The organism is Zobellia sp. 1_MG-2023 (genome assembly GCF_030549125.1).
Classification (GTDB): Bacteria; Bacteroidota; Bacteroidia; order Flavobacteriales; family Flavobacteriaceae; genus Zobellia; species Zobellia russellii.
This window is the reverse complement of the sequence record NZ_JAUOSY010000010.1, coordinates 1-57,671: the sequence shown is the minus strand read 5'-3', so window position 1 is coordinate 57,671 and position 57,671 is coordinate 1. Positions and strand designations below refer to the sequence as shown.

47 protein-coding genes (1 of these 47 running past the window's edge) are annotated in these 57,671 nt (G+C 37.0%); 16 read left to right on the top strand and 31 right to left on the bottom strand.

Annotated features, from left to right (window positions below; translation table 11 throughout):
• The 3 genes in view from Q4597_RS17115 to Q4597_RS17105 are tightly spaced (at most 11 nt apart) and all read right to left on the bottom strand, a layout consistent with a single transcriptional unit that may run on beyond the window.
• On the bottom strand, positions 1–158 hold the start of the coding sequence (locus Q4597_RS17115) for a cytochrome C (RefSeq protein ID WP_303407344.1). It extends 565 nt beyond the left edge of the window; the window shows 158 of its 723 coding nt (coding positions 1–158); its start codon is at positions 156–158; the stop codon falls past the left edge of the window.
• 3 nt (positions 159–161) lie between these two features.
• Entirely contained in the window at positions 162–2,489 is a 2,328-nt protein-coding gene (locus tag Q4597_RS17110; protein ID WP_303407343.1) for a molybdopterin-dependent oxidoreductase, read from the bottom strand.
• A gap of 11 nt (positions 2,490–2,500) precedes the next feature.
• The gene (locus Q4597_RS17105) at positions 2,501–2,734 is read right to left on the bottom strand and encodes a hypothetical protein (RefSeq protein ID WP_303407342.1); all 234 of its coding nucleotides are present in this window, start codon (positions 2,732–2,734) and stop codon (positions 2,501–2,503) included.
• Positions 2,735–3,050: 316 nt separating this feature from the next.
• Here Q4597_RS17105 and glp point away from each other — a divergent pair, with 316 nt between their 5' ends.
• From glp to Q4597_RS17090, 3 genes are all read left to right on the top strand, one after another.
• A complete protein-coding gene (gene glp, locus Q4597_RS17100) occupies positions 3,051–4,232 on the top strand; it encodes a gephyrin-like molybdotransferase Glp (RefSeq protein ID WP_303407341.1) in 1,182 nt (393 codons plus the stop codon).
• A 9-nt stretch (positions 4,233–4,241) separates the two neighbouring features.
• Positions 4,242–4,583, top strand: a complete 342-nt coding sequence (locus tag Q4597_RS17095; RefSeq protein ID WP_303407340.1) for a winged helix-turn-helix domain-containing protein — start codon at positions 4,242–4,244, stop codon at positions 4,581–4,583.
• Positions 4,584–4,677: 94 nt separating this feature from the next.
• Positions 4,678–5,118: a molybdenum cofactor biosynthesis protein MoaE gene (locus Q4597_RS17090; protein WP_303407339.1), complete on the top strand. Its 441-nt coding sequence runs from the start codon at positions 4,678–4,680 to the stop codon at positions 5,116–5,118.
• Positions 5,119–5,301: 183 nt separating this feature from the next.
• On the opposite strand, the gene Q4597_RS17085 is transcribed toward Q4597_RS17090, so the two are convergent.
• Positions 5,302–6,594, bottom strand: coding sequence for an alginate export family protein (locus Q4597_RS17085; RefSeq protein WP_303407338.1), 1,293 nt, complete (start codon positions 6,592–6,594; stop codon positions 5,302–5,304).
• 85 nt (positions 6,595–6,679) lie between these two features.
• A complete protein-coding gene (locus Q4597_RS17080) occupies positions 6,680–7,129 on the bottom strand; it encodes a hypothetical protein (RefSeq protein WP_303407337.1) in 450 nt (149 codons plus the stop codon).
• Between the two features lie 285 nt (positions 7,130–7,414).
• Between Q4597_RS17080 and Q4597_RS17075 the strand changes: the two genes are divergently transcribed.
• On the top strand, positions 7,415–8,875 hold the full coding sequence (locus Q4597_RS17075) for a BLUF domain-containing protein (RefSeq protein WP_303407336.1): 1,461 nt from the start codon (positions 7,415–7,417) through the stop codon (positions 8,873–8,875).
• A gap of 10 nt (positions 8,876–8,885) precedes the next feature.
• Here the strand turns inward: Q4597_RS17075 and Q4597_RS17070 are convergent, their stop codons facing one another.
• Positions 8,886–9,323 carry a response regulator gene (locus Q4597_RS17070; RefSeq protein WP_303407335.1) on the bottom strand — a complete coding sequence of 146 codons (438 nt, stop codon included), beginning with the start codon at positions 9,321–9,323 and terminating at the stop codon, positions 8,886–8,888.
• A gap of 345 nt (positions 9,324–9,668) precedes the next feature.
• Between Q4597_RS17070 and Q4597_RS17065 the strand changes: the two genes are divergently transcribed.
• Entirely contained in the window at positions 9,669–9,857 is a 189-nt protein-coding gene (locus tag Q4597_RS17065) for a hypothetical protein (protein ID WP_303407334.1), read from the top strand.
• Positions 9,858–9,888: 31 nt separating this feature from the next.
• On the opposite strand, the gene Q4597_RS17060 is transcribed toward Q4597_RS17065, so the two are convergent.
• The 4 genes from Q4597_RS17060 to Q4597_RS17045 all read right to left on the bottom strand — a co-directional run bounded on the left by Q4597_RS17060 (position 9,889) and on the right by Q4597_RS17045 (position 14,913).
• Positions 9,889–10,269, bottom strand: a complete 381-nt coding sequence (locus tag Q4597_RS17060) for a hypothetical protein (RefSeq protein ID WP_303407333.1) — start codon at positions 10,267–10,269, stop codon at positions 9,889–9,891.
• A 149-nt stretch (positions 10,270–10,418) separates the two neighbouring features.
• Positions 10,419–12,917: a PAS domain-containing protein gene (locus Q4597_RS17055; RefSeq protein ID WP_303407332.1), complete on the bottom strand. Its 2,499-nt coding sequence runs from the start codon at positions 12,915–12,917 to the stop codon at positions 10,419–10,421.
• Between the two features lie 5 nt (positions 12,918–12,922).
• A complete protein-coding gene (locus tag Q4597_RS17050; protein ID WP_215438788.1) occupies positions 12,923–13,369 on the bottom strand; it encodes a response regulator in 447 nt (148 codons plus the stop codon).
• A 266-nt stretch (positions 13,370–13,635) separates the two neighbouring features.
• Entirely contained in the window at positions 13,636–14,913 is a 1,278-nt protein-coding gene (locus tag Q4597_RS17045; protein WP_303407331.1) for a hypothetical protein, read from the bottom strand.
• A gap of 330 nt (positions 14,914–15,243) precedes the next feature.
• Here Q4597_RS17045 and Q4597_RS17040 point away from each other — a divergent pair, with 330 nt between their 5' ends.
• On the top strand, positions 15,244–15,444 hold the full coding sequence (locus tag Q4597_RS17040) for a hypothetical protein (RefSeq protein ID WP_215438791.1): 201 nt from the start codon (positions 15,244–15,246) through the stop codon (positions 15,442–15,444).
• Between the two features lie 311 nt (positions 15,445–15,755).
• Here the strand turns inward: Q4597_RS17040 and Q4597_RS17035 are convergent, their stop codons facing one another.
• The 6 genes from Q4597_RS17035 to Q4597_RS17010 all read right to left on the bottom strand — a co-directional run bounded on the left by Q4597_RS17035 (position 15,756) and on the right by Q4597_RS17010 (position 20,857).
• Positions 15,756–16,211 (bottom strand): hypothetical protein, encoded by a 456-nt coding sequence (locus Q4597_RS17035; RefSeq protein WP_303407330.1) that lies wholly within the window; start codon positions 16,209–16,211, stop codon positions 15,756–15,758.
• A gap of 182 nt (positions 16,212–16,393) precedes the next feature.
• Positions 16,394–17,122 (bottom strand): phosphatase PAP2 family protein, encoded by a 729-nt coding sequence (locus Q4597_RS17030; protein ID WP_215438793.1) that lies wholly within the window; start codon positions 17,120–17,122, stop codon positions 16,394–16,396.
• A 73-nt stretch (positions 17,123–17,195) separates the two neighbouring features.
• Complete coding sequence (locus Q4597_RS17025; RefSeq protein ID WP_215914773.1) at positions 17,196–17,654, bottom strand: DUF2383 domain-containing protein; 459 nt, start codon at positions 17,652–17,654, stop codon at positions 17,196–17,198.
• 128 nt (positions 17,655–17,782) lie between these two features.
• Positions 17,783–18,628, bottom strand: coding sequence for an SDR family oxidoreductase (locus Q4597_RS17020; RefSeq protein ID WP_215439459.1), 846 nt, complete (start codon positions 18,626–18,628; stop codon positions 17,783–17,785).
• A 400-nt stretch (positions 18,629–19,028) separates the two neighbouring features.
• Positions 19,029–19,766 carry a DUF3891 family protein gene (locus Q4597_RS17015; RefSeq protein ID WP_303407329.1) on the bottom strand — a complete coding sequence of 246 codons (738 nt, stop codon included), beginning with the start codon at positions 19,764–19,766 and terminating at the stop codon, positions 19,029–19,031.
• Positions 19,767–20,158: 392 nt separating this feature from the next.
• The gene (locus Q4597_RS17010; protein WP_303407328.1) at positions 20,159–20,857 is read right to left on the bottom strand and encodes a GNAT family N-acetyltransferase; all 699 of its coding nucleotides are present in this window, start codon (positions 20,855–20,857) and stop codon (positions 20,159–20,161) included.
• A gap of 285 nt (positions 20,858–21,142) precedes the next feature.
• Between Q4597_RS17010 and Q4597_RS17005 the strand changes: the two genes are divergently transcribed.
• The 8 genes from Q4597_RS17005 to Q4597_RS16970 all read left to right on the top strand — a co-directional run bounded on the left by Q4597_RS17005 (position 21,143) and on the right by Q4597_RS16970 (position 39,591).
• On the top strand, positions 21,143–25,258 hold the full coding sequence (locus Q4597_RS17005) for a two-component regulator propeller domain-containing protein (RefSeq protein ID WP_303407327.1): 4,116 nt from the start codon (positions 21,143–21,145) through the stop codon (positions 25,256–25,258).
• A gap of 692 nt (positions 25,259–25,950) precedes the next feature.
• Complete coding sequence (locus tag Q4597_RS17000) at positions 25,951–29,049, top strand: TonB-dependent receptor (RefSeq protein WP_303407326.1); 3,099 nt, start codon at positions 25,951–25,953, stop codon at positions 29,047–29,049.
• An 11-nt stretch (positions 29,050–29,060) separates the two neighbouring features.
• Positions 29,061–30,869, top strand: a complete 1,809-nt coding sequence (locus tag Q4597_RS16995; protein ID WP_303407325.1) for a RagB/SusD family nutrient uptake outer membrane protein — start codon at positions 29,061–29,063, stop codon at positions 30,867–30,869.
• A 37-nt stretch (positions 30,870–30,906) separates the two neighbouring features.
• Positions 30,907–33,756, top strand: a complete 2,850-nt coding sequence (locus tag Q4597_RS16990; RefSeq protein WP_303407324.1) for a SusC/RagA family TonB-linked outer membrane protein — start codon at positions 30,907–30,909, stop codon at positions 33,754–33,756.
• A gap of 19 nt (positions 33,757–33,775) precedes the next feature.
• Positions 33,776–35,503, top strand: coding sequence for a RagB/SusD family nutrient uptake outer membrane protein (locus Q4597_RS16985; RefSeq protein WP_303407323.1), 1,728 nt, complete (start codon positions 33,776–33,778; stop codon positions 35,501–35,503).
• 62 nt (positions 35,504–35,565) lie between these two features.
• Complete coding sequence (locus tag Q4597_RS16980) at positions 35,566–36,591, top strand: DUF5627 domain-containing protein (protein WP_215438804.1); 1,026 nt, start codon at positions 35,566–35,568, stop codon at positions 36,589–36,591.
• A gap of 9 nt (positions 36,592–36,600) precedes the next feature.
• Positions 36,601–38,190: a carbohydrate binding domain-containing protein gene (locus Q4597_RS16975; RefSeq protein ID WP_303407322.1), complete on the top strand. Its 1,590-nt coding sequence runs from the start codon at positions 36,601–36,603 to the stop codon at positions 38,188–38,190.
• A gap of 210 nt (positions 38,191–38,400) precedes the next feature.
• Complete coding sequence (locus Q4597_RS16970) at positions 38,401–39,591, top strand: glycoside hydrolase family 5 protein (RefSeq protein WP_303407321.1); 1,191 nt, start codon at positions 38,401–38,403, stop codon at positions 39,589–39,591.
• Here the strand turns inward: Q4597_RS16970 and Q4597_RS16965 are convergent.
• Positions 39,588–41,087, bottom strand: coding sequence for a hypothetical protein (locus Q4597_RS16965; RefSeq protein ID WP_303407320.1), 1,500 nt, complete (start codon positions 41,085–41,087; stop codon positions 39,588–39,590). The genes Q4597_RS16970 and Q4597_RS16965 overlap by 4 nt on opposite strands.
• Positions 41,088–41,400: 313 nt before the next feature.
• Here Q4597_RS16965 and Q4597_RS16960 point away from each other — a divergent pair, with 313 nt between their 5' ends.
• Together Q4597_RS16960 and Q4597_RS16955 are read left to right on the top strand one after the other, a co-directional pair.
• Positions 41,401–43,221: an arylsulfatase gene (locus tag Q4597_RS16960; RefSeq protein ID WP_303407319.1), complete on the top strand. Its 1,821-nt coding sequence runs from the start codon at positions 41,401–41,403 to the stop codon at positions 43,219–43,221.
• Between the two features lie 35 nt (positions 43,222–43,256).
• On the top strand, positions 43,257–44,519 hold the full coding sequence (locus Q4597_RS16955; RefSeq protein ID WP_303407318.1) for a family 43 glycosylhydrolase: 1,263 nt from the start codon (positions 43,257–43,259) through the stop codon (positions 44,517–44,519).
• Positions 44,520–44,901: 382 nt separating this feature from the next.
• Here Q4597_RS16955 and Q4597_RS16950 read toward each other — a convergent pair whose 3' ends face one another.
• From Q4597_RS16950 to Q4597_RS16885, 14 genes are all read right to left on the bottom strand, one after another.
• Positions 44,902–45,120 carry a hypothetical protein gene (locus tag Q4597_RS16950; RefSeq protein WP_303407317.1) on the bottom strand — a complete coding sequence of 73 codons (219 nt, stop codon included), beginning with the start codon at positions 45,118–45,120 and terminating at the stop codon, positions 44,902–44,904.
• A gap of 96 nt (positions 45,121–45,216) precedes the next feature.
• Positions 45,217–46,398, bottom strand: coding sequence for a putative Ig domain-containing protein (locus tag Q4597_RS16945; protein WP_303407316.1), 1,182 nt, complete (start codon positions 46,396–46,398; stop codon positions 45,217–45,219).
• Between the two features lie 418 nt (positions 46,399–46,816).
• Positions 46,817–47,347 (bottom strand): DUF4269 domain-containing protein, encoded by a 531-nt coding sequence (locus tag Q4597_RS16940; RefSeq protein WP_303407315.1) that lies wholly within the window; start codon positions 47,345–47,347, stop codon positions 46,817–46,819.
• A 126-nt stretch (positions 47,348–47,473) separates the two neighbouring features.
• The gene (locus tag Q4597_RS16935) at positions 47,474–48,226 is read right to left on the bottom strand and encodes a YoaK family protein (protein ID WP_215438815.1); all 753 of its coding nucleotides are present in this window, start codon (positions 48,224–48,226) and stop codon (positions 47,474–47,476) included.
• 219 nt (positions 48,227–48,445) lie between these two features.
• Positions 48,446–49,222, bottom strand: coding sequence for an agmatinase (gene speB / locus Q4597_RS16930; protein WP_303407314.1), 777 nt, complete (start codon positions 49,220–49,222; stop codon positions 48,446–48,448).
• A 94-nt stretch (positions 49,223–49,316) separates the two neighbouring features.
• Positions 49,317–50,966 (bottom strand): amidohydrolase, encoded by a 1,650-nt coding sequence (locus Q4597_RS16925; RefSeq protein ID WP_303407313.1) that lies wholly within the window; start codon positions 50,964–50,966, stop codon positions 49,317–49,319.
• A gap of 554 nt (positions 50,967–51,520) precedes the next feature.
• The gene (locus Q4597_RS16920) at positions 51,521–52,036 is read right to left on the bottom strand and encodes a hypothetical protein (protein ID WP_303407312.1); all 516 of its coding nucleotides are present in this window, start codon (positions 52,034–52,036) and stop codon (positions 51,521–51,523) included.
• Positions 52,037–52,039: 3 nt separating this feature from the next.
• Complete coding sequence (locus Q4597_RS16915) at positions 52,040–52,951, bottom strand: AraC family transcriptional regulator (RefSeq protein WP_303407311.1); 912 nt, start codon at positions 52,949–52,951, stop codon at positions 52,040–52,042.
• 8 nt (positions 52,952–52,959) lie between these two features.
• The gene (locus Q4597_RS16910) at positions 52,960–53,622 is read right to left on the bottom strand and encodes an epimerase (protein WP_303407310.1); all 663 of its coding nucleotides are present in this window, start codon (positions 53,620–53,622) and stop codon (positions 52,960–52,962) included.
• 10 nt (positions 53,623–53,632) lie between these two features.
• Positions 53,633–53,887, bottom strand: coding sequence for a hypothetical protein (locus tag Q4597_RS16905; RefSeq protein ID WP_303407309.1), 255 nt, complete (start codon positions 53,885–53,887; stop codon positions 53,633–53,635).
• Between the two features lie 96 nt (positions 53,888–53,983).
• Positions 53,984–54,583 (bottom strand): SDR family NAD(P)-dependent oxidoreductase, encoded by a 600-nt coding sequence (locus Q4597_RS16900; RefSeq protein ID WP_303407308.1) that lies wholly within the window; start codon positions 54,581–54,583, stop codon positions 53,984–53,986.
• 574 nt (positions 54,584–55,157) lie between these two features.
• Positions 55,158–55,700: a GNAT family N-acetyltransferase gene (locus tag Q4597_RS16895; RefSeq protein WP_303407307.1), complete on the bottom strand. Its 543-nt coding sequence runs from the start codon at positions 55,698–55,700 to the stop codon at positions 55,158–55,160.
• A gap of 8 nt (positions 55,701–55,708) precedes the next feature.
• Positions 55,709–56,185 (bottom strand): GNAT family N-acetyltransferase, encoded by a 477-nt coding sequence (locus Q4597_RS16890; protein ID WP_303407306.1) that lies wholly within the window; start codon positions 56,183–56,185, stop codon positions 55,709–55,711.
• Positions 56,186–56,629: 444 nt separating this feature from the next.
• Positions 56,630–57,178 (bottom strand): hypothetical protein, encoded by a 549-nt coding sequence (locus tag Q4597_RS16885; protein ID WP_303407305.1) that lies wholly within the window; start codon positions 57,176–57,178, stop codon positions 56,630–56,632.
• Between the last annotated feature and the right edge of the window lie 493 nt (positions 57,179–57,671).

Genomic DNA, 57,671 nt, shown 5'->3' with positions numbered 1-57,671 from the left:
AAAGCACCACTTTCCGATGGAATAAAGTTTCCGGTAGGCGTTTCAATAACAGGTGTATAGGCTTCTTCCAAACCCTGTTTATAGCTGTAGTTCCATACCACGATAAACGCGATAAAGATTACCACAAAAAACGATATGATTCCAAGTCTTTTTTTCATAGTCTAGGCTCTTTCAACTTTTACCGCACATTTTTTATAATCCGGTTCTTTGGAAATAGGGCAGAAAGAGTCTAGGGTAACATCGTTAATGAGCATGTTCTCATCAAAGAAGGGAACGAATACTTGCCCTTTTGTAGGTAAACCCCTTTCGTTAATGGATGCCGGCAGTGTACAAGAACCCCGGCGAGAGGTTATTTTAATGTTTTCTCCGTTTCTAATTCCTAAAGACTTTGCATCGTCTGGATGAAACTCCACATAGGCATTGGGCATGGCTTGATGTAGTACCGGAATTCTACGCGTCATAGAACCTGTATGCCAATGTTCTACAACACGACCTGTGTTGAGCCAAAATGGATATTCTTGGTCTGGTTTCTCTGGGGCGTCTTCAAAAGGACGTTGCCATATAACCGCTTTGCCATCTGGTTTTCCATAGAAATGAAAGTCTTCTCCATTGGAACAAGCAGGGTCATATTTGGCATTATAACGCCATTGGGTGGACTTGCCATTTACATAAGGCCAGATAGCTCCGGACTCTTTCTCTAAGACTTCAAGTGGTGCCATACCGTGTTTTGCACCTTCGTGAAATTGTCTGTATTCGTTGTATATTTCTTCTACGTGATTTTCTTTGCTATAAGGGAAGAGATCTTCAAAACCCATTCGTCTTGCTACTTCAATGAACATCCAAGTATCTGGTGTTGCCTCTCCGGGGGATTCGACCATTTTCTGCCAATACTGTGTTCTTCGCTCAGAATTACCATAGAGTCCGCCTTTCTCAATATGCCAAGCAGCAGGGAGAATAACATCGGCTACATCCGTAGTAGGTGTGGGGAAGACGTCAGAAACTACAACGAAACAAGATTTCTTTTCCATTGCTGGACGGTAACGACTTGTCTTAGGCAAAGAAACTAGAGGGTTGGTAGCTTGTACCCAAATGAAATTAATATCTCCGCGGTCTACTGCGCGGAACATTTCAGTGGCATGATAGGTTGGCTTGGATGGAATACGCTCCACGGGAACCTTCCAGATTTTAGCGGCCATTTCCCTATCTTTCTCATTCGTTACAACCCCGTGCGGTAATTTGTGGGTAAAGGTTCCCACCTCACGAGCGGTACCACAAGCAGAAGGCTGGCCTGTTAATGAAAAAGGACCGTTACCCGGTTGCGATATTTTACCGGTAAGTAAATGGATATTGTAAACAAGGTTGTTCATCCATGTTCCTCTGGTGTGTTGGTTCATTCCCATACACCAATAAGACACTACTTTTTTATTGGGATCCCCGTAAATTGCCGCTAGGTATTTAATGTCCTTTACGGAAACCTTGGAATACTTCGCCACTTTTTCTGGACTGTAATCCTTTAGGAATTCTTTATACGCCTCAAAATCTATTTTCTCTGGCTTATCCGTAAACTGGCAATTGTCTTCTAGACCATAGCCAATATGGGTAAGGCCTTTGCTAAAGCTACAATGTTTTTCAACAAAGGATTTATTGACCCATCCGTTTTGTATAATCTCATAACAAATGGCATTTGCTACCGCCAAGTCGGTTTGGGGTTCAAATAAGATTGATTTATCAGAAGCCGTACTTGAACGTGTAGTTCGTGTGGCAAAATCAATAATTTTAGCACCACGTTTCGCTTTTTGCTCTAACATTCTTGAGAATAGAACCGGGTGCATTTCAGCCATATTGTTTCCCCAAGTAACAAAGTAATCGGCGTGATCAATATCTTCATAACAGCCCATGGGCTCATCCGCTCCAAAAGAGGTTAAGAATCCTGTTACGGCACTTGCCATACAAAGGCGTGCATTACAATCCAGGTTATTGGTTCCTATGGCCCCTTTCATGAATTTAGAAGCGATATAGCCTTCAGGTATGGTAGACTGCCCTGAAGTATACATGGCCACGGAATCCTTGCCGTTCTGGGCAATGCTTTCTTTCATTTTTGAAGCAACAAGGTCTAAAGCTTCACTTAATGGGGTTTCTATGTATTTACCGTTTTTCTTTACTAGGGCGGTTTTAAGTCTGTCCTTAGATTGGATACACATGATCTGGTGGTACCCTTTTACACATAACAATCCTTTGTTTACAGACGAATTAGGGTCGCCCTTTACAGCTACGGCCTTTCCGTTTTCAGTACCTACAAGAATTCCACAACCTACGCCACAGAATCTACAAGGACCCTTTTTCCAATCCAGGTTGGCATTATCAGGAATTCCTTTCTCTTGCTCACTGGCAAAGACAATACCGGGGAACATTGATGCGGCCGCAGTAATTGCGGATAACATGGCCATTTTCTTTATAAAATTCCTCCTGTTAGTTAGAGATTCGTACATAGCTATATAAATTATTGAGGGGTATTAAAACCAGAAACTAAAGCCAGCAGCTTTAGACTGCTTAGGGCTTCAATTTTTTCTTTTAGAATTTCGTCTTCTTTGTCGGTCTGGGTATCGGTAACCAATGCCAAAACATTTTGGTTCTCGGCGGGAATAACTTCGCATTGACCAAGACTTACCAATGCGGTCATCAATTCTTCTTTTTTTCCCGTGATAGGGTGTGCTAGGTAGCTTTTGATAGGCATTTTAGGTCGGTTATATGTGTTTGAAAATCAGTAATTTTCATCAGAAATTGTTTGACTATTTAACAAAAATAGGTCAGTATGGTTCTTAAAAAGATGATAAATGTCATAGAATGAATAATAAAGAAATCGCTATATTTGAATGGAAATAACGATTGCTTATTATTCATTCTCTCGTAATACATAGTATTATTCACGAAGAGATTGGAATCAAGGGTATTACGTTGATTGTAAGGTTTTTGTTGTTACTGATGTGCTTGTATAAGTTTATTGGTATCTAAAATCATTTTATCTATTAAAATAAGAAGGCACGGAAATAATGATAGATACTACTACGGCGTTGGAATTGGTTTTGCGACATGGCGCGTACAATACCGAATTTTTTGAGGTAGACTTGAAAGATGCACTAGATTATGTTGTAGCCAAAGATGTTGTTTCAAGAATAGATATGCCGCCATTCAGGCAATCGGCTATGGATGGTTACGCACTTCATGTGTACGATGATTTTACCTATACAGTGGTGGGGGAAGTACAGGCCGGTGATAAGAATGACCCCACTTTACGTAAAGGCGAAGCTGTCCGCATCTTTACGGGAGCACCTGTTCCCACTTCTGCAAATACGGTAGTCATGCAAGAAAGGGTAACCGTAGAGGGCAATAAGATTATCATAGAAGAACCTCCGAAGGTGAATCTGAACATCAGGCCCAAAGCGGAACAAATAAGGGCAGGAGGTATTGCCTTAAACAAAGGAACTACAATTAAAGGGGTTCATATCGGATTTTTAGCGAGTTTGGGGCTTACTGAGATTACGGTTTTTAAAAAACCATCGGTGGCCATTGTCGTTACCGGAAACGAATTAGTGGCCCCAGGTACGCGCTTATCCTATGGTGAGATATACGAATCCAATGGGGCGATGCTGACCGCTGTGCTAAAAGAACTAGGTTATAAAAACACTTCTGCAATTACTATTAGGGACGACTATGATACCACCAAAAATGTATTAAGTGATACTTTAGGGAAACACGATGTTGTTATCGTTACGGGCGGGGTATCCGTAGGAGATTATGATTTTGTTGGTAAAGCATTTAATGCCATTGGGGTACAAGAGATTTTTTATAAGGTGAGGCAAAAACCAGGAAAACCCCTGTTTTTTGGTAAAAAGGAAGGGACATCCATATTTGGGCTTCCTGGAAATCCTGCGGCAGCCCTTAGTTGTTTTTATATCTATGTATATCCTCTTTTAAAGAAATATGAAGGAGCGAAGCATATGAACCTTCCCACTATTTTTTTGCCTCTGTTATCTGATTACACGGTAAGAGGAACTCAGGCACAATTTCTAAAAGCTCGAATAGAAGGTGCCGGAGTGCGCATTTTAGGAGGACAAAGTTCTGCCATGGTACAGGCTTTTGGAGATGCCAATGCCCTGGTTTGCCTACCTGTGAATTCTATGGAAATTAAAAGAGGGCAGAACGTAAAAACACTACTATTGCCCACCAAATAACAGTTTGTTATGAACGATTACAAGATAAAGAGTAGGATTTGGATCGAAGTAGGGGATAATGTCTTGCTTGGCGAGGGAAGAGTGCGTTTACTAAAGGAAATTGCGGCACAAGGCTCATTGTCAAAAGCGGCAAAGTCTATCGGTATGTCTTATAAAAAAGCATGGACACTAGTAGATGCCGTGAATAAATCGGCAAAAGAAGCCGTGGTAACTACATCCGTTGGTGGGCAAAAAGGAGGAGGGACGATTATTACACCCTATGGAAAAAAACTAATAACAGCTTTTGAGCAAATCAACAAAAAGTGTTGGGAATTTCTCGACAAAGAGTTTGAGACCCTAAATGGAATTTGAGAAAAACGAATCAGGATTACTTCTTTAGCAGAGGGCCTATAGAATTAATAAAAGTAACATCAAAAATTTATAGTAAAGAAAATAGGATTAAAAAATGAGCACTACTTATAAAAACGTATTTAAACAAGGTGCTATTTCTTCGGCATTTATAGCGGAATCTATAGCCAAGCATCAATCTAAAACCAGTATTGGCGCGCATAATATTTTTCTAGGTCAAGTACGGGCCGATGTTGTTGACGATAATAAGGTTGCCGCAATAGAATATACCGCATATGAAGACATGGCGAATAAGAAATTCCATGATATAAGGGAAGCTACTTTTGAAAAATTCAATCTTACCTGTATGCATATTTACCATAGTTTGGGATTGGTTAAATCGGGAGAGATATGTCTATTTGTCTTTGTGTCATCACCCAGACGGAAAGAAGTCTTTAAAGCGCTGGAATATGTGGTAGAGGCCATAAAGGCCGATGTGCCTGTCTTTGGAAAGGAAATATTTGAGGATGAATCTTCGCAATGGAAAGTAAACAGCTAGCCGTATGGTAGCTGGTACCCGGCCATACCCTAAATTCCCTATTATGACGTTCTAGGCCACGGTAGAAAAGTGTATTGGCTGGGAGTCTACATACTAAGGCTTTCAGGTAGCGAAGCCTTGGTAGGAAAGGACATTGCTTTGATTATAGGAAAATTGGCTCTATATGTTGAGGTAGTTGTATTCTTAGTTTGATGCTTTACCTAAATTTGTTTTTAAAAGATTTGGATTGATCGTTAGTTGAACCCATCCCCAGTTGTTTGTATTATCACTTGGTCTGCCACCTTTTATAAGAGTTATATTATCCGAAGCAAACATGTGGGAATAGCCTACATTTAGCTTTACATTCTTCATTAGGGCTTGTGTATATACCAAATCTAATTCCGTTCCTAAATAAGCATCGGTATCTCCGGTAAGGTTTGCATTGGCACTAAAATAATGTCCTTTTAGCAATAAGTTAGATTTTTTGCCCGTAGTAAAGACAATTTTTCCGTACACATCATTAAGCCCGACATTGTTAGCATGGTTGCCAACATAAAAATAATCCATGAACCCATTAAACTTGTGATTGGTTCCATAAAGAGGAAAGAACGATTTGTTCTTGGAGTCGCCGTCTTGATTGGTTCCGCTTAAAAGCTCAACACCTAATCCATAGAGAAATTTATTAGATGTATAAGTAGCCTCTAAAGCCAATTGATAAGCTGATAAATCTGTCGTCGCGTTTGCTTTCCCAAATTGATAATAAGCACTACCGGCAAAATGTACTTTTTTTACTGGGAACTTAAAGTAAGTACCTGTAGTCTGTCTATAGGAAACGCCGTTTGCAATATCACTGGCATCACCGGTAAAATCTTGAAAACCCGTATTTAGAAAAAGAAAGCTCACGGAACTTTTCTCCCAAGATTGCTTTAGGTAGGCATATTGCATGGATTTATAAGTGAAAAAACCTTGAATATTATATGCCGTTCCTTCGTTACTAGCCGCTTCTTGGCTAAAGGCTCCTCCTAAGTCGAGCATAAAATTATTCTTCTTGTAGCTTATGATGGCAGCATCATGAAAACGTCCTTGCATGGCCCAGTCCAAACCGCCAAATATACGTTGGTCGTCATAGGAAATTACTTGTCTACCTAGCTTGGAAGACCAATTTTCATTGAATTGCAATTGTGCCCAAGCTTGAAATAAAGAAAAAGAATCGTTTCCGTCTATCGCTAAAATTTGTCGGGTGTCTCCCCATGTGCTCACATCCTGTACCGCAATGAACAGTTTTAGTTTTTCTGCGGAATAGCCAATATTTAGACGGGTACGTTGGTTTACGAAGGCTGCGGGATTGGCATCGGTAGGAAAAAGGTTGTTATACCCGTGGCGATATTCAAATCGGGCCCTTAAATCCGCATCAACTTCCAGTGTTTGCGCAGTTAATGGAATACAACTGAAAATAAATAAAAACAGAATGCCTACCTGAAGTCTTCGTATGGTCATAATAGCTAGTTCGTTACATTTAGCAACAAAGGTTCGCTATTTGAATTTCAATAAATATGATAATTATCACTTAAGTAAGTCGGTTCTAAACACCCGGATTCCAACCAATGGCAATTGCCACTTGCTTTTGCTCCTTTATAATAGAACGTATCATATAAGGTCTGTTAATATCTACGTTTTGAATGTTTTCTGCCATAGGATTGCCGTCTATTGAAACGTTCCCTTCAAAATTTTTCAGGGGCTGATGGCCTAATCCATATCTATTGTCTTCTACTAATAGTAACATCAGCATTTTATCTGGATTAGCTGTGGAGCAATATATGCCAAAGTCATCCCATAAATACACATTGTTATTTGTGTTTTTAATAGGTTCTATACGAGAAGCCTCTCCCAGTATATTTTTAAGTACCGTGTAATTGGTAGGAAAGGTAATACTGGTGTTATTGATAAAAATTTCAGTGGCTGTGCACTCTACTGAAATAGGAATGCTCTTTTTTTTTCTCTTACTCGGATCTCTAAAGTCAAAAATGCCCATATAATGCAAGATATTTCTTTTTTAAAGAAAATGGGATTATTAAAGCCTATTCTATTTTAACAAAGTAGGTTTTATAGCACTTTGGATGATTTTAAATTTAAATATGCATTTAGAGTAGTTTTGCATAAGATTTTCAGGTAATTTTTTTTCATAAGGGAGTATATGCTGGATTTATATTTACACTTTATAAATGCCAAGTTGACATTTACATTGCTCAATAACGTTAATTTTTCTCGATAGCGTTAAAATTTATTCAACAATAATTTTATTTTTAAAGAAAAAATTATGTTGAGATTAAGGGAAGATAATCCCTTGGAAATGCTACGTCAATTTTCAGTTTACTATGATGGCGACCTCATTGAAAATTTGGGTGCAGCCAAAATGTCAATTGATAATGAGCATGGTAAAGGGTACGTTAGTTTATATGAGTTGATGCCAGGTCTTACGGCATGGGTGTATAATATTGAGTTTACCCAAAATTTAGTAATCAATATGAACTTCTCCGAGGATAGGCCCTATTACTTTGGGTACAACGTATCAGGTTACCAATTGCAGAAGTTTCCTAATGAACCTGAACATAAGAAAATAAGGCAGGGGCAAAATTTTATTATTGTTAGTGAACCTAATACTAGCTCAGAATTTATTGTACCAAGTAATATTGCATATAAATGCTGTTATATTATTATCAACCCTAAGGAATTGGCAGAGGGAAATATAGCTAGTAAAAAAAGACTTCTTCAGGAGTTGGAGGCGAACTTTGATAATAAAACTAGTAAACACCCGTATAGATATTTTGGTGATATTGATACTAGGATTGGAACTTACGCCTCAATCATTGTTGAAAATTTACGCACAGACGTGGTTGGTAGATTAATTACGGAAGGCACTGTGCTCAGAATGTTGGGTTCGCAATTAGAGGCACATCAACATGACCGTAATAATGAAGAATTTCGACCTATTTTATCTAAATCTGAGCTTTCCAGAATAACCCATGTTGGTGACTATGTGATTGAGCGTATTGCCGATAAATTTACCATTGATGATATCAGCCTCCACTTGCGGATTTCACCAAAAAAGCTTCAAAGCGGAATTCGTTTCCTGTATGGGTATTCTGCAAATGAATATCTCACAAAACTTCGTTTGGAACACAGCAGGGAGTTAATGCATTCAACCGAAATGAATATCTCAGAGATATGTCTTGCGGTGGGTTATCAGAGTAAAAGTTACTTTTCTAAGATTTTTTTGGATATGTACGGGTTTAGCCCAAGTGTTTATAAAAAGAGGTTTGAAGACGCCAATTTACTTTTTGATATAAGTTACCGCTCATTAGCTGTAGATACTACTAGCGGAAAGGATGTTGATGCTATTATTAAAACGGCAAGATCCTTAAACCCCGAATTTAATATAACTGGCTGTATCATCTATCACCGTAATATATTTTTCCAAATTATTGAAGGTCCCAAAAAGGATATACTAACGTTGTTTGATAATATCAAGAACGATGAGAGGCATAAGGATATTAAGGTGATGTGGAAAGGTTACAAGATAAGACGGGAATTTAAAAATTGGGCATTGGCAACAATAAGTGACGAGGGTGTGTTAGATGTGCAAATTCAAGGAAGTGCCAAGAGTTTAGAACTAAGTAATGTTTTGGGTAAGTTGGACAATAGTGCTATAGACTCTGAAAACTTATGGCGAAAAGTTAGAAATATAATAAAAATCCATACGGATAACTCCGCTGCTTGACTTCTATTAGTTACACCAATTTTAGATTTTTCTTTCTTTTGAACAATTCGTCTATCACCAATTTTAATTGATTGTGCATTTTATTTATAGAGGTCTCTTTTGTCAAAAAAAATAAGGCTCCCATTTCTAAACTTTTGCGTCGGTCTTCTTCCGATGAGGAAGTAGAATAGATTACAACCGGGATTTTAGTTAGTAATTGGTTTTTTTTAAGATGTGTTAAACACTCAAACCCGTCCATTATGGGCATATTTAAATCTAAAAAAATTAACTTAGGAAGTATACCCGCAGATAAAGTATTCAATATATGGGTCATTAGTAATTTTCCATTAGGAAATATTTCCATATTTATCTCAGGGAAAATATCTTGCATGGCTTCCGCAAAGAACATTCTGTCATCTTCATCATCATCTGCATACGCCAAGGGACTAAAAACACTGTAGTTGTTCATAAATGTGATTTTGGGGTATTTGTGATTTCTCACTAAATAAATGTAGTATTTTTAGTAAGCCTCTCATAACAATATACGATAAATATATAACACTATTCGGATTGCGGTAAAACAGGTTGTTTCACTTTAAAACTGGAACTCATTATTTTATTTTAGAGCAGATTTATGGGCAAACCCTTTTCGTAATATGATAATGATGGCAAACAATTTTTTCAGATAGTTTTCCACCTGATATAGTTAAACATCAAAAAGCTATCTCATTAAATTTCGTGTAAGTATTAAAGTCTAATTATAACTTACAGTATGATGAAAACTCCAAAACTACTATGTGTATTTACACTATTTATGTTTCTAATAACTTCATGCGGAGAAAGTACGGACAAGTCGTCAACCCCGGGAAGTGGTATGGATGGTGTTAAGGAAACACAACAAGAGGCCATGGAAAGAGAAAAAAAATGGAAAAGCGAAGAACGTCTTGGAGCGGATACCGTAAATATAGATAGTACAAAGACTAATGGAAAATTGAACGAGTAGCTCAAGACCTACACTGTACATTTTCTAAAATTTAATAATTGGAAATTTTATTTTTGAAAAATGCAGCATAGCTCATTGATTGTTTTAAGGACAATTTTTCCTCACCAAGAATAGAACTGAGGATATTATCGCTTAAATCAATATGTTCCTCCCCAAACCACTCAAGGGCAAAGGTATACCGGGTTTCACTTATTACTTGTACCAGAGTATATTCAACCTGATATCCAGATGCAGAATATATTGATAGAGGTTGTATGTCTAACTGTCCATCAGTATCAATAATATTAAGGGCCAATCTATTTTTGGTTACCTCCAACCATTCGTTATTATCACAATCAGGTAAAATACTATTTTTAATTTTTGGGTCGTCTAATGTAAAGCTCCATTTTAGCCAGTTTTCACAGTATCCCATAGCTGTATGTACACGCGTTCTTGCAATTGGGACAGGTTCTCTTTGCTTAATTTCAATTCTATCTTCTCTAAGCTTAATATTAATGTTTTTAGTAAGCTCGCTGAAAATAAAATTGTAATTATCTTATCTTTTTTTTCAATATCGCGGGCTTAAGCAAGCGGAAGGTACAGTCTGAAAATAGCTCCTTTACCTAAGCTGCTATTGGCGGATACGGCACCATTGTGGTTAAGCGCTATTTTCTTAACAATAGCTAGGCCAATACCGGTTCCTTGGTATTCCAACTTACCATGTAGTCTTTTAAAAATCTCAAAAATTCGTTCCTCATGTTCTTTTTCAAAACCTATACCATTATCGTGAAAACTGAGCTCGTGGTAGGAAAGTTCCGAATCCAATAACACATTTTTTATTTTGGAACCATGAATAGTTTTTACTTTGATATCAATTTGTGGAGGAGTATTTATCTTTGCAAATTTTATTGAGTTTTCGATTAGATTTTGAAAAACTTGTCTTATTTGAAAGGGAATTACTTTTGCTTCACCAAGTTCATCGTATGTAATTTGGGTATTGGTCATTTCAATCTTTTCAGAGAGGTTCTCAATTACCTGTTCTAATAATGATGTCAAATTCTGAACTTCAAACTCTTCTTGTTGTTTAGAGGTTCTTGAAAAGGCCAATAAATCTTCAATAAGGGTTCGCATACGTTCTGCAGCCGATATAACTCGGTCAAAATATTGCATACCTTTCTCGGACAAATTCTCGGATTCCATTTTTAATATGCGACTGCTCATCATCTGTATTTTGCGCAGGGGCTCCTGAAGATCATGACTTGAAATATAGGCGAAAGACTCCAACTCATCATTACTCTTCTCCAGCTCTCGTACGGTATCTTCTAATTTTTCATTTGCCTTTTTTAATAATTCTGTCCTTTCGAGTACTTGTTGCTCAAGTTCCTTTGAGAAGTTTTCTAACTTTTGTCTTGCCGCTACACTATTGGTTACATCTGTAACCGTTAACATAACCCCGGAGATTGAACCGTCTAACTCTTTAAGAGGTATATAATCAAAATCTACATAATACTCTTTTCTAACACCATTGCTTTCTACAATGGCATGAGACTCTTTAACAGACACAGGCTTACCGGTCTTAATAACCGAGCGTAGATAGGTAGGATATTCTTGAGAATTAAGCTCAGGAAACACTTCTAGAAGATTTTTGCCCAAAACCTCTTTCTTTTTCTTCCTCCAAAAGTGGTTCAATAATACCTCATTAGCCATCTCGATTTTTAAATCGGTGCCTCGTAATATTCCCATAGCAATGGGTGATTGTAATACTAAATTCTGAAATTCGGCTTCACTTTCTAAAACATGATGACGTGCAATAACGGATTCCGTTACTTCTGATGCAACGCATAAGATTGTGGCAACATTACCTTTGTCATCAATTGAGGGGCTAAATATAAAATTGAAATAGGCTGTAACTGTCTGCCCGTTACGCACCAGATTAAATGGGTATTCCATACCCGTTTGAGCAGTCTGCGTTTGAATAACGTTTTCAAAAATGGGACGAAGACCTGCTTCTATCTCTGTTAAAACATTAAAAATGGACCTTCCTTCAGCAAGATTTCTATTTGTATTCCAAATATCCAGAGCCTTATCGTTTACTAACTCAACCTTAAAGTCTTTGGCATTGATTATAGCGATACCTACAGGCACATCCTGAACAAGATTCCGGAATTTTTTTTCACTATCTTGAATTTTTTGTTGGGCTTTTTTATCATCGGTAATATCCTGCAAAATACCATTAAAGCGATATGCTATATTTTCATTGTTAAACCAGCTTCTGCCAACTGCCCTTACAATTCTTGTTTGTTTGGTCTTTTTATTTTGAATCGTGTAGCATATATCATACTTGCCTCCCGAGGTATGGTCTAGTGCCCTAGCAATAGCTTTGGACACGCGTTCTTGATCTGATTTTTGTATGGCGGCTATGGCATCATTCAATTGAATATGGAATTCCATAGGCAGGCCAAACCATTCTTTAAGACGCTCGTTACTTTTAAATTTATTGGTAAGCGGGTTGTAGTCCCACGTACAAAGTTCGGCAGCATCCATGGCAAACTGAAGATCACTTTCACTTTCTTCAAGATCTTGCATTGTTTTTACACTGGCCGTAGTTTCGGAACAGGTTACCAAAATTCCGTTTATTTTTCCTTTCTCTTCTTTTATGGGACTATAGCTAAATGTCCAATAAGCTTCTTCAATAGTACCGTTTCTGTAGATTGGTATAAGTTGGTTTTCGCTCCATGTTGCCCCATTTCCTTTTAAAACATTCTGTAATAGGGGGTATATAGTGTCCCAAATTTCAGGCCAGGCATCCTTGCCTTTCATGCCTAGAATGGAAGGGTGTTTTCCATCTTTGCCTAAGCTAACCCTATAAGCGTCATTGTAAAACCCAATATAATCAGGACCCCAAAAGACATACATAGGAAATCTTGAATTTAGAACAATACTTAATGTTGTACGTAAACTCTGTGGCCAGGTACTAGGAGCCCCCAAAGTGGTTGTCTCCCAATTTTTGTTGCGGGTCAGTTCTCCCATTTCACCTCCACCTTCCATAAATGGAAAAGTATGTTCCGTTTTGGCTTCCATAAAGGTTAATATTTGAGAACGAAATTATTGGAGGAAACTTCCTGACGAAATTTAAAATCTATAAACTCAATGCACTTTGTAAGAGCTAGTTTTAATTGGTCAAAAGTATTCGGTTTTTTTAGATAAAGGTCCGCGCCCTTGCTTTGTAGTTCAAGAACTTTTTTGGAATCTATAAGGGTGGAATAGATAATAACCGGAATCTGCGTAAATTTTGATTCTAGCCTAATATCGTTCAAACACTCTTCACCGTTCATCATGGGCATATTCAAGTCTAGGAAAATACAATCGGGTAGTTGTATTTCGGCATCCAGTAAATTTTTCATTAAATCAACACCGTTTTCAAATGATTTGAAAACGATATTTATACCAATATCGTTTATGGCTTCCTCAAACAATTGGCGATCATCGTAATCATCATCGGTTAGAAATATATTATATGTTTTACCACTCATCGTTACTATGAAAATTGAAAGGTTAAAAATTTATGGAAGTGCTCATAGGTTATCGCTTAGACTAGGCTTATTTGCAATTTCTAGAGAACTAATCATCGTCTAATCTTGTGGTAGATGTTTTCATAGATGGAAACTGGATTAATATATTCTATAAAAATATATAAGGTTGTCAAAAGTTTTGTAACCGAATAAATTTTTATTTGACTTGATAGAATATAAGTTTGAAAAATTTACTTCTATAATATTCATTTCATTGGAGCTGTTTCTTAGGGCCAACACGCAAAGCATTTGTGTAGTTGAGAGGGAATAGTGTCATTTTTTGATCCCTTTAAAGGTTTCTCAAGATAGGGTTGGTCATCAATCAGACCCTTGAATTTGATGGCATACTCATGAATATTTGATTTGCGTTCCTGTATTTTATTTATGATTTCTTGGCCTTCCAAATTGAATATTTCTGTAGGCCAAACTTTAAAAGCATTTGTAATGTTCTGATCAGTAAGTCTGGTTTCGAGATATTTGGCCTCTTCTTCAAAAATTCGCCTATCTATTTCTTTTAAAAAATATACATCAAAATCCATTATTAGCCCAGGGAGATAATCAATTTCCTTTTCAAAATTTTGAAGATCGGGAATAAATACTTCGTTAGAAATAATAGTAGGAACTATACCTTCAATTTTAAAAAAGGCATTGTCTCGGTCGCAGGGTAGTGGTATTGCTTTTAGTTTGTCGTTCTTTTTCTGTATAATCCAGCCCCATTGCTTTGCATGACGGTCCCAGTCCCCAATTAATAGATCAAATAATCTAGTCCTGACCAATAAGTTTTGGTCAATAATCAGATTTTTTCCATATTCTAGTTTCAAAAGTTGAAGCTCTTCGGTATCTACCACTTTCCAAGTGTTGGGTATATCACTCCATTCTGCATTGCCGGAATCTTCGTGTTCTAGCAAGTATAGTCTATTACCGTATTTGGCGTTATATTTATCTAGTGTTGATTGTTTGGGAATGAACAAAAGCTGTGGCCTAGTTGATGAAATACCCACATCTTTAGCCAACTGCGCGATAACCAATGCCGCATATGGATGTTGAGCGGAAATTCCATCTACAATAATATTTTCTAAGCCAAGAATCCGTGCAAATTCGGGGATTAAAGGTTCTGGGTTTTTGGTAACACTCCGTAGGGTAAATATAGTACCATTGGAGGTTTTTAATTTTAAAGAATGGGTTTGTTGCCCCCCGCCTTCATCAATAATTGTAAGACCTCCTTTTAAAGTATCTAAGAAAGCAATAGGAACTTTAATAGGTGTTTCCCATACCTTACGGTACTGTTCTCCTTGAATTATTTTTTTTAATGAATTGCCTTTGTATAAAGTGCTTGCAGCTACAAGTACCGAATCGTAATCACGAAAATTTACGGATTCTAATTGGTCAATATTCAAAATTTTGCAGGTGCTAAATTCTTTTTCAGTTGTGGATACAGAAAAATAAACGACTGTAATAAACAGAATCGCAATTGCAACGAAACCTAATATTATTTTTTTTAGCATGGTTTGGTTTTTCCTTCGAATGAGCTAATCTTAATTACTAGTCTATGCAAATAGAAAAAAAGAATAACTGCTTCAAGGATTGTATTAAGGTGATTATGGTTAACTGGTTTCAATTTAGTGAATAGGGTGATTCTTTTAAACGCTATCAAAATAGTTGTTGACCTAAAAGGACAGCTTAAAAAAAATTGATTTGCTTCTTTTTGTATTAAAAAAAAACGCATTTACAATAAGGCCTCCCAGTAGAAATGAAGAATTTAGAAAAGACATGGCGAAGGAATTTTCTATTGAAATTCCAGCTTTTAAGTAAAATGAACCTTTTAAATATTGATTATGAGTACTGGAGTTAATAAAGAAGAGATGAAGGCTAGTGAAAGTGCCCCTATGCCTACTAAGCAAAAAGATGATGGGTCAGTAAGAAACCAGACTACCAATGTTCCTAGAACCCGCTTTCCTTGGGTAACTATCATTATGGTAATTGCCTTTTTAATGGTTTTTTGTGTTATTTATTTTGTTCTGGACTCTGCCTCATAAGAAAATTCATTGAGTTAAAAGCTGATAGGGGACGAGTTGCGCAATACCTGTGTACATTGCAGAACTAAAGGAGATATAATAAAATCTTTGTTCACCAGCGGTTCGTGCATATACACTGCATTAAGCAACTGTATAGATTAAATTATCTATAAAAACTTGTGCTTTTAATCCTTGCCTGCACCCTGCTATAGTTGACGCAGTATCCATACAAGATGGCTAAAGAAATTTAAGAATGTATACGGAACAAGGTGTCCGGACATGTATTAAGATTAACTGTGAACTAAATAGTATATTGAGTTACTAAATAAGAATTATTCATTTTCAGCTACCCATTTTTCATATCTGATAAATTGTTCATCAGATAATATATTCTTCATTTGTCTAGAGCGTTCACTTTCAAAACTTCCTAGCATCTCGCCGTTTGGCATATTTCGCTTTTGACTTTCGAAATTTTCTATAGCCGATTTGTAGGAGTTGATTTGTTCTTCGGTCATATCCAAATGTGAAAACAATTGCGAATCTCCGGAGGTAATAATTTGATTGTGTTGCGCATTGGCTTGTAGGTTATTCATGGCTCCTGTAGCTCCGTTAGCTTTGGCGACAGCTCCACCGGATATTTGGGAATCAGAAGAAGTAATGCCAATTGAGGTCTCGGTATTTTGTTTCTGGGCTATCTCGGAGTTGTTATTTGTCGCTTTTTGCTTGGTGCTTGTGCACGCTGTGAAGCAAATTGTGAGTAACGTTGTACCTATTATATTTTTTAACATGGTTTCTATATTTTAATTATACTAAAATTAATCTACAGATGAAGAAAGGATAGATGTTATTAAAAACAATGTTAGCTCAGTTGATTAGTAAACTGTGATTGTTCATATGGAATGGACTGTCTAATGGAATTTAACTTAGTGAAGAGATTTTTAATTACTCCGTTAATTCGCCCAATTCTAAACTAAGTTTTTGGATCTCTTCTGAATATGTCTATTAGATTAAATATCATTATGCAAAATATAACCCATATGAATCCGGCTATGAACCCCCCGGCAATATCTGAAGGAAAATGAACTCCCAGATAAATTCTACTGATTCCAATGCTCAATATGAGTGCAACCAAAAGAATAATCAAAGGGATTTTAAAAAGTCGGCCCATTTTTAATTTAGAGCATAGATATATTAGAAAACCATAAAATGCCATTGCGCTCATGGCATGACCGCTAGGGTAGCTTAAAGTTTCAACCGAAACCAGGTGCTCAATACCCGGACGGGCTCTATCAACAAATCGCTTTAATACCATATTAGAAATCGTAGCTAAAAAAAGAACAATTGTAATCTGTGAAACATATTTCCAATTTTTATAAACTACGGCAGAAAGTAATACGCCCAGACCAAGAATAATCAGATAGCCATATACGTCTCCTACATGGGTAATGAATACAAAGAAATTGGTAAGATTTGGTGAGCGATAAGAAATTATATAATCCGTAATACTAGTGTCATATGCAGTTAGGACTTCGTTTTTTAATTCTTCGGTAAGTTCCACGAACAAATTAATGCCACCAACTACTATAGCTGTAGAAGAAATAACAGCAATGATATAGGGTAAATAGGTACTGTACTTTTTGTAGTGAAGTTCAAGAAACCCTCTTAACTTTTGAATTAATTGGTATAATTTTTCTTTCATCTTAGAGTTTTAGTCAAACTAAACATACGCTTACGACGTTGAGGGCAGTTCATATATTTTCTGATATTTAAAATTAAGATTCTTCTTGAAACTGAATGCTGTCAAGCTCTTTCAGAATAGCTAGCCCGTATTCAATCTTTGCACAATGTTTTTTTAGAATCACCACAATTCTGGAAGGTAATTTCGTGTTGGAAAGAATGCTATTATATTCATCCACAGCTGCTTTTTCAGCTCTTAGAGCTTCTTTCAGTATAGTTTCATCGTCAGTTGCGGCTTGTATAGTTTTAAAATCTATCCAATTATATACTAAACCTTCCACCATATTTTGTAAATCTTTATCCGAAATATCACAGCTGTTCATTTCCTCGGTGAGCTCTATTTTGAAATCTCTTCTTTCATTTTTTCTAACATCAAACCATTGGGTCAGGGACTCAGCAGTTACTTTTTTAGACGCCATAAAAAAAACTCTTTCGGCCTGTATGTTCTTATTGATAAGACCATCAAGAGTTTTTGTAGCAAGTTTTGTCATCATAATTTTACCCTTTCATTCTGTAGCTTTAGGAAGAGATTTTAATTGGACCCGCATCAATTTTTGAGGCGCGTAATTCTTAATATTTAATTTTTTGAACCGATACAGGTACGCTGGAAATAGTGTGCCTATCACCCTCCAATTATCTCCCCGCCATTAATATGTAACACTTGGCCGGTCATATAACTACTATCTTCACATGCCAAGAATACATAAGCTGGCCCAAGCTCAGAAGGTTGTCCTGGACGCCCTAAAGGAACATCTTTGCCAAAGCTCTCTAGTTCTTCTTTATCAAATGTAGCGGGAATAAGCGGAGTCCAAATTGGTCCGGGAGCAACAGCGTTGACCCGGATTCCGTCTGCAGCCAAATTCTTGGAGAGGCTTCTGGTAAATGCAACAATTGCCCCTTTCGTGCTGGAATAGTCTATTAAATGTTCAGATCCTCTGTATGCCGTTATGGATGTTGTGTTTATGATGACATCACCTTTTTTTAAATGTTGTATTGCGGCTTGTGCTATATAAAAATAGGAGTAGATATTGGTTTCAAAGGTCTTATGTAGATTCTTAGTTAGAATATCGTCTATATTTTCGGAAGGAAATTGCATAGCGGCATTATTGACCACGATATTAATTTTTCCAAATTCTTTAATTGTTTTTTCTATAGCTTCTTTGCAGAATTCTTCGTCACGTACATCACCTTTTAATAAAAGACACTTTTTTCCCTCTGCTTCAACCGTGTTTTGCACTTCTTTGGCATCTTGGTCTTCTTCCAGATAAACTATTGCAACGTTAGCACCTTCTCGTGCAAAATGTACTGCAACACTTTTACCAATTCCGCTATCACCTCCCGTAATTATAGCTACCTTTCCTTCTAATTTGTTGCTCCCCTCATAATCCTTGCGTATAGTTTGTGGTGTTATTTCCATAGAATGTTGGTTGCCCGGTTGCTTATACTGCTTTTCTTTGGCAAGGGTCATTTGGTCATCTATTGTAGAGACCACATCATCAATTCTAGATTCATTATTATTATGTGCGTTAGTAGCGTTTTTATGTATATCCATGATTCAATATTTTGGTGAAGATTATTTGGTGTAAACAACCACCAAATGAAGTTTAGCAGCAGATAATCTTTGTGTGATTTTAAAATTTTATGTTTCTAGAATTAAATTTACATTATGGGAAAAAATAGGATGAACCTTATGCAATTTGAAAATATCCCAAATGAATTTTAATCTCGAAAGACCCATCATAAGAGAATTTCTTTAATAAAAATTATAGAAACATTCTTGAGGTTCTTGGAATTCTATGTTATAAATGGGAATGAGGGCTAAGCTTGTAAATCAATAAATAGCTTAATGGGGAAGTGGTTGTTGTATATTACTTTTTAAAGATATAAGTACGCATTTTAAAATCTGCCTCTGAAAGTGCTTTCTTTAAGTGATTGTTGTCCTTGTAAACAGGTGTATCCAAGACTTTGTATTCGGAATGGACTTTAAAGAAATCGGATTTAAAGGGCCAAGGTTCCATGGTTATGGAATTATCTTCTTTTTGCCTTAGAAAGTACCTTTCATTATTTATAGTTTTATTGATTTCTACTTTACGACCAACTTCCGGTATTTTGTCTTGGCTTAGAATTAAGGAACAGCGGTCTGAAAAAAGCAATATATTATATAATTCGTCTTCAGTTTTTTTTGATATTGCATAGAGTTTTCTTTGAGTTGAGCGCTTAGAGTCTATTTCTGAAAGGAACTGCTTCAAAGGCTCGTAATCACCTGCTAGCGATTCATAAAGGAAGGATAGGTGCCGACCAATTAAAAGCGCGATTAACTGAGATTTTTGCATGGAGTTCTCAAACACTCTTTTAGCATGTTCTAAAGCATCTGAAGGGGAATTAGTATCCATTGTAAAATCTTTAGGACTACCATTTTGTGTCAAATAATTATGTTCTTCAAAATTTAAAAGATAGTCATCATGCTCTACAATAGCTGTTAGGGCATCAACCCAAAAACTTTGTGTTAGGCTTGTCTCTAATTGAGATGCTATCTTTCCAGCAAGAAGGCCATGAGCATATTGAGATATAATTTCCCAACCTGTTAACGTGTGTTTTACTATCATAAAATTTCATTTACTTTTCTCAGTAGTCTTAGTAATATTAAAACCTAGCAAAATATTCTAGTATGCAAATAGTGAGACTCCGATTAAAATTATCTAACAAGTAACAGTCAATTTTAGCAATTGATTCTTAAATCTTATGACCCAAAAGAAATAATTTCTGTTTGGAATAGATATTGCAAATCACTTTTAATGGTTTAGCAAAATTGTTTGGGTTGGTTCTATTGAGAGCTTTCAAATTTTGGGAATACTAAATAAATGGCAGCTCTTTCCTTCTGGTTAAGAACATTTGAATTTAGAGTTGAAGGGATGGTCTGTAAAGGCCCAATTCTGGTGTAAGAACAAAAAATTACGGGTCTATTCAAATTGTTTTAAGGACCATGTGTTGTTAGGAATTAATCGGAATTATGTTGATTTGAATCAGTCGCCATTAAATTATTAAAGCTCATTTTTCTGAGTGTCTGGAACCCCAATGATTTGTATATACCTATGGCTCGGGTATTGATTTCCAAAACATGTAAAAACGGAGTTTTCCCTGACTTAAAAATAATATCAGAAGTATATTTAAGTAACTCTTTTGCATATCCGTTTCCGGTGTGTTCAGGATGGGTTACAACAGCACTTATTTCGGTAAAATCATTCATTTGTAGACGTTCACCAGCTGCCGCAACAAGTACATTGTTTTTATAAATCCCAAAATAGCGCCCTAATTCTGCAGTCTTTTTTGTAAAATAACCCGGCTGTACTAAACTAACCAACTCGTAAAGTTCGTTCTTCTGTAGATTACTGGTTAAGGATGTTATTTGGTTTTTTAGTTTCAAATCAATTGGAGCTCTCAAAATCATTTGATCACAGATATATTCTTTTTGCAGCGTATAGAGAGGTGATGGTAATGGTTGACTACCTACCACAAAGAATTGTTTAATATGCTGGCTGTATTCTACAATGCTCTGCGTTGCTTTTTCAATGGCGTTGGCACCGCCAAACGGGCAATAGTCTGGTTTATAAAAAGCAATACCTTCTCCCAAATGGGAAAATTGTGAATGTGTTTCATTTAATGAATACCATACGGGATTCTTCAATTTATCTTCCATTTAATACGCTTCACTTTTACAAAAGTTAAAAATAAAGGAATTGGGGATTGCTCGCACTGTCTAACGGAAAGAAATAGAATTTTAAACACTAAAAAGTTTATCCATTGGAATTTACAGATAACAATCTTAAAGCGTTAAATTCTATTCGTTCAAATTCATTTATCAAATTAACATATACATATAGTTACTTGGAACGGTTTTTTATTAACTTAACTTTTTTTCGGATAAAGGTGGTTATCCTTATCTCGTATAACTATTGAAAAACACAGGGGGACACTCGTTTCTATGGGGAAAAGATTACTATTTTATATATACTTCGTAAGCATATTAAGCTGGCAGGTAACGGCGCAAGATGAAAGAAAGAAATTAGATTTTTATAAGATTAAGGATGGTATTTCTCAGGTTGGTGTGCATACCATTGCTCAAGATAACAACGGGTTTGTTTGGATAGGTACGCATGGATCGGGTGTGTATCGTTATGATGGAATGGACTATGTCTCTTACAGGCCCAAGGATATTAATCATAAGACGTTGAACAGTAGTTTCGTATACTGTACTTATTTAGATCAACGCAATAGATTATGGGCAGGAACTAATATTGGACTTGCGCTCTATGATAGAGATAATGATGAATTTCGTCATATACCATTAATTTCCAAGGAGAACTCAAAATACGGTAATATAGGGGTTATAAGTTTGCAAGGTGATGGTAAGGGTAACCTGTATGTTGGAACCGGGGAACAAGGGGTATATGTCATGGACCTTGAAACATTAAAGCTTGAGGAATTAGCCTTTAACAACCCCAATTCAGATACTTATCTTGCCGTAAATGAGATTAAGTTAACCAGTTCTGGAGTAATTTATGCCGCTACCAGTGGTGGCCTTCTAGAGGTAGACCCAAGAAACAAGAGGGTAGATTTTGCGCTATTTAGAGATGGAAAGGAGGCAAAGACTATTGCCGTGGGCATACAGTCATTGTTTATAGACTCGGATAATACCATTTGGGCGGGCTCTATTTCTAATGGTATTTATAGGGTAAAGTTGTCTGCAGATAGCCAAACACCTGCTGTAGATAATTTTAAGGTTACATCAAATAACATCTTCGCTATTGCAGAATCGCCATACGATGAGATTTTACTTGGAACGGAAAATGACGGACTTTATAGCCTAAACAAAAATGGAGGTGTAATTCATCATTATCTCTTTGATAAAAATGATGAGAAAAGTATTTTATCCAATTCTGTTTGGTCTTTGTATGTAGATGAAGACCAAAGAATATGGATGGGTTTTTATAATAGAGGTATTGTAGTCCATGATAAATTCCACAATAAGTTTAGTGAAATTCAAAGTATCTATAATAAGTCCAACTCATTGCAAATAAGTTCGGTAACCTCAATTATTGGAGACAATAATGGTAAGTTATGGATAGGAATGGATGGAGGTGGTATTGATGTGCTGGATAAAGCAACTAACTATTTCAAACATATCAATACAGGTGTCCGTTCAGAATACACGGGCTTGACCAGTGATTATATTCAGTCTTTGTTTATGGATAGCCAACAGAACATTTGGGTTGGTAGTTGGGATAAAGGTCTTTATTTTCTAAAAAAGGGAACTACAAAATTCGTCAATTACAAATTTCCTGTCATACGAAACAGAAAAGGCTCCGGCGCTATTATGAGCTTCGCAGAAGACGATTTCGGTAAGGTTTGGGTTGGGACCTTTAATCAGGGTTTGTATTCGTTTCAACTTAATGATAAAAATGAAACCAATATAACTCCTTCATCGTTTGAGCTTCATGATTTGGCAGGGGAATATATAAATAAAGTAGAAGTAGATTCTCAAAATACCATTTGGATAGCAACAACTAATGGTCTGTTTAAATTAGATAAAGATACGGATGGTTCTTATAAACTGTTACGTATGAACAATTCTATATCTGCGGATAAGACCGAAAATTTGACCTATTATGACATAGTATCATTGTATGCAGATGGAGACATTCTTTGGGCAGGAACTAGGGGTATGGGGTTATTGCGTTTCAACACTCGGGATAGCTCTACTACTTGGTATAATAACGAAAACGGTTTAAGTATGCCTAACGTTATTGGAATTATTGGCGATTCCAATGGAAATTTATGGTTGGATGGTAATTCGGGCTTAGTATTGTTTGACACTAAAACCAATGAATTTACCAAGTTCACTAAAAACGACGGTTTGGTTTCTAGTGACTATAATAAGAATGCGCTATATAAGGACAATGATGGAAAGTTATATTTTGGGGGAACAGAAGGAATTGATTATTTTAATCCCAATGGCATAAATATATTGGAAACACCTCCTCAGGTCTATCTCAAAAACCTGAAACTATTTAATGAAACTGTGCAGCCTGCGGCCGAAGGATCTCCTTTGGAAAAAGCGCTTTCACAAACGGATAGTATTACGTTAAACAGTAAACAGTCTGTATTCTCCATAGAATTTTCCGGAATAAACTATACACGAGCCGAAGAGAACCAGTATGCGTATTATCTGGATGGCTATGAAACCGATTGGAATTTTGTGGGTAAGGCAAGGAGTGCTACCTATACCAACTTAGATGCGGGCCATTACACATTTATGGTAAAAGCGGCCAATAATGATGGGGTGTGGAGTGAAACTCCAAAGAAGCTATACATAGAAGTGTTGCCTCCTTGGTGGAAGTCCAATTTGGCAATGTTTGTATATGCTCTTATTATTTTATCCTTGCTGGGGCTGTTAAGGCAGTTTGAGAAAAAGCGAATTATAGACAAACAGCAGGTTGAAAACGAACGCCAAAAAAGGGTAAGGGAGGAAGAATTGCACAAAGAGAGAATTCAGTTTTTTACAAATGTAGCCCACGAATTTAGTTCGCCGCTTACCTTAATTCTGAACCCTATTAGAGATATTATAAGTGAGCCGAACACTAATTTTTCTAGCAGGCTTAAAATCAAGCACGCTACTATATATAAGAATACGGAGCGCTTAATTCGTTTGATCAATGAGTTGCTAGACTTTAGTAAACTAGAATCCGACAAAATTAAAATTCATGCCAGCAATCTAAATGTTGTACCGTTTGTAAAAGGAATTGTAGACCATTTTATAGAAGAAGCTTTTTCAAATCATATTGAGCTAAAGGTAAGTTCAAACCAAGATGTTATTAGGCTTTGGGCAGATGAAGGTATGTTGGAGAAGATAATTTTTAATTTGTTGTCTAACGCATTCAAGGTTACACCAGAAGGTGGTTCCGTTCATGTTAATATTGAGCAAAAAGAAAATCATGTAGAGTTTTCCGTGTCGGATACGGGACCTGGTCTAAAGAAAGGGGAACAGGATAAATTGTTTGAAAGGTTTTATCAAGCTGAACCTTTCAAAAAGGGATTCTATAACGGTACGGGTATAGGGCTGGAATTGGTTCATAATTTTGTAAAACTCCATAGTGGTAATGTAGAGGTCAATAGCCAATTGAATATGGGAACAACCTTTAATGTATCACTTCCATTAGGAAATGCGCATTTTAAAGCTTCAGAAATTCTAACCGAAAACAATAGGGTGTTGTCCTCAAAACAAAGTTTAGTTAAATCTAGTTTTGTTCCGGAGGAAAATAGTCAGCCTTCATCAACAAAAACAACAAAAACCTTACTTATCGTTGAGGATGATGCAGAACTACGAAATTATTTGAGAACGGAGTTTAAGAGTCAGTACAAAATTCATATTGCAAAAAACGGAAAAGAAGGTTTACGGTTGGCTCTGGAACTTCTTCCAGATGTTATTATGACGGATGTTGTTATGCCCGAAATGAACGGTTATGATTTCTGTGAAGCCATACGAACGGATATTAAGACCAGTCATATTCCCATAATGATGATTACAGCTAAATCTAAGGTAGATAATAGAATATCAGGTATTGAAAAGGGTGCTGATGTTTACTTGGAGAAACCTTTTGATATGAAATTGGTACAGCAACATCTTAAACAGCTCATTCATAGCAGGGAGGTTATTTACAAGAAATATTTTAAGTCTATGGGAGAGATCCAAGACGATACCAGTATTACATCTTTGGATAAAGCTTTTGTTGAAAAAGCGGTGAATTATATTCATGAGAACATCACTAACCCAAATTTAGGGGTAGAGTCGTTGGCCTCGCATTTAAATTTGAGTAGGAGTCAGTTGTACCGGAAAGTAAAAGGACTGACCAACCAAACGGCTAACGAATTTATTAGGAACCAAAGACTTCAAATAGCTAAAAAACTTCTCGAAAACGGAAACAAGGACCTGACTGATGTTTGCTCCAAAGTTGGTATTTCATCTACAACCTATTTCTCCCAAAGATTCAAGGATTATTTCGGAATAGCTCCTATGGATGTGCAAAATAACAAAGCATAAAACTTCATTGCTTATTTTCCATTTTCTGGGTAAATGCATCTTTCGTAACAATAACCCTTTGGATTTTTTTATTAGCAAAAACTTTGTTCCGTTGCAGTAGTTCTGTGAGTGTGAAACAAAACTAGGACCCTGTTTCTTGACTGTACTTTATAGTGTGTTCTTTTGGGTACTATTAGCTTCTTTAAAAGACTTAAATCAGCTCTGGTTATTTAGTTTTTCCATAATCCTTTCCGTTAAAATCCACATGTTATCGGTTCAAATACTCATGAGATTGACAGGAGTACGCGGTTTTTCTATTCGACAAGAATACAAATGTTGCGCAAAAAATTACAAATGTTGCAAAGTGCATCAAACGAGGAATAATTGCAACAAATAAAAGGCTAGTGGCATCATCCCTGTTTTTGTTTATTTGATTTTTTTTTAACATTTACAACAGGAAATTAACAATTATCTAACATTCAATTGTGAATTTGAAAAGTCGTTAGGATTTATTTATGATTTTCAAGTAGCTCTTTGTTTTACCAGTTTCAATAAGTCTAAGTAAAGCCGGGCTTTTTGATAATAATAAAAAGTTATACCAACCATAATTATACAAAGCTCAATTAAGAAATATCAACCCACATTATAGCGGTATGAAAAAACGGATTCCTTGTACAAAACAGTCTATATTTTGTTTTCATTTATTAAAGAAGATGAGAGTTTTAGTAGTGTTTATTTTGCTTTCTCCTATTATTCTTTCTGCCAATGATTACCCGCAAAGTAAGATTACGGTAACCGGTAATATATCGGAAGCGGATACCGGTTTGCCAATTATTGGTGCCAGTATATTGCAACAAGGAACCACAAATGGGGTAATGACAGATTTTGATGGTAACTATACTATTAATGTACCGGAAGATGCAACATTGATTATCAGTTATATAGGTTATGCAAGACAAACCATTAACGTATCCGGACGAACAGAAATAGACGTTGTCATGCAGTCCGAGGCATCGGAACTGGATGAGGTGGTGGTTGTGGGGTATGGTACCCAGACCAAAGAGAGTGTTGTAGGGTCCATTGCGCAGGTAACCGGGGCAGACCTTATGCAGTCTGGTGGTGTCTCTACGGTAGGGCAGGCATTAACCGGGCGTTTGCCTGGTGTAACTACAGTATCTTCAACAGGTAGACCTGGTGATGAATCTCCCCAAATTTTTATTCGTGGTCAAAGCTCATGGAACGGTGGGGGGCAACCTCTTATTTTAGTAGATGGTATTGAGCGTAGTATGAATGATATAGATGCGGGAGACATTGAAAGTCTTTCCGTTCTTAAAGATGCTTCCGCAACGGCAGTGTTTGGTGTAAAGGGAGCCAATGGGGTAATACTTATTACCACTAAAAGAGGTAAGGAAGGTAAGGCGCAACTATCGCTTACGGCAAGTTCCGCAATAAAGACATTGTCTAGAATTCCAGAAAAATACGATTCATATAACAGTTTAATGGTGGCCAATGAGGCTATTGAAAGAACGGTTCCCGTTCGCGAAGAAGCTTGGAGAAATTATACACCCGTAGATATTATTGAAAAATATCGTAATCCGGCCAATGAATTGGAGAGAAGTATCTATCCAGATGTAGATTGGGTAGATGTAATGCAAAAGGATTTTGCTACAGATTATAGGCTTAATTTTTCTGTTGCCGGAGGAACAAAATCCGTTAAATATTTTGGTGCACTTTCTTACCAGCACGTGGGTGATATTTTTGATGCGGGAAGTTTCAATAACGGACGTGATTATGCGCCCAACTTTAATTATGATAGATTTAATTATAGAAGTAACATAGATTTTGATATTACGCCTACAACTCGTTTATCGGTTAACTTGTCCGGTTACTATGGGCTTCAGAATTCTAACCAGGCAGACCCACAATTGTTGTACAGCAGTATCTATTCATTGGCACCAAACTTATACACCCCTATTTATGAAGACGGTACTTACGGCAGGGCCATTACAGAGAATTTTGAGTTAAGTAATCCTGCCGTAATACTAACCGCAAAAGGTTCAACAAAAAACCATAGGGTACAGGTAAACAGTGATTTTGTCCTAGATCAAAAATTAGATTTCCTCTTAAATGGTTTAAGTTTTACCGGGCGTTTGTCCTATGATAACAATTTTAGAGGAGGTGGCGGAGTCGTGGAAGAGAATCCCACTGGTTTAGATAACGTAGTGTACAAGATTTACGACCAAGACGGATCTGCTCAACTGGTTTCACCGGTAGGCACAAATCAGTTTGATTTTGTACTGAATCCTTGGGAACGCAATGGGCTTACCATACAAGATTGGGAAACAAGCAGACGGTTGTTTTATCAGCTTTCATTAAACTATAATAGAACCTTTGCTGAAAAGCACAATACCACCATATTAATGTTGATGAATAGGGAAGAATACGCCATTGGTAGTATGTTCCCGAGGTACCGTGAGGATTGGGTTGCACGTGCTACATATAATTATGACGGACGCTATTTTCTTGATGTAAACGGAGCTTACAATGGTTCGGAGAAGTACGGGCCCGGTTATAAATTTGAGCTGTTCCCATCAGTTGCTTTGGGGTGGATGGTAAGTAATGAACCCTTCATGGAATCGGCAACGTGGTTGGACAAGTTCAAAATAAGGGGGTCTTACGGAGTTGTTGGAGATGATAGTGCCGGAGAAAGATGGGCTTACCTGTCACAATGGTCTAGTGGAGGTAGTGCATTTTTAAATAATGTAAGTCCCTACGGCACGCGTTCACCATATACCTTTAGAATGGAGGATATAATTGGTAACCCCAACTTGCAATGGGAAACGTCCGAAAAAGCAAATATAGGTTTTGAGCTATCGGTTCTTAAAAACAGCCTTTCTTTAGAAGTCGATGTTTTTAAAGAGGACCGTCATGATATAATTGTGCCGGCAGATTCCCGTAGTGTTCCTAGCTTCTTCGGTTTTCAACCTGCTGATTTTAATATTGGAGAGACAACGGTTGAGGGTATTGAGGTTTCCTTGGACTATAAAAAACAGTTGACCCAAAACTGGGATATCTGGTCCAATTTCGCTTTTACCAAGGCAAGAGACGAGATTATTTTTAAAGAAGACCCACTCTTGAAGCAAAGCTATCAAAAAGAAGAAGGTTTTGCCATTGGTCAACCTAGGGTTAATATTAGGGGAGATATATTACAGTCTTGGGACGACGTGTACGGTGCAACGCCTCAAGAGAACAGTCAAGAAACCAGACGCCCCGGTTACTACGATGAAATAGATTATAACGGAGACGGGGTAGTAAATAGTGATGATGCAGTCCCTTTTGGTTATACCGTAAGACCACAGAATACCTATAATCTTACGTTGGGAACTGGGTACAAGAATCTATCCTTCATGGTTCAGTTTTATGGAGTGAACAATGCTACTAAATATTATCAAGATAGAAGTTTCATACTAGAGACCCCTTTGTTCTTTGAGGAGAAATCTGATTATTGGAGTGTTGATAATCCAGACGGAGAAGAAGTACTTCCCGCTTGGTTGGGTACGGGAGGGGCAACCGATCCGTATAGAAATTGGTACGATGCTTCTTTTGTACGACTTAAAAATATTGAGTTGGCTTATACTTTTAAAACCGAAAACGGAAGTAGTTATAGGGTTTACGTAAGCGGTAACGACTTGGCCTACTGGTCAGATTTACCTGATGACAGACAGGATAACACCGGTAGTACGGCCTCTGAATATAGAGGTGATTACCCTACGTTCAAGAGATATAACATAGGGCTGAACATTAACTTTTAATATAGTAGACAATGCGTAAAATATTCAAACTGGTAATAGGAATATGTTTTCTGGGAATATTCGCCTCTTGTGAAGATTACCTGGATAAATCAATAGAGACAGAACTAACAAAGGAAGAAGTCTTTAAAAATTTTGATAGTGCCCAAGGCTTCGTTGAAGAGATGTATGCCATGATCGTAGATTACAGTACGGCGGCACATTGGCAACATTTTCACTGTTATGCAGAAGATGCGGTTGGTATTGATACATGGCAGTTTGATTATGCCATTGACGAAGGACGATATTGGGAATGGCAAAGAAGCGGTCCGGGAAGTATGTTTGATGGTAACACCAACACCGATGCCGAATTACCTTTTGACCGGGCCAAGCTATGGCCAAGCAGTTGGGCGGGTATTCGTAAATCCAATATTGTTATAGCCGATGCGGACAGCCTAATGACAGGTGCCAATCAAGTAGAGAAAGATGTGGTTTTAGGGCAAGCGTATTTTTTCAGGGCATTTTTTCATCATGAAATCATGAAGTTTTGGGGAAGCATTCCATATATAGACCAAGTTCTGGAGGATGATTGGAAGTTGGAGAGACCGGCGGAATGGTCCGAAACTGCTCTTAAAATAGACGAGGATTTTCAAAGAGCTGTTGATTTATTACCGGTTGATTGGGACGACCCTGATTTTGAGCCTGGATTAAAATCAAGAGGAGAAAATATGTTCAGGCTTACAAAGGGAGCCGCCTTATCCTTAAAAGCAAAGAACTTGCTCTATGCAGCTAGTCCGCTTATGCAAAATAGTAGTAGTACCTATGATTATGACGTAGAATTGGCAAAACGTGCTGCGGATACCTTTGCAGAGGTACTTAAAATGTCCAGATACAGCCTTACACCTTGGGATGAGTATGAAAGTGTTTTCTATTCAACACAAGGTAGATATCCCTATTCTTCGGAGTATATTTTTAGCCAGGCAGGTTCTGTAGGCTGGTTTCAAAGTTTTCTGTCTACGAATTGGCAGTTGGGGGCAATTGGTCAAAATAACCTAGCGTCGTTCCCTACCCACAATTATATTGAGGACAATTTTGGAATGAGCGATGGATTGTCCTGTGAGGATAGCCCTCTCTATGACCCGGCCAATCCTTGGGAGAATAGAGACCCAAGACTTTACAAATGGATTGTTTTAGATGGAGATCAAATGGTGGAGAACCTTGGTGCCGCAACCGGTGAAAACGAAGTGCATCGTTATGCCCAGTTTTTTAGGGAAGGTGCACACCGCTATCCGAATAAAGGAAATGGATCTAGAACGGGATATGTAGCCAAAAAATGGTTTCCGGTGGGATTCAACAATTTTGACAATCAAGGTGTATTTGCATGGCGTCTTCATGTGAGGTTAACAGATGTGTATTTAATGTATGCGGAAGCTGCTTTGGTGGCTTACGGAATCAATGGAAAGCCACAAGGGTTTGAACTATCCGCACTTGATGCCATTAACAGAATTAGAGAGCGCGCAGTTCCGGATGGTAGCTTAAATGTAAAGCCGGAATACCTTGTTAGTGATAATGCTTTTATGGACGAAATACGAAGGGAAAGGGCTGTAGAACTGTCTTATGAATCTCATCGTTGGATGGATGTTAGAAGATGGAAATTGGGCACTCAAGAAAAATATAGGCTTAAAACAGAAATAATTTTTGACCGTAATGCCGAAGGTAAACCCATAAATTTTGTAGAAAGGGTCTTAAGAACCAAAGTTTTTGAGGATAAGCACTATTGGTTGCCTTTCCCTAAAAACGACACAGAAATATATGAAGGTTTTCCGCAAAACCCAGGTTGGTAATTAAAACTATTTCACCACTAGACAATAACCATATTTTATGATACAATTAAATATACTTACAAAACTTCTGCTTGGTGGGTCCTTCTGTATGCTCTGCTGCATGTCGGTAACGGCGCAAACTATAGATTCCACCAGTACGGTTATTTTAGAGAACGCACCTAATGGGCTGGAGTCCTATTTAAACGAAGACATAAACTTGGGTTTCCACACCACGGAGAAAAAAGATATTGTAGGGTCTTCGTCTACCGTAAAACCAGGAGACTTTTTGAAATTTGATACTACACAATGGGTACGCGATGCCCTTGGGGGAAGACTTACCGGTTTGTCGGGAGGTAGTAGTGTGCGTGGGTTAGGAGAGGCCTTGATAGTAGTTGATGGTATTCCGGGGCGTAATATAGACTTGTTAAATATGGAGGAAATAGAGGAAATCACCATATTAAAAGATGCAAATGTATCTGCCCTCTATGGCTCTATGGCCAGAAACGGTGTTATAGTAGTAACTACAAAAAGGGGTTCCACCCAAAAGCAGTTTAATATAAGTGCCAGTACTGGGGTAAGATTACCTATTAGCATGCCCAATTATTTGAACTCGGCAGATTATATGGAATATTTTAATGAGGCTCGCGCCAATGACGGTCTGGGCGAACTATATTCTGCAGAACAAATTCAAAACCACAGAAGCGGTGTCAACCCCTACAGATACCCAAATGTAGATTTTTATGACGATGGAAACTTTAATCCATTAACGCCGTATTCCAATGTTACGGCTGATTTTTCCGGGGGATCGGAAAATACCAAGTTCTATATTAATCTCGGGTTTAAATCGGATGGTAGTTTTCAATCGGTAAACCCTGAAAATGATAAAGGAGCAAAACGGTTCAATGTACGCGGTAATATAGATTTTAAAGTAAATGATTGGATTAAAAGCAGCTTAGATGTTGTGGCTATTATCGATAAAAATAAAACATCGCTTAGTAATATTTACGCATCGGGTGGTTTTATTCGACCTAACTTATATTCCCCATTACTGCCCATAAGTGAGATTGATTTTTCTGCAAATCCTGATTTACGCGGTGTTGTTGACGCGGCTAACCAGTATGATGGTTTTCTTTTAGGGGGGAACCAAGTGTTCAATGGTGGTGCCATTGCAAGTATTTATGCAGGCGGTTACCAAACGAACATGACTCGTATGAGTCAGGTGAACAATGCTATAGATTTTGACCTTAGCGCAATTACAAAAGGGTTGTCCGCAAAAAGTTATGTGAGTTTTGATTTTTACAACATTTACAATTTAAGTGTTCAGAATGAGTATGCGGTGTATCAACCTACTTGGAATGATCAGAACAAAATTATCGATTTGGTCAACGTAAGGGATAATGACCTTAAAGATCAGGTTGAAAGTGTAAACACAAACGTTTTTGCCATCAGGTATGGTTTTTATGGTCTGTTGAACTATGAAAAACAAATTAAGGATGACCATTTTATAGATGCATCATTAATCGGCTTTGCCAACAATACCTATGTAAAAGATGAAAAACAGTCCGCTAAAAACAGTCATGTAGCGCTTAGCCTTAATTACAATTATAAGAAGAAGATATACGCTAATTTCAGTGGGGCCTACGTAAACTCTGTAAAGTTGGCAGAGGGCAATAGAGGTAAATTTGCACCTTCGCTAGGCTTGGCATATGTATTGACTGAGGAGTCTTCCTTAAAAGAATCATCATGGTTAGATTATTTGAAATTAAGATCATCCATTGGTGTGGTATATACAGATTTGGGTATTCAGGACTATTTTCTTTACGACGCTATTTACCAGCAAGATGGTGGGGGTTATAATTGGGGAGATACCAATGGAGCGGGCTATTACAATGCATCTACAAAAATTCTACGTGGTCAGAACTTAGGTTTGGATTTTGAGAAAAGAACGGATTACACATTAGGTTTTGAAGCATTAATGTTCAAAAAGGTTTGGTTAGAGGCCAATGTTTTTCAATCCGTAATGGGAGAAAAAGTTATTAGGGCTTCTACCTTATATCCTGATTATTACAATTCGTTTAGACCGTATAGCAATTTTAACGAGGATCAATATTCAGGTTTTGAAGTAGGTGTTAATTACCATACAAAAACAGAGAACTCAACTTTTGATATTGGGGCCAGGGTACTGTATACGAAGTCAAAAAGAACAAAAGTAGACGAGATTTACGAAGACGAATATCAAAATAGAAAAGGCACTCCCGTAGATGCTATCTGGGGCCTTGAGTCTTTAGGACTATTTGGGGTGGATGATTTTAATGAGGATGGAACGCTAAAAGGTGACTTGCCAACACAATATGGTACAGTTAAACCGGGTGATATTAAATATAAGAACCAAAATGGAGATGATGTTATAAATGATCAAGATATGGTCCAAATTGGATTGTACGGAGCACCTTGGAGTTTTGGGTCTGACTTTACATGGTCTTACAAAGCCTTTACTTTATTCGCTCTCTTTACTGCAGAAGTGGGTAGGGACGGACTCTTGTCCGGAGATTATTACAGACCTCAAGGAGACGCCAAATACTCAGAAGTTGTTGAGGGCAGATGGACGGAAGCTACTGCGGATACAGCTACGTTTCCAAGGCTTTCCTCAATTGGGAACACCAATAATTTTGATAAGCTCTCTACCTATTGGTTGTACAGTAATGACAACTTTAGGATACAACGGGTACAGCTAACGTTTGATTTGCCTGATCAATTGGTAGACAAATTAAAAATGAAGGATATAAACCTGTTTACTTCGGTGTCTAATTTGGCGGAATTTTCAAAAAACAAGGATATCAGGGAATTACAGTTAGGTTTTGATCCAATGTTCCGGTATTTCTCTTTTGGGGCAAGAATGAAGTTTTAATGTGAAAAATAAAATTGTAATGAAGAACATACTTAAAAATATAACCCTTTTCACGTTATTTTCATCCATAATGGCGTGTAGCTTGGTAGAACCCGTAGATGAAAATCTATTGGGGGAAGAACGTCTAAATTTTGATCCCGCTTTTGCCGAGGGCGTTTTGCTAAACGCATATGAGGGCTTGGTTAATCAACTCTATTTTAATGATGCAGCAACAGATGATGCCGTAAATAATTTCTTGAGCGGCTACCGTAGAATGGCCACCGGAGAATGGAATGCCCAAAACGCCTATACAAGTAAGTGGGGTATGTATGAGCAAGTACTATATGCCAATAAATTTATCACCTTAATAGAAGAGGTGCAGTGGAAGCGAGACGAGGAAACCAATGAATTGTTTAAAGAGCGTTTGTATGGTGAAGCCGTTGCACTTAGGGCACTTAGACATTTTTGGATTCTTCAGGAGCATGGGGGGCGTGGTGCTTCAGGGCAATTGTTGGGCATACCTTACATTAGCGAGTTCTATGAATTTGATGCCGATTTCAACACACCTAGGTTAGGTTTTGAAGAAACGGTTGCTAGAATTGTGGCAGATTTTGATGAGGCGTTGGAATACTTACCTATGGATTATGATGGTGATTTGGCCAAAAGACCTTCTAGGTATAATGATTCAGATGATGATAAATATCAATTTGTATTCGGCAAAGATCAGGACAACAGAATAAACGGAAGAATCGTAAAGGCGTATAAAGCTAAGTTGTACTTATTGGCGGCAAGTCCTGCTTTTATGAACGGGCAAGGAGGGTATTACCAAGAAGCGGCTAACCTTCTTGTAGAACTTCTAAATGATATTGGAGGTCTTGGTGGACTTGACCCTGAAGGATATTATAACTTTTATGAATTTCCCATAGGAACACGAAATTTTCCTGAAGTACTTTGGAGAAGTAACGCTTTTACCTCTATGACCTGGGTAGAAAGTCAGCATTTTCCTCCTTCCTTAAACGGGCAAGGTCAACTTAACCCGTCTCAAAACTTGGTGGAAGCCTTTCCTATGTTAGATGGTTTTCCATTCTCGGAATCCCACCCAGACTATAATCCAGCCAATCCTTTTGAAAATAGGGATATGAGATTACAGCGGTACATACTTTATAACGGTAATGATTTAAATGGGAGAGCGGTAAGTATTACTAACGATGGAGGTGTTGATGGTATTGACCAAATTTCGCAACGGTCGACACGATCGGGGTATTATCTAAAAAAATTATTAGATCAAAGAGTGATAATAAGTGCAGATGGTTCCATCTCTAGCTCGGAGAAGATAAATGTTTTTGTACGGTATACGGATCTGTTCCTTATGCTTGCCGAGGCAGCCAATGAATTGGGAGGGCCGGATCAAATGGTAGGTGGCATGTCCGCTAGAAATATCATCGGGGCCATAAGGCAGAGAGCTGGTATTGGACTTAATAATTCAGATGCGTACTTAGGTAGTATAAGTTCTCAAGAAGATATGAGAAACCTGATCCGTAACGAACGCCGTTTAGAACTTTGCTTTGAAGGCCATCGGTTGTACGATTTAAGAAGGTGGAACCTTTTTGACCAAACCCCGGATGCTAAAGGGTTACAGTTTGATGGGGGCGCCTACGAAAGTTTTACGGTAGAACCAAGGCTCTATAATGCTAATGCCAATTATGCGCCTATCCCGCAAAATGAAGTTGTACGATTCAATTTAATTGAACAAAACCAAGGATGGTAAGGCATTCAAAAAGGATATAAATTTAAGCTTCGGCCAAAATGTTAATTTAATTTTTTCATTTTATGAACACAAGATATTTCATTGGTATACTTTCAATCTTATTCTTGGGATCGTGTAGCAATACAGAACCTGAATTTGATGATTTTGATACGCAAACCGTCTATTTTCCATACCAAACACCGGCAAGAACCCTAATTCTGGGTAATTATGACCAAGGAATAAATGTGGAGGATAATGCCCATCGTTTTGAAATTACAGCTTTAATGACCGGGGTTTATTCTAACGATGAAGAAAGAAAAATTCACTTTGAGGTAGATAATAGTTTATTGGCCAATGTTGCAAATGTAAAACCACTTCCGGCAAGCTATTATACTTTTGAGAACATTAGTCCCGTAACCATATCCGCAGGAGATACTAAGGCGCGAATACAGGTACAATTGTACGATGATTTTTTTAACGACACCTTATCTTTTGGAGCAACCAATACTACCAATTACGTAATTCCCCTTAGGCTAACACAGGCCGAAAATATAGATAGTATTCATTCAGGTGTGAGCTTTGAAGGTATAACCGATTTAGATAGGGTGAATGCCAACCACTGGGACATTCTTCCTAAAGACTACACGCTTTTTGGTATCAAATACATGAATAGGTTTCATGGAAATTATCTCCGAAGAGGAACTGATATGATTACTACGGGAACACCCACTCTAGGTAGGGAATACAATGCAGAGTTTACTGTAGATGATGAAATAACCTTTGTGGCCACTAGCGGTTTTAACAAAGTGCACCTAGAAAATATTATTGGACGAGGAGAAAACTCAAGTCCCGGAAACGTAGCTATGGAACTAACTTTTTCAGAAAATAATTGCACCATTTCTAGCTATAAAGATGACCCTTATAATGTTAGTGGTACAGGAACATTTGTAGAAGGAGGAGATACATGGGGAGGAAAACCACGAGATGTTATTTATTTGGATTACACCTATACAGATGCGGATAATTCAGAAACTCATGCCGTTAAGGATACCTTGGTCATACGGGATAGGACCGCTGTTTTTGAAGAGTTTGAAATTGAATTAAAATAAGATCGGAACATGAAATATATTCTAAATTTTTCTCAGAACAGAATAGTATTGCTGTTAATGGCATTAATGGTTTTCATATTTTCTTCCTGTAATAGTGATGATGATGCTGAGGTGGCCGATGGGTCCACGGTACGTATGAAAACCTTGCCCAAAGTGGCATATGTACTTGGTGAGGCGTTGGACCTTTCCGGTATTGTTATTTCCATGGATAAAAACGGGAGTAATGTAGATGTTCCGTTTGCTTCTTTTGGTTCAGAAAATATTAGTACGGACCCCGCCAATGGCACGGTACTGGATTTTTCTCACCAACAAATAACTATTTCCGTTGGGGAATCTGGAACGGGGTTGATTCAGGCTATTAGTGTAACCAATAATGTGGTGGCTTTAGAAGTAAAGAACAAGGCTACCGAGAACTATGTGAATGGCCAAAAATTGGACTTGAGCGCCATGGTGGTTACACTAGTTAAGGAGGACGGCACCAAATCGGATGTCGCTTTTGCCGATTTTGATACGGAGATACTAGTAGCTCCAATGAATGGGGATGTCTTATCCGTAGACAATGCAGAAATTACCGTTACTTATGCTTCTACGAACGCTAAGGTTGCACAGGAAATTCAGGTACTGCCATTTGCTCCTTTAAGCGGTACGGTTACTACACCGCCTATTAAAAGTGAATATGAGATAGGGGAGCGGTTGAATCTAGAGGGCGCTGTTATAACTTATGAAATGACCGGTGGTCTAGAGGTAGTGGTTCCTTTTGAAGAGTTTGAAGCTTTTGAACTCATGGCAACTCCGGCAAACGAAACTAAATTGAAAGCTACGGATACCGAAGTTCAAATTGCACATTCTTCCGGAGTTTCCGTTGCCGTTCCTATTACGGTAAATATGCTGGATATTACAGGTATGGTTATGGAAACAAAACCGGAAAAAACACTTTATGCAGATGGGGAGACAATAGACCTTAAAGGATTGACTCTTAGATTATCCATTAATGGTAAGGAGGACCTTATTGTAGCAAGCGAAGATTTTGATATCTATGGCATTGTGTCCACTCCCGCACAAGGAGAAGTTTATACTGAAGGTACTAGTGAAATTGTAGTTTCCTATCCGGATTTACTGGATACCGTTTCTATATCCTTAGGTTCGGAGACCATTTATGAATCTGATTTTTCAGCAGGTGAAGATGGTTGGGCGGCCAATCAAAATGGGGGCGGTTCTGTAAACTTCTTTGCAGAAGATAATCTGCTTGTTGCAACTGATATTGTTGTAGGCGCTAACCCTTGGGATGTACAATTGTTCAAGCCTTCAATAATACTTGAGAACGGAGCTAAGTATAAGCTTACGGTTATTGTAAAAGCTTATCCAGGACAAGGAGATTTTTGGTTTTCACTTTCTGTTGGGGATGGCACCGGTAGAGATGGCTGGCAAGCGTATGATGGTGGAGGCGGCATTTGGTTGGCAGGAAATACGGAATACCAAACCTATGAGAAAGAATTTGTAATGGGACAAGAGACCACAAATGGAGGTCGTGTTTTATTGGACATTGGAAACCAGACCAATGGTGTTATGTTACAATATGTAAAATTAGAAAAGTTGTAGTTTATTAGTTTAGTAGTTAGTTAAGGTAATTTTTTGACAGAGTTGAGTTGTTTAGTTAGTCAATGATTACAGAGGTAGGGCCGGTTTTTTTCATAATCAACCGGCTTTGTCGTTTCGTTTCGTACCTTATTTAAGTCTTCTGTTTACAGAAGGGTAAACGCTTTTAGGTTTGTTAAAACCAAGTACAATTCACTTTAAAATTAAAATCAGATGAAAAATACAGTACTAGTATGCATAGTTCTCAGCATAATTTTGGGTAGTTTTTTTGGATGTGCCCAAAATAATAAGGATGAAAATGATAATGGCAAAGACGTGGATAATACGACCGATACTGTTGAAACGGAAATACCGGATGAGACAGAGGAGGATGGTGATATGCGGGAAATAACCGCGCAGGAATTTGTTACGGATATGGGTGCCGGGTGGAATCTTGGTAACGCTATGGATACCGAAAATGAGGATGAAACGGCTTGGGGAAATCCTATCACCACAAAGGCAATGATCGATGAGATTGCTAAAAAAGGCTTTAAAACCTTACGGTTGCCTGTCACGTGGAGGTTTCATATGGGGCCTGCTCCAGACTATACTATAGAAGCGGAATGGATGGATAAAGTGGAGAAAATTGCAAATTATGCATTGGATAATGACATGTACGTTATCTTAAATATTCATCATGATGAAGCATGGATTATACCCACTTATGAACAGGTACCAGCGGTTAAAGACCAGATCACTAAGGTATGGACCCAGATAGCCAATAGATTTAAGGGCTACGGAGATTATGTAATTTTTGAAACGTTGAATGAACCCCGTCTAGAGGAGAGCCCCGAGGAATGGAATGGAGGTACTACAGAGGGGCGTGATGCTGTAAACCAATATCACCAGGTAAGTGTAGATGCGATCCGGGCTACCGGAGGTAACAACGCTACTAGAAAAATCATGGTGTCTACCTATGCCGCCAGTACAACCCCTAATGCTCTTAGTGACTATAAAGTTCCCAATGAAGATGAAAATGTAATTGTTTCCGTTCATAGTTATTTTCCGTATTTGTTCTGTCTAGAGGGAACCGACCCTACATGGGGTACAGAGACTGATAAAAACGAGTTAACCCAGGAATTGAATACGGTTCAGGATACTTTTGGAAAGAAAGGTAGAGCCGTCGTAATGGGAGAGTGGGGTTCTACATTTAGTAATAATCCACAAGACCGTTTGGCCCACGCGGAGTTTTATGCGAAAGCATGCATTGAGCGAGGCATTTGTCCTGTTTGGTGGGATAACGGAAATCTTGACGAGTTTGCCATTTTCAATAGAAATACGTTGGAGTGGACCTACCCGGAAATTGCGGATGCGATTGTAAAGGCAGTTATTGATGGCAGTGCCAAGGCTAATGGAAAGAACTAAATACCCGCAATATAACTCTCCAAATTATCTGACCGTTCCAACCCCATCTTTTTACGGATTCTAGAACGTGAAACGTGAACGCTATGTGGTTCTATGTTCAGGATTCTGGCCATTTCTTTGGTGCTTAAATTTAGTTTGATCAGGGCACAGTGTTTCTGCTCGGTAGAACTTAATTTGGGATGTAACGTTTTAAGCTTGTCATAAAAGGCCGAGTTAACTTGGGTAAATTGCAGATTAAATTCGTTCCAAAGGTCTTTAGAGCCCTTTTTATATTTATTGAAAAGTGATTTGTATTTAGGTGAAGATTCCGTTTTTAGTAGCTCTAAAAGTTCGTCAATTGCACTATCCTTATCGATCAATTGCAGTGCATATGATGTTAACTCCCTACTTTTAAGTTCTATTTCGTTATGGCTTCTTTCCTTTATGAGTTTTGTTTGAAGTTCCGCCTCTTTTTTGTGTAAAAGGGTCTTTTTAAGTTTTAAGCGCATTTGAAATACAATAGCCAGAACAAGACCTAAAAGAACCAATAGAAAGAGTATAATTTTAAGCCGGAATTGAATGGTATTGTTTTCTTCAATAGTCCGTGTTTTTTGCTCTAACTGTTCGTTTTTTTCCGAAATGGATTTTAAATATGTGTCCTTTATTTGAAAAAGTTCACTGTTGGTTTGGTTCTTGGCCTGTAGTACCTGATCTGCTTTTTTTGTAGATTTCACAAGATAGTCGTAGGCAAGTTGCGTATCACCGTTTGTAGAATAAACTTCGGATAGCTTTCGTAACACTTCGGCTTCTAAATCATTTCTAAAACCTTGGTCTTGGCTTAAGGCCAGACTTTCATTGTAAAAGAAAAGGGCACTGTCTTTTTGGCCAAGGTCCTTTTTTAAATCGCCCAAATACATAGAGATATTGGGTCTATAATTTAGTTTTTTTCCAAGCGTATGGTTTCGGGAAATATGCAAAAATGTATTTGCTTTTTTAAACTGATGCAGTTCTTGCATAATCTTCCCCTTTTCAGCATCCCAAAAGGGCATTTCTATACTTTTTTCCAAGGTAATAGATGGAGTAACAAAACAAGAATCCAAGTACTGAAGCGCTTTTTGGTAGTTGCCCATCTTTCGTTGTCGTACGGCCAAATACATATAACTAGAAATAAGATCGTCTATTTTTGTGGAATCTTGAACATAAATTTTCTTAGCAATTGTTACAGCTTCCTTTAAATACAAAACGGATTGCTCGTCCATATTGAACTCATCGTACAATCTAGCTAAATTAACACGGGTTTGAACTTTCTGGGCTTTACTTGAGACTTGATCACTTAAATATTTAGCCTGCCACAAGTGGTCAAACGATGTACTGAATTTTCCTTTTTTCTTTTGAATGTCCGCCATGGCCAACAAACATTTTACCAAGTTGGAAGTATCCTTTTTTATTTCAAAATAGGCCTTGGAATTTGCTAGGACCTCATAGGATTCAGTAGGAAATAGATTAGAATTGGCCAACGCTTTCCCAAATCTATCTGTATAGTATAAAGCACTGTCTTGTATACTATTTTTTGGGCTTTCAGTTTGGCAATTTCCCGTTTCAATAACAAGAATTAGAAATAATAATATATGTAGTTGTTTGTAATACAGCGTGTTGTGATTTTTTTTGTTTAGTTAAATCAAGATATTAAATATTAGGGTGATAATGGCAATAATAGCATTTAAATCTAGTCTTGTATAATATTTGTAAAGTACATTTTTGGTCAATTATGCTTTTCTATGGTTAGTTTTGAGAGGTTTGATTATTCAATTCATTGGAATGTTACAGGAAATGAAATTTCACTTAAATATGATTACGCTACAGTTGTCTGGAAATATGTATAAGCACTTTCTTCTAATGTGCTTGTTAACGGTATGGGTCACTAACCTATTCGCACAAGAAAAGAAACCGCCCAATGTAATTTTAATAATGACAGATGACCAAGGAATTGGAGATTTAGGCTGTCATGGAAACCCTTGGATAAAGACGCCTAACATAGATATGTTTTATAAGCAGGCGGTGCGTATGACGGACTTTCATGTTAGCCCTATGTGCACGCCAACACGTGCAGCGTTAATGACAGGAAGATATCCGGTAAATAACGGTACCTGGGCAACTTATAAAGGAAGGGACGCTTTAGCCGAAAACGCGATTACCATGGCCGATGTATTTAAGAACAATGGGTATAGAACGGCCATGTTCGGTAAGTGGCATTTAGGAGATAATTATCCGTCAAGACCCACGGACAGCGGTTTTGATGTAGCCGTGCATCATAAAGCCGGTGGAGTGGGGGAACTATCCGATTATTGGGGCAATAGCTATAATGATGACGTGTATTACGTGAATAATGAGCCCAAGCAGTTTTCAGGGTATTGTACGGATGTATGGTTCCAAGAAGCTATGCGCTTTATGGATGAGAATAAAGATGCTCCATTTTTTCTGTATCTACCTACGAACGCTCCCCATAGTCCTTTTATAGTCGCGGAAAAGTATGCGGCTCCTTATCGGCATTTGGTGGGAGATAAAATTGTTGGGGCCGAATTTTATGGTATGATTACCAATATAGATGAAAATTTTGGGAAGCTAGAAGCTTATTTAAAGGAGAAAAAGTTGGCTGACAATACCATACTCATCTATATGACCGATAACGGTTCCGGAGGTGGATTAAGTAACGATGGAAAATTAGGTTTCAATAAGGGGTTTAGAGGAAAGAAGGGACATCGCACAGAAGGTGGTCATCGTGTTCCTTTCTTTATTAGATGGAAAGATGGTAAGGTTAAAGGAGGGAAGGACCTTAATGAATTAACAGCTCATGTAGATTTGATTCCAACTTTGGCCGGACTTTGTAATCTTCAAATTCCAGAGGATATGAAGTTAGACGGCATCGATTTTTCGCCCTTGCTCCTAAAAACCGGAAAACTAGATGGCAGTAGAACGGTCTTTGTTCATAATCGTCAAGATTGGCGCACTCCACATGACAAAGAAGAAACAGCAATTCTTAATGAAAAATGGCGATTGGTAAACGGAAAGGAACTCTACAATATTGAGGCGGATAAACATCAAGATAAGGATGTGGCATTAGAAAACAGAGAAGTAGTTGATGGTCTCCTGTCGCGTAACGAATCCTTTTTAGATAAAGCAAAAGCGGGGTATGAATATCAGGAATTTCCGGTGAGTATTGTTGGAAACGAAAGCCAAAAGGAGATAAAACTAACCATACAGCACGCCATAGGAGAGGACGGAGGTATTTGGAAACCGGAGCAGGTAGCATCGGGAATGAAAAATAGTAACAATACGCACCCCATAAAAGTAGAAAGAACAGGTAGATACAAAATATCATGTATGCGTTGGCCCAAAGAATGTCCGGGACCAATTTTAGGCATTCCAGAGGAAAATCCCAAGAACCAATATGCCTATAAAACTATGCATCCAGAGATGGTGCGCATCCAAATTGCCAATCAAATTAGAGAGCAAACTATTGAAGGTGACATGCAGAGTGCAGATTTTATATTAAACCTTCAGAAAGGGAAGACAATGTTGGTGAACGATTTTATTGAAAACGGAAAAACCTTTGGAGTATACTACACCTACATTGAATATTTGGGTGAATAATAAAAGATTTTTTAAACCTTAAAACAAACCGAACAATGAAAAACATAATCACAATCCTGGCGCTATTTTTAGTTTTGAGCGCATGTAAGGAACAGCCCCAAAAAGAGGTGGTGAAAGAAGCAAAAGAGCAAACGGAAGGTTTTCCGTTTAAGTTGCCAGAGGAGAAGCCCAATAGGCAAATGAGTGCTGCCATGGAACGTATTTACACGAATTATAAGTCTCCCGAACCACATAAGAATGAACTTTTTAGTCAATTTAAGTATACTGAACTTAAGGGGTTTGACTATAATGGGCACGACGGAACCATTACCCGAAGAGACCCCTCAAAAATACTCTTGCATGATGGTAAGTATTATGTTTGGTACACCTATAGAAACACTTCTACACCACCACGTGGAGCCGATATGAGCAATGATACCATTCCATCATCAGATTGGGATCTTGCGGAGATTTGGTACGCTACTTCTAAGGATGGCATTACTTGGGAGGAACAAGGAGTTGCTATTGAAAGACCGGAAAAACCTTTGGTAGGGTGGCGTTCCGTTACCACTACGGATATTTTGGAGTGGAAGGGAAAATACTACCTATACTATCAAGGATTTATGGAGGCTAGCGGTAAAAGGGGGGATGATTGCCCGGTGGCCGTTTCTTATGCAGATTCTCCCGATGGCCCTTGGACTGCGTACAACAAAATAGTTATTCCCAACGGAAAAAAAGGGGAGTGGGATCAATATTCAATTCATGATCCGTACCCTTTGGTACACGATGGCAAAATCTATATTTATTATAAATCGGATTTTGGTGATCCTGACAAAGTACGTATGCAAGGGTTGGCCATAGCCAATGATCCACTGGGTCCTTTTACAAAGCACCCTTTAAACCCGGTAATTACATCTGGACATGAAACATCATTGTTTCCATTTAGAAAAGGGGTTGCGGCCTTAGTGTATAAAGATGGGCCGGAGCATAACACCATTCAATATGCAGAGGATTGGGTAAATTTTGAAATAGCTTCCATTACAGAATTAATGCCTTATGCTGCAGCGCCTTATGTGCCCGATGCTTTCACGAATACAACGGACGGACGTGGAGTTACGTGGGGACTTGCCCATTTTATCAGTTTGGGTGGCAAGGACCAATTTCATTCCAAACTTGTCCGGTTTGACTGTGATTTGAGTTTGGATCTGGATGACCCCGGTATGAAAAACCATAGGGTAAACCATGAACCGGATGTATATTATCGTCAAGGATTAAGTAAAAAACAAATGGAGCGTATACAATCTGAGCGTTTGGATTAATTACAACGTTTTCCACAATATATTTTAAAGGGCATCTTAAAAAGTGCCCTTTTTTTATGCGAAAAAACCATTCGTCTATAGGTATTTAGGGATTAATGTGTAGATAAACGGAGTTGACCGAAAATGAGGGTTTTTAACAGCAGCGAAGACGTAATTTTGGAGTAAGCAAATTAAAAAATGCTTAATCACTATTGGTTTTTAGTTCTTTAAAATGCGGACGATATATGTCTGATATGAAGTTTGAGAAAGGTCAGTTTTATTGTTTATGATAGAATGATATTAAATGTTCCCCCTTTTTGAAAAAACAGCAATTGACCGAGTTGAAACTATCGTTCGCATTTTATATTTTCTTTTCCCATATCCAAATTGGGAATTTACTCCTTTAAAAAGTTAGAACATTGGCCCATTTTAAAACACAAAGTACAAGAAGGGTAACTCCTGTACTAGTGTAAATGGCACCTTGCCAAAAATAGAGCCTTGTTCCCCATTGTTTCCAAAGTCTTTCTCCATATTCTTTTTTGAAATGTGCGCTCAGAAGCTTCCAAAAAAGAAAAGTGGTCAGAAAAAGTACTGCTAATGCAAAAATCCAGTTCGTTGCCATTTTTTTATTGATTAATGACTGGTAGTCAGGTGTTTATTAACTTAAGATACAAAAAAATACTTAACTGTGGTAGTACAACTTTTTCTAATAGCAAGATTATTGGGTAACAGTTATTTTTAATCTGTCTTCAGTAGAGTTTAAAGCTTTATCGGTTGCCGTAAAAATCAGTTCAAATTCTCCGTCTAGGGTAGGGCGTCCGGATAATGTCATGGTTTCATTATCAAAATTTAGCCAATTCAATTTACTCTTCGTGGTGTTCAAAACCAGTTGCGTATCATCTATGTCTTTAAAATAATCCGGGGGAAGCTGTAGTTCAAAATTTTCTCCTTTTCGTATGGTAATGGCGTCAAGTGGATGGTAAACGAAAGGATGGAAGACCTTTGAAGTGTTTGACCAATAAATGTCAGATTCGGCTAAACCGTTTGAGGAAATTTGTAAACGCGTAAAGAATAGATACTTGTTATCTGCACTTACAAAAGGTCTCCGGTCCCAATCTTTGGAATTTATAGTGGGGTCAAGGATTTGTGGCGATGTCCAATTTCCATTGTGGTTACGGTAGCTAATATATAAATCTACAAAAGTTTCGCCATTAGTATATCTGCAAAAAATAAGGTACGTTTCATTAGGGGAGATAAATACACTTTCTTCATCATTGGCCGAATTTAGGTCGGCTATTTCACTTACGGATTGATACTTTTTGTCCAAGACTTTTGAAAAGAACAAATCTGCCGTAAAACAGTTTTCCTTTCCTTGGCAGTTTCTATTTGATGAGAAATAAAGGGTTCCATCCAAAGTCATACTAGCACAGGCTTCCCTACTTGTTGAGCTTATTGGGGTTTCTAGTTTTTCAGGGAGTCCCCAATGATTATCCACTTTTTTAACTCTCCCAATGTTCGTAATGTATAAGTTGTTGGTGTCAGGTATGCTTTGAGCGTAGAGCAACGCTTGTCCGTCTGGCGTAAAATAGGGTAGAAACACGCTCCTATTTTCTAGTGGCTTAAAAGTCTGCGGATCGGACCATGTGTTATTATCTTTTTTTGAATAATAGATTTCTCCCCTAACACCAGTTTTATCCAAAATCCCAAAAGCCAATTCATTGGTATTAGGCGTAAATGAAATGCCATGCTCAAATCTGTTTTTAACAGAAATAACGTCCGGAGCAAATATTTCAGGAATGGCTCCAGGGTATTTTTGTCCAAAATAACTAGTTAGTTCAGTAGAGGATTTACAGCTCATTAACGCAATAATGAAAAAAAATGGTAGTATGGTCTTAATCATTAGGTTTTATGTTGTTCAGGAATTGATGAAGTTATGAGCAAACGAATTCACTAAATATGAGCTGTCCTTTTTCTACAAACCTAAAATAAATTTAGAAGATAAAACGGTTCATCTACAGATATGTAAGATTGGAGTACGGATAAACGGCATTCGTCTAATTTGTAGGATAATAACTACATGTATATTGTAATTTTGAAGTAAGCAAATCAAAGAATTCACTAGTAGAATTAAGGTTTAAGTTCTTTAATATGCGGACGATACGTGATGGATCGGATGTTTAGGAAGGCCATTAGTACTGTTTATGATAGAACAGATGATGATGTTACCCCCGTTTGAAAAAACAGTGCTAAGGCCTATTTGAAGTTATCGTTCGCATTTTCTAATAATACTTCTGCATCAGCTACAACTGCTGGCCCTGTTACTTTCCTTCAAATTTTAATAGTTCAAGATAGGGGTTGCCTTTTAGGCCTAATAATTGAGCAAAAGCAGGCTCGGTCTTTAATCCTTTAGACTTTAATTCTATTATCTTTTGCCTAAAGTCTGCTCCCTTTTCAAGTAAAATCTTATTTTCTATAAGCATGTGCCGGTAAGCGTTCTGTTTTTCGGTAGCTTTATTCTGCCCAAAAATTTCGAATAGAAAATGCTCCGTTTTGAATTCTGCAATAGTGGATTCGGTACCGTTTTGAACCGTAGAATAGATCTTGAAACCCTTTTCTTGGGAAAATTGCTCCGTAATAAATGTTGTGAACTCGGCATGGTTTTTACACTCACAAATTATATCCAAATCACTTTCAGGTAAATCAATACCAATGGGAATGGTACCGGTTAAAATAGGATTGTATTTTTTCAGTTTCCCAAAGACCTTATATTTTATGATTTCGGCATGGGCAAGCTGTTGTCTTTCCGTACCGGATTTTAAATATTCAATATTCTTAAAATCAATATTCATTTTTGGATATCAATGTTTTTGGCGATTTGTAACCGAAAAGGAATATATATGAAAACAATTTTTTGGGTTTTTCGTACAACTATAGTGGACAAAGTTTACATACTAAAGTTTACCGCGGTAAAGGGGTTATACAAGTCTATGAGCATTTTTTCTTTGCCTATATTTCCTTTTGGTTCTGATTAGCCTATATCTTAAATCATCATAAAATAAGCTTGTAGCTAAAATTACAGCTCCTATGATTAACGTGTGCAATTTGAGGTCTAATCGGGAATAGAAGAATCCTCCGGAGATTCCACCAATAAAAAAGAAACAAATGATATAACTCCGCAGTTTTATAGTTGATTTAATTTTTTCTCTATTTGGATGTGATTTGGGAAAAAACAGTTGTGATAACTCAATTCCTAAATCTGTGAATAATCCTGTAAGGTGAGTTGTTCTTACCACGGCATTTGAAATTTTGGTTACAAAAGAATTCTGGAGTCCCATTGCAAAAAGTAAGGAGCAAACAATAAAATTAGGATATTCTAGGGCCGTTACAGTACTCAAAAAAGAAATGAAGGTAAGAATTAGACACTCTATAGCGGTGGGTAATACAAAGACATTTAGTTTTTTATTACCATTAAACTTTTCAATTAGAAAACTAGATAAAAAAGAGCCTAGAAGAAAGGAGAAAATATATAAGAAATAAACTGTTCCCTTCCAAAACTCAAAGTTGGCTACATCGCTTATAAAGAGGGCAAAATGACCGGTTACATTTGTAGTTAATTGATGAAAAGCTAAAAAACCGGTAACATTTACAATGCCTGCAACGAATGACAAAATGGTGGCAATACGCAGATTGTGATTTAAAGTCCTGCTTTTACCTTGATGTCTAAACATTCTATATTTCTTTGGTTAAACCCGAAAATTACCATAAAGGTATTACATAGGAATTGCCTAAAAGCATATACGCATTGATTTATGTTTTGGCTATTTGCAGAGCTTTTAAATTTTCTGTGGAAGGCTTTCTGAATATAAAGTCTAAGTAAGACTTTGCTACAATTTAGAGCTCATCAAATGTTTATTTTTTAGAGTTATATGGTATAAAAAATCCATACTTTAAAGCATTTTTCCTAATAGTTCTTTCATCATTTTGGCAGCTAGAAAAGCAGTCATATTTTGAAAATCCCTATTTGGGTTGTATTCAACAATATCGGCTCCAATAATTTCGGTGTTTATATTTTGAATTATATGGATTACTTCTCTGGAGGTTAATCCTCCGGGTTCATGATGCGAGACTCCTGGAGCAAAGGCCGGATCAAATCCGTCCATATCCAAAGAAATATACAAGGGGTTCTCAAATTTTGGAATTCGGTTTAAATCCAAATCCTTCATTTGATGAATTTCAACATTAAATTTATCTGCTTGTTCCGCTTGGTGTGTGTTCAATGTTCTAATTCCAACTTGAACTAATTTTATGGCAAAGCCATTTTCCATAATCCTCGCAAAAGGGCATGCGTGGGAATATTTATCGCCTTCGTAATTATCGTATAAATCTGAATGTGCATCTATGTGAAGGATGTCTAGTTTGGGATATTTTTTGCTGTGGGCTTTAATTATGGGGAAGGTTATGGAGTGATCGCCCCCTAAAGTAAGGATTTTGGCACCGGAGTCTATGTGCTTTTCAGTTACTCGCTCAATATCAAAATATTCGGTTATTTCAAAATCACCTTTATCTTCAATTCTTGAATTTTCGATAGAAATCAAGTTTTCGGCATACATATTGGCAGAGCCACAGTTTAAAGCTTCCCTTATCAAAGGAGGAGCTAATTTAGGGCCTTTCTGATATGAAGATTTTTCATCGAATTGTATTCCTTGTACAATTATTTTGCTCATTTTATGCTATTAAATACAACAGTTAAACTTGATTAGGCCATTTGTAGCAGGGACTTTAAGGTTTTTCTGTTTAAAATTAGTTCAGTTATTACTTTTAATTACCTGTATAAACCTTTTGCCCGCCAACGTATGTTTCTAAAACTCTAACATCCTTTATTTTTTCTGGATCTATCTTGGTTAAATCATCACTTAAAATAACAAAATCAGCAAGTTTTCCTTTTTCCAAGGTTCCTTTTAAGCGTTCCTCAAATGAACTATAAGCCGCATCTCTGGTATACGCTGTTAGGGCTTGTTGTACATTTATTTTTTGTTCTGGAACCCAGCCATTTGGGTTTTTATGATCTAAAGTTTTACGCGTTACGGCCGCATAGATACCTAATAGGGGAGAAGCGGGAACAACGGGCCAATCACTACCAAAAACCAATGTTGTATTGGCATCTAACAAAGATTTAAAGGCATAAGTTGTTTTTATTCGTTCCGGACCAATCAAATCTTCTGCCCACCTACCATCATCAATGGCATGGTAGGGTTGCATACTTGCAATTACATTTAATTCTGAAAAACGGTCTATATCTTTACGGTCTAAATGTTGTGCATGTTCAATTCTAAACCTACGGTCTTTTTTTCCGTTGGATTGTATTACCGTTTCATAAGTATTCAGAAGGGTATTGTTGGCTTTATCTCCTATGGCATGTACCGTAATTTGTAAATTATTATTGTCCGCCTCTGTAATCCATGTTTTAAGGCTATCTAAATTAGCGGTTAAAATTCCCTTATCCGTTGGCTGGTCCGAATAGGGTTCTTTAAATGCCGCCGAATGTGACCCCAGGGAACCGTCTACAAATCCTTTGAGCATTCTGTTTTTGAGCCATTTGTTATCTATTTTTTCCTTGTTGGAAAGTAGTTTCCAATTGCGTAGAGGATCAGCAGAATAAACACGGACCTTAAGCTCATTGTTGGAGTGAATTTTTTTCAAAATGTCAAAACCTCCTAAGCTATCAACATCATGAATGCTGGTAATACCTAGGGCATTTAAATAATCCTGTGCCGCCTTAATGGCTTTTTCTTTTTGAGAATCGGATAAAGCGGGAATTTTGTTCAGAACCAAATACATAGCCTCACTTTTTAAAATTCCGGTGGGTTCACCATTTGAGTTTTTAACTATTTCCCCATTTTCTACGTCTGGCGTGTTTTTATCTATACCCGCAATTTTTAGAGCTGCTGAATTCGCTAAAATCATATGGCCGTCCATTCGGTAAAGGGCAACAGGATTATCTTGCGTAAATTCATCTATCCACTCTTTCGTAGGAAGTTCACCGCCCCAAAGGGTATGGTCCCAATTGCCTTCTACGATCCATTGTTTAGGTTTTAGGTTTTTTGAAAATGATGCTATTCTTTTGATGAATTCTTCCTTTGTGGCAGCATCTCTTAGTTGAACACTCAAAAGGCTGTTTCCGCCCATTAATAAATGTACGTGGGAGTCAATAAAACCTGGGGTGATAAATTTTCCTTGAGCATCAACAATTTTGGTAGCATCACCTACACTTTTTTCTATATCCTCAAAAGAACCAATCGCCAAAATAGAATCCCCCTTAATAGCTATGGCTTGGGCATTTGGCTGGTTTACATTTCCGGTCCAGATGTTAGCATTTTTAATGATGAAATCGGCCTTTGTAATTTCTTTTTGACAAGAAACAAAGAGAAAAGAAATAATTAAAAGAGTTAATTGAAAGTGTATTTTCATTTTTTGCGATATGTGTTAGGAGAGATGGTTTATCTGTAGAATTATAGAAATAAATTACTTTTTATTGAGACTAAAGAACTAGAAATCAACGTTATGCTCATTAATAAACCTTTGGATTCTTTTAGCCGTTTCATGTTCAAAACAAGATAATTCAGGATGTGAATGAAGCTCTTTTCTTAATTCTATTATTTCCGGATGAATCAATTTTGTTTTTCTTTTTAGATTAATACTCTAGATAGTCAATCCAAAGCTAAAATAAATGGGGCTAATGGATAATTTAATTTATTTGAGTATAGTAAAAATACGGAAATAGTGTGATTACACACTCAAAGCAGTATCGCTTTTAGAAGTCTAAATCAATAAAAAGAAAGTCATAAAACCGTAAGTTAAAGAGAAATATTTGGTTATAGGGTTTTGTGAAAATTACTGAAAGAGTTTATTGGAAAACCTGGGGGTAAGGATGATTGGTACAGCACTTTTTACTGTTATATTTAATAGATAAGCCAAAGTTTTTAGATATGAGGACCTATTATTCTAGTGTAATCGTCTTAATACTAGCGATTGTTTTCATTTTCTATATCCACCAACTTCAGTTTTTTATGGTAAGCTTCAATTCTTGAGTAAGCCGTTCCGTCAACCAATAAGATAACCGTCAACATTGCAATTGTTGTAATACTAATGGCTCTCCACGTTGGGGTAGGAAAAAAGAGAATAAGTAGTGCCGCTATGATAATGAGAATAGGTATGACCTTGAATACAACGGTGTATTCCTTTAGGGTGCTTTCTGTACGTTTAATTTCAGAACTATAAAAGGCAGGGACATCTGCGTTAAAAGCTTTTTCAAATTGGGTAATTCTAGAAGTATTTGTAAAAAATAAACCGAGACCTATAGTCATGAGTAATAGCCCCGCTACCAAGGTTGGAATTATGTAAGCCTTTGCTAAGTCGGTTTTTCCCAATTGCCAAAAACCAACACTTGCTATTAAAAATAAAATGGCAAATAAGATGAAGAAACGGGTTGAAAAAACCTCGGCCTTTGCCCATTCTGTGGCTAATTTTAATAGTTCCATATCTTAATTAAGTTTATATTTTTCTCTGTACTCAGTAGGACTTATACCTTGTTTCTTTTTAAATAATCTAGAAAAGTAAGGCGGATATTCAAACCCTAGTTCATACGCTACCTCTGCAATACTTTTGTTGGGTTGTAACAGAATATTTTTTGCTTCATCTATTAAATGCAAGTGCAAATGTTCAGTAGTAGTCTTACCGGTTTCTTTTTTAAGCGTATCACTTAAATAACGCTGTGACACCAACATTTTATCCGCTATTTGTTCAATGCTCGGTATGCCCTTTTCCTGTAATTGTCCAGATTCTAAATAGGCAGCTATTTGCGCATTGAATTTTTCTAACAAATTATTGGACAATTCTTTTCTATTTAAAAATTGCCGCTCATAAAATCTATTGGCATACTTTAAAAGGGTACTCAATTGCGAAACAATAATTTCTTTGCTAAAAGCATCTTGGTTGTTCTGGTATTCCATTTCAATATTTTCAACCAGCAGTTCTATTTGCATTTCTTCTTTAGGCGAAAGGTGCAAAGCTTCATTCACGGAATACGAAAAGAAACCGTAATTTTTTATTTGTTGCGCCAATTCCGTACCTTTTATAAAATCTTCATGAAAGTTTATAGAAAAACCTTTTTGCTCAAAGACCACGCTGCTATCCCATTGTAACACTTGTCTTGGAGCAATACATATTAACGCACCATTTGTAAAATCATATTTGGTACGTCCGTAGTTTAATTCGCCTTTTACAAACTTTTTAAAACTGATAGAATAACAATCATTTGTAATTGCAGGCGAACTTTCCCTGGGGCAGGGTAAAAAGCCATCACCTTTGGAGTTAAAGACACTTAACATAGGATGCTCGGGTCTGGGCAATCCCAAATAATCTAAATACGATGCTAATGTTTTAAAGTGTTGCATGGTTTTAATCAGTTCAATAGTACTTCATTAATAGCTCTTCCACTCAAGATTTTTAAATTTTGAGGTCTTTCTACTAAAGCAATCATAGCTTTACCTATGGTTATAGTAGTAGTAACAGATTTCATTCTTTGCATTATAGGAAAAAATGGTCGTGTAAATATGTAAAAAATATTGTACAGTCTAGTTTTAGATTTAATTCCTCTTTTTGGCAAAATAACTCCCGGTCTAAAGGCATAGACATCTTTAAAGCCTTTGTTAAAAATATAATTCTCTGTTTTACCTGTTACTCTTGCCCACATGGTTTTACCTTTTTCAGTGCTGTCCGTGCCTTCCCCTGAAACATAAACGAAAGTTAAGTTTGGGTTGGCTGCATAGGTAGCATTGACCAAAGCCTTTGTAACGGTATAGGTGAATTTATAGTATTGTTCTTCTGTCATTCCAGCAGAAGAAACTCCCATACAATAAAAACAGGCATTATACGGTTCAAAAGTATGTTGAATGGCACTAAAATCAGTGAAATTTGGATAGATGATTTCTTCTATTTTAGGATTTTCAAGGCCTATAGAAGATCTATTTATTAAGAGGATTTTTTTAATTCTCTTATCATCTAAACATTCTAACAAAACACCTTTGCCTACCATTCCTGTAGCGTCCGTAATTATTACGTTCATTTGTTTTGCTTTAAATATTCCATTTTACACCGGTCTCTTTTTCTGAAAGTTCCCACAGTCTATAAGCCACAGCTTTATCTTTGGCATGCGGCTCCAATTTATGCGCCCCAACCGGACCGGTCCAGAAGTTTCTTCCCGTTGGCCCGTAAAAACCACTTTGGTCCAGATTTGGTTCCGTGGCACACATGAGTTGTGGGTAGGCCCCTTTTTCTGCCGATTGTGTCAAAGGAGATAATTTCATTAAGTTAAAGATAAATTTCATCATGAAGCTACCACTTGTATTAATTAGATTGGTTCTTGATGAACCCGGGTGACAAGCATATGCTTTTACCTCTGTTTTACCTGCTGCTGCCAATCTATCCTATAGTTCATAGATAGTCATGATCTGTGCCAGTTTACTTTGGCTATAGGCATTATTAGGGGTATACTCTTTATTCCAATTTAAATCATCAAATTTTATGGTTTTAATTCCCATATTATAGCCCATACTTCCTACCGTTACAATACGACCCTTGGATTTTTCAATGAGGGGAAACAATAATGCCTGAAGCGTGAAGTTACCAAAGTAATTTGTACCCATTTGAATTTCCCAACCGTCTACGGTTAGTGTTTGTTTTGGCACCTGAGCTATTGCGGCATTGCAGATAAGCGCATCTATTTGAGAAACTGTTTTTAGAACTTCTTGCGCTGCTTTTTTTACCGAAGCTTGTTCTGATAAATCCATTTTTATGGCCATAACCTCTATAGCGTTACCAAGCTCTTGTTTTAAAGTAGCAATAGTATCCGCTGATTTTTGTGGGTTTCTATTGAGCATTACCAGTTTTGCACCTTTAGACAATAGTATTTTAGCAGCTTCAAATCCAGTTCCGCTAGTGGTGCCCGTTATCACAAAGGTTTTACCGTCTAAATTTTCAATTCTATCCGGAGTCCAACCATTTTTACCAAACTGATTTGTTGTCATTATTGCCTATTTTTTGATGATTAGAATAATAGGGCAAAGGTCGGACAGACTTAAGCTTAAGTACGTATACGGATTTTCATATGTTGTATACTTTTTGGTAATTCCCAATCGTTCTGGAAACCCATACTGGAATGCGTAGGTACTAAATTTCGTGATGTCCTTGAAAAGATAGGGTTACTCTAAAATTTACTTTCAACGTCAGGTTGAACATGAAAAAGACTTCTTAAAGAGGCCTATATGAATCTATTGTTGATATCGAGATGATCTAAGTACCTAATAAACATTGAATGTTTTCCTCTGATTTATTACCGGAAATAAAAGAAGAGTACGCCATTAATAAATTATTGGGAAACGAAAAACAGTAGGTGATTTCATCATCATTGTTCTAAATGTAGAAGGACCGGAAAATACCACTTTTGATAAAGCTTAGTGAATTAGAAACCTCATTTTGATCCATATAAGTAACACCCTTTTTTACATGTTTTGTTTCTGTCAATTTTAGAAAATCGTCTATTTCGTAGTCAGTAAATAGGTTAAAGGATTTTAGATAGTCAATCATTAGTACATGTAGTTTTTATTCGTTTAAAACAGCATATAAAACATGGTCTTGGTATACTCCAGCTTTATAGGTGTGGCACTTTAATATCCCCTCTTTTTTCATTCCTGCTTTTTCCATAACCCTTCCAGATGATAGGTTTGAGGTAAAGTGAGTTGCAAAAATTCTTTTCAACTTTAGTTCTTCAAAACCAAATTGAATTATTGATTTTACGGCCTCGGTCGTAAACCCATTATTCCAATATTTTTGGTCTAGCCAATATCCCAATTCGGCTTTATTAAACGGTTTGTCAATTCCCAAGTCAACTCCTCCAATTAATTCATTGCTTTCTTTTAAGCGAATGGCGAAGATATACTGATCTTGATTTTTTAGTCCGTCATCAGCTAATTTCACCCAAAATTTTGCGTTGTCTAGGGTGTAAGGGAAAGGAATGTTAATTGTATTTTTTGAGTACAGTTCACTAGCATTCAGTATGGAACTTATTTTTCCCAAATCGTTTAAGCTAGGTTGATTTAGAATTAGCCTTTTGGTTATAATCTGGGACAATTGTATTCTAGACACGATTTTTTTTAATTATTGGCAACGTCATTAGTATTCTCTATTCCGCTATATACTTTCGGGTTATGTTTCTCCATATAAAATTCAGGATTAGGTATTTCCGTGAACCCAAATTTTTTATAAAGCCATTCAGCTGTATTAGTCAATAAAATCCAGCGTCTTAGGCCCTGAAGATTTGGATGTACCATTATTTCATTAATTAGCCATTTACTTAATCCCTTTCCTCTGTATTCTTTTAGGACATACACATCTCCTAAATATGCAATAGTGGAATAGTCCGAAATTATTCTAGCAAAACCAATTTGTTTGTTTTTGTGATAAAGCCCAAAATTTAAAGAGTTTTCAATTGATGTTTTTAAAGTATTGATTGGAATTCCGTTGGCCCAATCGGTTTCGTTTGCAAGGAATTTGTGAATACTCAAAATATCTAATTTATCCTTGTCAGTTGAAATGGTATATTCGTTTCTATGAACTTCTCTAATTTCCATTTTAATTTTCTTAGTTATAGCTAACGTACAAATTTGTTTATTAGTAAATCTATCTCTCTTTAGATGGTAATTTAGTGAGTTCTTATATATCACCACTACTTGCAGGAAAATAAAAGATGCTAGAAATATAAAATGTTTTTATAATCGTCAAACCGGTTGAATAAAAACCCAAACAAAAACGGTCAAAAATTGGGTCAGGGTTACTTGCTTTTACCTTATATATAAAAAGTCTAAGGTTAGAGTTCCGTTTTTGATCGGACATAAAATAAGCCCCTTAAAAGAGGCTTATTTGAATCCGTTTTTTGCATGTAAATAGCTTATGTAACGGTTACTATTGTTGTAAGCAGTAGTTATACGTTCGTGTAAGCACATTATTCTTTTTTATACCCTAGTAAAGTCCATCTGACTTTAACTAACTTTCTTGTATTCGTAATCAAGTAAATTCTAATTAGTTAAAAAATACTGAACGTTTACAAGTTCTATATCATTGATCATACCTAAATCTAGGGAACTTTCTTGGTCATATAATAACGTACAACTGGATTTAGCTCCAAGTTGGAAGCAAGGTAAGGTTGTTTTATCTGAATAACTTTGACTGGACGTTAGCTCTCCTATCTTTACGGTTAATATAGGCAACCCTGTAACATCGTAAACATTTGGGTTATTTAATTGAATTTCAAATCGCCAACGCGAAGTATTATTTCCAGTATCAGGTGTAAACTCATAAAATAAGACATCGTAAGTAAAGCCATCTAACTCCGGTGGGTCAATTTGATTTAATGGTTCTGGATCAGGAAAACTACAGGGTAGTTCAATAGTTTTATCAATGAAGTATTGTTGATTATTTAAGAAGTAAGTATCGCTAACAACAGCAGTTTTTGTGCAATCTTCATCTTTAGAATCACAGCTACTGATAAGAATAACGCCGTAAAAGGAGAAAAAAAGTAATAGTGTAGAAACTGTGCGTGGTGAACGCTTTATGCTATTTTTCATTAATGAATATATTATAATTTAAGATTCTTGTTTTTGATTTTCGAAAGGTCAAACCTCACTCAGGGCGAGAATTCGAATATCATTTAAGGAAGAAAAATCTTAATCACATATATTTTGTTTTAGTGATGTCAAATGTATACAAAATAATAAAATGGAAACTTTTTTATACCTGTAATTAAAGGCTATTTTTTTATTGAGCTATTGATTGTAACGGCTTAACCAAGCGTAGTTCGGTAATAAGAAAACTTTTCGTTTCCGTCTGCACACGAAGCTAGAGCTTTTGGTTTTGTTTTTTATTTTTCTTGTTCAAAGCTAAATTTGAACATTTCGCTCAAGCGTAATTTTCAATTTAGCGGCATTCTAAACATACACAAACCTTTAGATTTAGCCCTAAAGTCCGCATTACGTTTAGGATGTGTGCCTGTTGCACAAGTTAACGAAAAAACCACATAGGGAGAACATGATCTTAACGTTGTGCGGTTAACTTTAGGTA

Bases quoted from the DNA above. Each gene is read 5' to 3' on its own strand.
- Q4597_RS17110 (WP_303407343.1), bottom strand. From the start codon at position 2,489: ATGTACGAATCTCTAACTAACAGGAGGAATTTTATAAAGAAAATGGCC.
- Q4597_RS17105 (WP_303407342.1), bottom strand. From the start codon at position 2,734: ATGCCTATCAAAAGCTACCTAGCACACCCTATCACGGGAAAAAAAGAA.
- glp (WP_303407341.1), top strand. From the start codon at position 3,051: ATGATAGATACTACTACGGCGTTGGAATTGGTTTTGCGACATGGCGCG.
- Q4597_RS17095 (WP_303407340.1), top strand. From the start codon at position 4,242: ATGAACGATTACAAGATAAAGAGTAGGATTTGGATCGAAGTAGGGGAT.
- Q4597_RS17090 (WP_303407339.1), top strand. From the start codon at position 4,678: ATGAGCACTACTTATAAAAACGTATTTAAACAAGGTGCTATTTCTTCG.
- Q4597_RS17085 (WP_303407338.1), bottom strand. From the start codon at position 6,594: ATGACCATACGAAGACTTCAGGTAGGCATTCTGTTTTTATTTATTTTC.
- Q4597_RS17080 (WP_303407337.1), bottom strand. From the start codon at position 7,129: ATGGGCATTTTTGACTTTAGAGATCCGAGTAAGAGAAAAAAAAAGAGC.
- Q4597_RS17075 (WP_303407336.1), top strand. From the start codon at position 7,415: ATGTTGAGATTAAGGGAAGATAATCCCTTGGAAATGCTACGTCAATTT.
- Q4597_RS17070 (WP_303407335.1), bottom strand. From the start codon at position 9,323: ATGAACAACTACAGTGTTTTTAGTCCCTTGGCGTATGCAGATGATGAT.
- Q4597_RS17065 (WP_303407334.1), top strand. From the start codon at position 9,669: ATGTTTCTAATAACTTCATGCGGAGAAAGTACGGACAAGTCGTCAACC.
- Q4597_RS17060 (WP_303407333.1), bottom strand. From the start codon at position 10,269: ATGGGATACTGTGAAAACTGGCTAAAATGGAGCTTTACATTAGACGAC.
- Q4597_RS17055 (WP_303407332.1), bottom strand. From the start codon at position 12,917: ATGGAAGCCAAAACGGAACATACTTTTCCATTTATGGAAGGTGGAGGT.
- Q4597_RS17050 (WP_215438788.1), bottom strand. From the start codon at position 13,369: ATGAGTGGTAAAACATATAATATATTTCTAACCGATGATGATTACGAT.
- Q4597_RS17045 (WP_303407331.1), bottom strand. From the start codon at position 14,913: ATGCTAAAAAAAATAATATTAGGTTTCGTTGCAATTGCGATTCTGTTT.
- Q4597_RS17040 (WP_215438791.1), top strand. From the start codon at position 15,244: ATGAGTACTGGAGTTAATAAAGAAGAGATGAAGGCTAGTGAAAGTGCC.
- Q4597_RS17035 (WP_303407330.1), bottom strand. From the start codon at position 16,211: ATGTTAAAAAATATAATAGGTACAACGTTACTCACAATTTGCTTCACA.
- Q4597_RS17030 (WP_215438793.1), bottom strand. From the start codon at position 17,122: ATGAAAGAAAAATTATACCAATTAATTCAAAAGTTAAGAGGGTTTCTT.
- Q4597_RS17025 (WP_215914773.1), bottom strand. From the start codon at position 17,654: ATGATGACAAAACTTGCTACAAAAACTCTTGATGGTCTTATCAATAAG.
- Q4597_RS17020 (WP_215439459.1), bottom strand. From the start codon at position 18,628: ATGACCCTTGCCAAAGAAAAGCAGTATAAGCAACCGGGCAACCAACAT.
- Q4597_RS17015 (WP_303407329.1), bottom strand. From the start codon at position 19,766: ATGATAGTAAAACACACGTTAACAGGTTGGGAAATTATATCTCAATAT.
- Q4597_RS17010 (WP_303407328.1), bottom strand. From the start codon at position 20,857: ATGGAAGATAAATTGAAGAATCCCGTATGGTATTCATTAAATGAAACA.
- Q4597_RS17005 (WP_303407327.1), top strand. From the start codon at position 21,143: ATGGGGAAAAGATTACTATTTTATATATACTTCGTAAGCATATTAAGC.
- Q4597_RS17000 (WP_303407326.1), top strand. From the start codon at position 25,951: ATGAGAGTTTTAGTAGTGTTTATTTTGCTTTCTCCTATTATTCTTTCT.
- Q4597_RS16995 (WP_303407325.1), top strand. From the start codon at position 29,061: ATGCGTAAAATATTCAAACTGGTAATAGGAATATGTTTTCTGGGAATA.
- Q4597_RS16990 (WP_303407324.1), top strand. From the start codon at position 30,907: ATGATACAATTAAATATACTTACAAAACTTCTGCTTGGTGGGTCCTTC.
- Q4597_RS16985 (WP_303407323.1), top strand. From the start codon at position 33,776: ATGAAGAACATACTTAAAAATATAACCCTTTTCACGTTATTTTCATCC.
- Q4597_RS16980 (WP_215438804.1), top strand. From the start codon at position 35,566: ATGAACACAAGATATTTCATTGGTATACTTTCAATCTTATTCTTGGGA.
- Q4597_RS16975 (WP_303407322.1), top strand. From the start codon at position 36,601: ATGAAATATATTCTAAATTTTTCTCAGAACAGAATAGTATTGCTGTTA.
- Q4597_RS16970 (WP_303407321.1), top strand. From the start codon at position 38,401: ATGAAAAATACAGTACTAGTATGCATAGTTCTCAGCATAATTTTGGGT.
- Q4597_RS16960 (WP_303407319.1), top strand. From the start codon at position 41,401: ATGAAATTTCACTTAAATATGATTACGCTACAGTTGTCTGGAAATATG.
- Q4597_RS16955 (WP_303407318.1), top strand. From the start codon at position 43,257: ATGAAAAACATAATCACAATCCTGGCGCTATTTTTAGTTTTGAGCGCA.
- Q4597_RS16950 (WP_303407317.1), bottom strand. From the start codon at position 45,120: ATGGCAACGAACTGGATTTTTGCATTAGCAGTACTTTTTCTGACCACT.
- Q4597_RS16945 (WP_303407316.1), bottom strand. From the start codon at position 46,398: ATGATTAAGACCATACTACCATTTTTTTTCATTATTGCGTTAATGAGC.
- Q4597_RS16940 (WP_303407315.1), bottom strand. From the start codon at position 47,347: ATGAATATTGATTTTAAGAATATTGAATATTTAAAATCCGGTACGGAA.
- Q4597_RS16935 (WP_215438815.1), bottom strand. From the start codon at position 48,226: ATGTTTAGACATCAAGGTAAAAGCAGGACTTTAAATCACAATCTGCGT.
- speB (WP_303407314.1), bottom strand. From the start codon at position 49,222: ATGAGCAAAATAATTGTACAAGGAATACAATTCGATGAAAAATCTTCA.
- Q4597_RS16925 (WP_303407313.1), bottom strand. From the start codon at position 50,966: ATGAAAATACACTTTCAATTAACTCTTTTAATTATTTCTTTTCTCTTT.
- Q4597_RS16920 (WP_303407312.1), bottom strand. From the start codon at position 52,036: ATGGAACTATTAAAATTAGCCACAGAATGGGCAAAGGCCGAGGTTTTT.
- Q4597_RS16915 (WP_303407311.1), bottom strand. From the start codon at position 52,951: ATGCAACACTTTAAAACATTAGCATCGTATTTAGATTATTTGGGATTG.
- Q4597_RS16910 (WP_303407310.1), bottom strand. From the start codon at position 53,622: ATGAACGTAATAATTACGGACGCTACAGGAATGGTAGGCAAAGGTGTT.
- Q4597_RS16905 (WP_303407309.1), bottom strand. From the start codon at position 53,887: ATGATGAAATTTATCTTTAACTTAATGAAATTATCTCCTTTGACACAA.
- Q4597_RS16900 (WP_303407308.1), bottom strand. From the start codon at position 54,583: ATGACAACAAATCAGTTTGGTAAAAATGGTTGGACTCCGGATAGAATT.
- Q4597_RS16890 (WP_303407306.1), bottom strand. From the start codon at position 56,185: ATGGAAATTAGAGAAGTTCATAGAAACGAATATACCATTTCAACTGAC.
- Q4597_RS16885 (WP_303407305.1), bottom strand. From the start codon at position 57,178: ATGAAAAATAGCATAAAGCGTTCACCACGCACAGTTTCTACACTATTA.